The 57,671-nt window shown below is 65.7% G+C and carries 50 protein-coding genes and 1 pseudogene (1 of these 51 running past the window's edge); 25 read left to right on the plus strand and 26 right to left on the minus strand.

All coding sequences use genetic code 11. The features are described 5' to 3' along the window. The 6 genes from M9921_14760 to M9921_14785 all read left to right on the plus strand — a co-directional run. The coding region (locus tag M9921_14760) for a redoxin domain-containing protein (protein MCO5298107.1) at positions 1-2,166 on the plus strand (2,166 nt) is incomplete at its 5' end. 163 nt (positions 2,167-2,329) lie between these two features. After that, positions 2,330-4,447 (plus strand): hypothetical protein, encoded by a 2,118-nt coding sequence (locus M9921_14765; protein ID MCO5298108.1) that lies wholly within the window; start codon positions 2,330-2,332, stop codon positions 4,445-4,447. An 87-nt stretch (positions 4,448-4,534) separates the two neighbouring features. Then, the gene (locus M9921_14770) at positions 4,535-5,902 is read left to right on the plus strand and encodes a hypothetical protein (protein ID MCO5298109.1); all 1,368 of its coding nucleotides are present in this window, start codon (positions 4,535-4,537) and stop codon (positions 5,900-5,902) included. A 126-nt stretch (positions 5,903-6,028) separates the two neighbouring features. Beyond that, positions 6,029-6,559 (plus strand): hypothetical protein, encoded by a 531-nt coding sequence (locus tag M9921_14775; protein ID MCO5298110.1) that lies wholly within the window; start codon positions 6,029-6,031, stop codon positions 6,557-6,559. 4 nt (positions 6,560-6,563) lie between these two features. Further along, on the plus strand, positions 6,564-8,540 hold the full coding sequence (locus M9921_14780; protein MCO5298111.1) for a DUF3160 domain-containing protein: 1,977 nt from the start codon (positions 6,564-6,566) through the stop codon (positions 8,538-8,540). Positions 8,541-8,599: 59 nt separating this feature from the next. Next, the gene (locus tag M9921_14785; protein ID MCO5298112.1) at positions 8,600-9,373 is read left to right on the plus strand and encodes a CapA family protein; all 774 of its coding nucleotides are present in this window, start codon (positions 8,600-8,602) and stop codon (positions 9,371-9,373) included. Here the strand turns inward: M9921_14785 and M9921_14790 are convergent. The 4 genes from M9921_14790 to M9921_14805 form a co-directional block, all read right to left on the minus strand. Beyond that, the gene (locus M9921_14790) at positions 9,297-10,226 is read right to left on the minus strand and encodes a GNAT family N-acetyltransferase (protein ID MCO5298113.1); all 930 of its coding nucleotides are present in this window, start codon (positions 10,224-10,226) and stop codon (positions 9,297-9,299) included. The genes M9921_14785 and M9921_14790 overlap by 77 nt on opposite strands. 58 nt (positions 10,227-10,284) lie before the next feature. Beyond that, positions 10,285-11,397 (minus strand): PEP-CTERM sorting domain-containing protein, encoded by a 1,113-nt coding sequence (locus M9921_14795; protein ID MCO5298114.1) that lies wholly within the window; start codon positions 11,395-11,397, stop codon positions 10,285-10,287. 122 nt (positions 11,398-11,519) lie between these two features. Then, entirely contained in the window at positions 11,520-12,587 is a 1,068-nt protein-coding gene (locus M9921_14800) for an acyl-ACP desaturase (GenBank protein ID MCO5298115.1), read from the minus strand. A 224-nt stretch (positions 12,588-12,811) separates the two neighbouring features. Beyond that, positions 12,812-13,252 (minus strand): hypothetical protein, encoded by a 441-nt coding sequence (locus tag M9921_14805; protein MCO5298116.1) that lies wholly within the window; start codon positions 13,250-13,252, stop codon positions 12,812-12,814. A gap of 173 nt (positions 13,253-13,425) precedes the next feature. On the opposite strand from M9921_14805, the gene acs reads away from it, so the two are divergent. Then, positions 13,426-15,453, plus strand: a complete 2,028-nt coding sequence (gene acs / locus M9921_14810; protein ID MCO5298117.1) for an acetate--CoA ligase — start codon at positions 13,426-13,428, stop codon at positions 15,451-15,453. Further along, positions 15,450-16,319, plus strand: a complete 870-nt coding sequence (locus M9921_14815; GenBank protein MCO5298118.1) for a PIG-L family deacetylase — start codon at positions 15,450-15,452, stop codon at positions 16,317-16,319. Before acs ends, M9921_14815 begins: the two co-directional genes overlap by 4 nt. 1 nt (position 16,320) lies before the next feature. Here the strand turns inward: M9921_14815 and M9921_14820 are convergent, their stop codons facing one another. The 3 genes from M9921_14820 to ileS are packed head-to-tail and all read right to left on the minus strand — an operon-like array spanning position 16,321 to position 20,013. Further along, positions 16,321-16,683, minus strand: coding sequence for a hypothetical protein (locus tag M9921_14820; protein MCO5298119.1), 363 nt, complete (start codon positions 16,681-16,683; stop codon positions 16,321-16,323). Between the two features lie 4 nt (positions 16,684-16,687). Then, on the minus strand, positions 16,688-17,257 hold the full coding sequence (gene lspA / locus M9921_14825; protein ID MCO5298120.1) for a signal peptidase II: 570 nt from the start codon (positions 17,255-17,257) through the stop codon (positions 16,688-16,690). After that, the gene (gene ileS / locus M9921_14830) at positions 17,254-20,013 is read right to left on the minus strand and encodes an isoleucine--tRNA ligase (protein MCO5298121.1); all 2,760 of its coding nucleotides are present in this window, start codon (positions 20,011-20,013) and stop codon (positions 17,254-17,256) included. Before ileS ends, lspA begins: the two co-directional genes overlap by 4 nt. 56 nt (positions 20,014-20,069) lie before the next feature. Here ileS and M9921_14835 point away from each other — a divergent pair, with 56 nt between their 5' ends. Then, the gene (locus M9921_14835; GenBank protein MCO5298122.1) at positions 20,070-21,344 is read left to right on the plus strand and encodes a hypothetical protein; all 1,275 of its coding nucleotides are present in this window, start codon (positions 20,070-20,072) and stop codon (positions 21,342-21,344) included. A 46-nt stretch (positions 21,345-21,390) separates the two neighbouring features. Here the strand turns inward: M9921_14835 and M9921_14840 are convergent, their stop codons facing one another. Beyond that, positions 21,391-21,825: a MarR family transcriptional regulator gene (locus tag M9921_14840; GenBank protein ID MCO5298123.1), complete on the minus strand. Its 435-nt coding sequence runs from the start codon at positions 21,823-21,825 to the stop codon at positions 21,391-21,393. Positions 21,826-21,924: 99 nt separating this feature from the next. On the opposite strand from M9921_14840, the gene M9921_14845 reads away from it, so the two are divergent. After that, on the plus strand, positions 21,925-24,921 hold the full coding sequence (locus M9921_14845; protein MCO5298124.1) for a caspase family protein: 2,997 nt from the start codon (positions 21,925-21,927) through the stop codon (positions 24,919-24,921). On the opposite strand, the gene M9921_14850 is transcribed toward M9921_14845, so the two are convergent. Together M9921_14850 and M9921_14855 are read right to left on the minus strand one after the other, a co-directional pair. Next, on the minus strand, positions 24,888-27,068 hold the full coding sequence (locus tag M9921_14850; GenBank protein ID MCO5298125.1) for a S9 family peptidase: 2,181 nt from the start codon (positions 27,066-27,068) through the stop codon (positions 24,888-24,890). The genes M9921_14845 and M9921_14850 overlap by 34 nt on opposite strands. Positions 27,069-27,098: 30 nt before the next feature. Beyond that, positions 27,099-28,727 carry a mechanosensitive ion channel family protein gene (locus tag M9921_14855; protein ID MCO5298126.1) on the minus strand — a complete coding sequence of 543 codons (1,629 nt, stop codon included), beginning with the start codon at positions 28,725-28,727 and terminating at the stop codon, positions 27,099-27,101. A 192-nt stretch (positions 28,728-28,919) separates the two neighbouring features. Between M9921_14855 and M9921_14860 the strand changes: the two genes are divergently transcribed. After that, positions 28,920-29,507: a PEP-CTERM sorting domain-containing protein gene (locus M9921_14860; GenBank protein MCO5298127.1), complete on the plus strand. Its 588-nt coding sequence runs from the start codon at positions 28,920-28,922 to the stop codon at positions 29,505-29,507. Between the two features lie 68 nt (positions 29,508-29,575). On the opposite strand, the gene M9921_14865 is transcribed toward M9921_14860, so the two are convergent. Beyond that, a complete protein-coding gene (locus M9921_14865) occupies positions 29,576-30,310 on the minus strand; it encodes a DUF554 domain-containing protein (GenBank protein MCO5298128.1) in 735 nt (244 codons plus the stop codon). Positions 30,311-30,314: 4 nt separating this feature from the next. Continuing rightward, complete coding sequence (gene serC / locus M9921_14870) at positions 30,315-31,409, minus strand: 3-phosphoserine/phosphohydroxythreonine transaminase (protein MCO5298129.1); 1,095 nt, start codon at positions 31,407-31,409, stop codon at positions 30,315-30,317. A gap of 62 nt (positions 31,410-31,471) precedes the next feature. Between serC and tgt the strand changes: the two genes are divergently transcribed. Continuing rightward, positions 31,472-32,575, plus strand: a complete 1,104-nt coding sequence (tgt, locus tag M9921_14875) for a tRNA guanosine(34) transglycosylase Tgt (GenBank protein ID MCO5298130.1) — start codon at positions 31,472-31,474, stop codon at positions 32,573-32,575. 73 nt (positions 32,576-32,648) lie between these two features. On the opposite strand, the gene M9921_14880 is transcribed toward tgt, so the two are convergent. The 3 genes and pseudogenes from M9921_14880 to M9921_14890 all read right to left on the minus strand — a co-directional run bounded on the left by M9921_14880 (position 32,649) and on the right by M9921_14890 (position 35,045). Further along, positions 32,649-33,203: a DUF642 domain-containing protein gene (locus tag M9921_14880; protein MCO5298131.1), complete on the minus strand. Its 555-nt coding sequence runs from the start codon at positions 33,201-33,203 to the stop codon at positions 32,649-32,651. A gap of 377 nt (positions 33,204-33,580) precedes the next feature. Beyond that, positions 33,581-34,777: a DUF1343 domain-containing protein gene (locus M9921_14885; protein ID MCO5298132.1), complete on the minus strand. Its 1,197-nt coding sequence runs from the start codon at positions 34,775-34,777 to the stop codon at positions 33,581-33,583. Between the two features lie 160 nt (positions 34,778-34,937). After that, positions 34,938-35,045, minus strand: a pseudogene (locus M9921_14890) (polymer-forming cytoskeletal protein). Between M9921_14890 and M9921_14895 the strand changes: the two are divergent. From M9921_14895 to M9921_14910, 4 genes are all read left to right on the plus strand, one after another. Beyond that, positions 35,027-35,905, plus strand: a complete 879-nt coding sequence (locus M9921_14895) for a DUF3500 domain-containing protein (GenBank protein ID MCO5298133.1) — start codon at positions 35,027-35,029, stop codon at positions 35,903-35,905. The pseudogene M9921_14890 and the gene M9921_14895 overlap by 19 nt on opposite strands. Before the next feature lie 76 nt (positions 35,906-35,981). Continuing rightward, a complete protein-coding gene (locus tag M9921_14900; GenBank protein MCO5298134.1) occupies positions 35,982-37,676 on the plus strand; it encodes a DUF1957 domain-containing protein in 1,695 nt (564 codons plus the stop codon). A 3-nt stretch (positions 37,677-37,679) separates the two neighbouring features. Continuing rightward, positions 37,680-38,576, plus strand: a complete 897-nt coding sequence (locus tag M9921_14905; protein ID MCO5298135.1) for a hypothetical protein — start codon at positions 37,680-37,682, stop codon at positions 38,574-38,576. Positions 38,577-38,596: 20 nt separating this feature from the next. Further along, positions 38,597-39,736 (plus strand): aminotransferase class I/II-fold pyridoxal phosphate-dependent enzyme, encoded by a 1,140-nt coding sequence (locus M9921_14910; protein MCO5298136.1) that lies wholly within the window; start codon positions 38,597-38,599, stop codon positions 39,734-39,736. Positions 39,737-39,951: 215 nt separating this feature from the next. Here M9921_14910 and M9921_14915 read toward each other — a convergent pair whose 3' ends face one another. From M9921_14915 to mtaB, 3 genes are read right to left on the minus strand one after another with little or no spacing between them, the layout of a single operon-like run. Next, on the minus strand, positions 39,952-41,064 hold the full coding sequence (locus tag M9921_14915; GenBank protein MCO5298137.1) for a Gfo/Idh/MocA family oxidoreductase: 1,113 nt from the start codon (positions 41,062-41,064) through the stop codon (positions 39,952-39,954). Positions 41,065-41,067: 3 nt separating this feature from the next. Further along, positions 41,068-41,400 carry an HIT domain-containing protein gene (locus tag M9921_14920; GenBank protein MCO5298138.1) on the minus strand — a complete coding sequence of 111 codons (333 nt, stop codon included), beginning with the start codon at positions 41,398-41,400 and terminating at the stop codon, positions 41,068-41,070. 4 nt (positions 41,401-41,404) lie between these two features. Next, positions 41,405-42,721 carry a tRNA (N(6)-L-threonylcarbamoyladenosine(37)-C(2))-methylthiotransferase MtaB gene (gene mtaB / locus M9921_14925; protein MCO5298139.1) on the minus strand — a complete coding sequence of 439 codons (1,317 nt, stop codon included), beginning with the start codon at positions 42,719-42,721 and terminating at the stop codon, positions 41,405-41,407. Between the two features lie 55 nt (positions 42,722-42,776). Between mtaB and lpxK the strand changes: the two genes are divergently transcribed. The 7 genes from lpxK to ftsY are packed head-to-tail and all read left to right on the plus strand — an operon-like array spanning position 42,777 to position 48,613. Next, a complete protein-coding gene (lpxK, locus tag M9921_14930) occupies positions 42,777-43,766 on the plus strand; it encodes a tetraacyldisaccharide 4'-kinase (protein MCO5298140.1) in 990 nt (329 codons plus the stop codon). Further along, positions 43,735-44,637, plus strand: coding sequence for a lysophospholipid acyltransferase family protein (locus tag M9921_14935; protein ID MCO5298141.1), 903 nt, complete (start codon positions 43,735-43,737; stop codon positions 44,635-44,637). The genes lpxK and M9921_14935 overlap by 32 nt, the downstream gene beginning before the upstream one ends. Further along, a complete protein-coding gene (locus M9921_14940; GenBank protein MCO5298142.1) occupies positions 44,634-45,602 on the plus strand; it encodes a glycosyltransferase family 9 protein in 969 nt (322 codons plus the stop codon). Before M9921_14935 ends, M9921_14940 begins: the two co-directional genes overlap by 4 nt. Then, positions 45,583-46,521 (plus strand): glycosyltransferase family 9 protein, encoded by a 939-nt coding sequence (locus M9921_14945; protein ID MCO5298143.1) that lies wholly within the window; start codon positions 45,583-45,585, stop codon positions 46,519-46,521. The genes M9921_14940 and M9921_14945 overlap by 20 nt, the downstream gene beginning before the upstream one ends. Next, positions 46,518-46,973 (plus strand): D-glycero-beta-D-manno-heptose 1-phosphate adenylyltransferase, encoded by a 456-nt coding sequence (rfaE2, locus tag M9921_14950; protein ID MCO5298144.1) that lies wholly within the window; start codon positions 46,518-46,520, stop codon positions 46,971-46,973. Before M9921_14945 ends, rfaE2 begins: the two co-directional genes overlap by 4 nt. Next, positions 46,970-47,737: a PIG-L family deacetylase gene (locus tag M9921_14955; GenBank protein ID MCO5298145.1), complete on the plus strand. Its 768-nt coding sequence runs from the start codon at positions 46,970-46,972 to the stop codon at positions 47,735-47,737. Before rfaE2 ends, M9921_14955 begins: the two co-directional genes overlap by 4 nt. A gap of 3 nt (positions 47,738-47,740) precedes the next feature. Then, a complete protein-coding gene (gene ftsY, locus M9921_14960) occupies positions 47,741-48,613 on the plus strand; it encodes a signal recognition particle-docking protein FtsY (protein MCO5298146.1) in 873 nt (290 codons plus the stop codon). Here the strand turns inward: ftsY and M9921_14965 are convergent. The 4 genes from M9921_14965 to M9921_14980 form a co-directional block, all read right to left on the minus strand. Further along, a complete protein-coding gene (locus tag M9921_14965) occupies positions 48,610-48,870 on the minus strand; it encodes a YkvA family protein (protein MCO5298147.1) in 261 nt (86 codons plus the stop codon). The two genes, ftsY and M9921_14965, sit on opposite strands and share 4 nt — an antisense overlap. 223 nt (positions 48,871-49,093) lie before the next feature. Next, on the minus strand, positions 49,094-50,305 hold the full coding sequence (gene tyrS, locus M9921_14970) for a tyrosine--tRNA ligase (protein MCO5298148.1): 1,212 nt from the start codon (positions 50,303-50,305) through the stop codon (positions 49,094-49,096). A 25-nt stretch (positions 50,306-50,330) separates the two neighbouring features. Further along, positions 50,331-51,746 (minus strand): DUF1800 domain-containing protein, encoded by a 1,416-nt coding sequence (locus tag M9921_14975; GenBank protein ID MCO5298149.1) that lies wholly within the window; start codon positions 51,744-51,746, stop codon positions 50,331-50,333. Between the two features lie 103 nt (positions 51,747-51,849). Further along, positions 51,850-52,044: a hypothetical protein gene (locus tag M9921_14980; GenBank protein ID MCO5298150.1), complete on the minus strand. Its 195-nt coding sequence runs from the start codon at positions 52,042-52,044 to the stop codon at positions 51,850-51,852. Positions 52,045-52,488: 444 nt separating this feature from the next. On the opposite strand from M9921_14980, the gene M9921_14985 reads away from it, so the two are divergent. Further along, positions 52,489-52,854, plus strand: a complete 366-nt coding sequence (locus M9921_14985) for a transcriptional repressor (protein ID MCO5298151.1) — start codon at positions 52,489-52,491, stop codon at positions 52,852-52,854. A gap of 76 nt (positions 52,855-52,930) precedes the next feature. On the opposite strand, the gene M9921_14990 is transcribed toward M9921_14985, so the two are convergent. Genes M9921_14990 through M9921_15005 form a run of 4 tightly spaced genes read right to left on the minus strand, consistent with a single transcriptional unit; the run spans position 52,931 to position 56,621 of the window. Then, the gene (locus M9921_14990) at positions 52,931-54,508 is read right to left on the minus strand and encodes a trypsin-like peptidase domain-containing protein (GenBank protein ID MCO5298152.1); all 1,578 of its coding nucleotides are present in this window, start codon (positions 54,506-54,508) and stop codon (positions 52,931-52,933) included. 1 nt (position 54,509) lies between these two features. Beyond that, positions 54,510-55,589 (minus strand): hypothetical protein, encoded by a 1,080-nt coding sequence (locus M9921_14995; GenBank protein ID MCO5298153.1) that lies wholly within the window; start codon positions 55,587-55,589, stop codon positions 54,510-54,512. Further along, on the minus strand, positions 55,576-56,034 hold the full coding sequence (locus M9921_15000; GenBank protein MCO5298154.1) for a zf-HC2 domain-containing protein: 459 nt from the start codon (positions 56,032-56,034) through the stop codon (positions 55,576-55,578). The genes M9921_14995 and M9921_15000 overlap by 14 nt, the downstream gene beginning before the upstream one ends. After that, the gene (locus M9921_15005; protein MCO5298155.1) at positions 56,031-56,621 is read right to left on the minus strand and encodes a sigma-70 family RNA polymerase sigma factor; all 591 of its coding nucleotides are present in this window, start codon (positions 56,619-56,621) and stop codon (positions 56,031-56,033) included. The genes M9921_15000 and M9921_15005 overlap by 4 nt, the downstream gene beginning before the upstream one ends. A 111-nt stretch (positions 56,622-56,732) precedes the next feature. Between M9921_15005 and M9921_15010 the strand changes: the two genes are divergently transcribed. Beyond that, a protein-coding gene (locus M9921_15010; protein MCO5298156.1) for a glycine C-acetyltransferase crosses the window boundary here: on the plus strand, positions 56,733-57,671 show its 5' portion. 267 nt of this gene lie beyond the right edge of the window; the window shows 939 of its 1,206 coding nt (coding positions 1-939); the start codon lies at positions 56,733-56,735; the stop codon falls past the right edge of the window.

Raw genomic sequence — 57,671 nt, forward strand, 5'->3', positions numbered from 1 at the left:
CTCGCCGTCTCCACCGCCCTTTGCCAGGACGATCCTGGGTTCGGGCACTCGCATCACGGGTCCGCCTTCGATTCCGGCATGCGGACCAAGCCTTGGAAGATCGAAGGGATCGGCACCGCGCCCTTTCCCATCTCGACCAAGAACGCCGAACTGCAATCCTGGTACGACCAGGGGAACGCCCTCCTCCACTCCTTCTGGTTCGAAGAGGCCGAGCGGTCGTTCCGGTGGTGCCTCAAGATGGAGCCGGAGAACGCGATGGTCTACTTCGGACTCGCGCGGTGCGGCCTCAGTTGGTTCACCATCGGCTCGGGCGACGATCCCAGCCTGACGCGCTTTCGGGACTTCCTCAAGGAGGCCGTCAAGCGCAAGGGCACGGTCACGGAGCGTGAGCGGCTCTACATCGAAGCGTGGGACGCGGCGTGGAGCAAGACCGGCGAAGAGTCCACCAAAGAGATCGTCCAGCGGCTCCAAAAGCTGTGCGTTCTCTATCCGAACGATATCGAGGCGAAGGCCCAACTCGCATTTTTCAACATCGGCCAGGGAAGCCAACTCGCCAACGAGTTCCTGATCCAACAGATCCTCGCGGTCAATCCCATGCACCCCGGCGCCCACCACGCACGCATCCACACGTGGGACGATGTGGACAGCGCCCAGGCCGTCGCCAGCTGCGAGCTGTACGGCAAAGCCGCGCCCGGGATCGGCCACGCGCTCCACATGCCCGGCCACATTTACTCCAAGATCGGCATGTGGCACGAAGCGGCCATCGCGATGGACAGTGCCACCCGCGTCGAGCTGAAATACATGAACGATCGGCTCGCCCTGCCTTTCGAGAACTGGAACTACCCCCACAACCGCGACTACCTTTGCTACATCCAGGAGCAACTGGGCCGGGCCGAGGACAGCATCCGGGGAGCTCGGGACATCATGCGGTCACCCAAGGACCCGGGCAACTTCGTCAGCGGCTACCCGGCGGTCCTTGCCCTCACCCGGGCGCTGCTCAAGTTCGAGCGCTGGGACGAGATCCTCGACGAGAAGACGTTCCCTGCGGCCGAGAACCCCATCGAGGCGCTGACCGTGGGGGCCGCGAAGGTGATTGCGCTGGCCGAACTCGGACGCACGCGTGAGGCGCGCGAGGCGCTGAAGGGTGTCCAAGAGGAGCCCAAGAAGCAGCTCGAAGCGATGATCGCGAAGAACCCCGACAAGGCGGACGAGATTCGCAAGGAGGCCGGAGCGTTCGCCCCACTCCTCCTGAAGACCGCGGAAGCCAAGGTCCTTCTTGCCGAAGGAAAGCGGCTGAACGGCATCCGCCTCCTCCTCGAGCAGGCCGAGAAGGAACGGCTCGACCGGGAAGCGCACAACTACCGGAACGACCCCCCGTTCGACCCATGGCCCATCATGCGCCTCGTCGGAGACGCTTATGCCGCGGGAGGCGACCTCACAAGCGCGATCGAAGCGTATGAGACCGCCCTGGCCCAAGAACCCAACGACGCCTGGTGTCTGGCGGGTCTGGCCAAGTCCTTCGCGGCGCGAGGGGACGCGGCCAGCGCGAAACGCTACGCCGGGCGGTTCCTCGCGGTGTGGAGCGGCGCCGATCGCAACCTTCGCTGGACCAAAGAAGTGCTGGCCCTTGGCTTGAACGCGACGCCGAAGGCGGAGACGATGAAGCCGGAACGGGTCTACGTCCCCGCTGCGCTCGACCCGATCGGGCCCAGCAACTGGCAACCGTTCCCCGCGCCGAGCCTTGACTGCGTGGACATGGAGTTGAATCCCGTCAAGCTCTCGGACTACCGGGGCCAGAACGTGCTGCTCGTTTTCTACCTTTCGGACCAGTGCGTCCACTGCATGGAGCAGTTGGGCAAGATCAACGAACGACTCGGCGAATTCTCCGATGCCAACACGGTCGTTCTCGGAGTCAGTGCGACGTCGCCTCAGGCCAACAAGGACTCGGTGACGCTTGCGCCGTTCAAGGTGAAGCTCCTGTCCGACGTGGACCACTCCAACGCGCGACGCTTCTCCAGCTACGACGACTTCGAGGACCTCGAGCTGCACGCCACGATCCTGATCGACGCCGACGGGAAGGTCCGTTGGAAGCGAACCGGTGGAGATCCGTTCGACGACGTGGACTTCTTGCTCGGCGAGATCAAACGCTGGGGGCTACCAGGCTAGCGCGGCGGTCGCTGCTTGACGATTCGTGTTGGAAGCTGATTGGCTTGGACTCTTCCAGCTCGTGGCATCGCCGCCACGACGGGGCTGACATTGGCGAGCCCAACCTGTGGCGCTGTAGGTGCGCCCCCTCCCATTAGTACCGCGGAAGCGCTATCATACGACCATGGTATGGGTTGCCGCCTTTCTTCCCCTGCTTGGGCACTGCCTCGGCCCCGACGCCGTGGACTTCGATGCGAAGGCCGCGCCCTTAGGCCAGGTGCTCGAGAGGCTCGCGGCGGGCACGGGCTCGAAACTGGCCGCTTCGCCCAAGATCGCGCGCGAGATCGTGTTCGTACACGTCCAGGGCGTCCGGTTGGACGAGCTCAAAGCGAAACTGGCGGAGGCGGTGGTGGGAGAGTGGACCCGCGAGGGCGAGACCGAGGTGCTTGGCCGCGGCCCGGCGCAGGAACGCGCGATCCGGAGCGAGCACCTCGCGTACCGGCGCAAGTTGGTGGACGCGGCGCTCAAGGACGCCCAGGCGGAGCTGGAACATCCGTACAACGCCCGGGCGCTGGCCGCGGGATTCGCCGCTCTCCCTACCGAGGCGTCGGTCCGAAACGATCTGACGGCCGGGCGGGCGCGCTACCTCCGCGAGCGGTCCCTTATCGCACAAGGGCCGCTCTCGAGGCTCCTCAAGCGCCTGGTGCTTGCGTGTGATCCTCGCGACCTTGCGGCGGTCGGACCTTTCTCAAGGGCCCTGTTCACGACGAGCCCAACCCAGATGCAACGCGGCTTCGATCGGAAGAAGTTCGATGCTGCGGTGGCACTGTTTGCCAAGGAGCAGCAGGCCTGGATCGACGAGGCCGCGAAAGTCACCCTCGCGCCGGACCCCGGCGCCACCGTGAGCGATCCCCGCACGCAACTTCGATTCAGTCCGTCCCAGTCCCGGTTCGTCCTCGAAGTGCGGCGGGGCGAGATGACCGCCCTGTTCAACGTCAATCTCCAGATCGGCAAAGCCCCCTGGGGCCAGATTGTCAACCAGGCGAGCTTTGCGGACCCGGCCCGCTCCTTCATGGACGCGCACATGTTGCCGGGACCACCCCTCGCGGACGATAGGGAGGTCGAGCTGTCGCCGGACTCCAGGGAGTTCGAAGACGCGTTTCGGATTGCCGCCGAGGCTGCGACGCCGGCGACCATAACCCCCAAACTGCGGCAGCTCATGCTCGGCGTCGAAACGAACGATCCGCTGAGCTGGGTCGTGAGCGATGCGCTCGCGGCCTACGCCGAAGTCAAAGGCGTCAACCTGGTTGCGGCCGTGCCCGATCGCGCGCTCACTTGGGCGCACTTCATGGCGCGTGGGCAACCCCTTCGGGTCAAGACGTTCATGCAGGCGCTTCTGGGCTCGGAGACCGTGCGGCTCGACGAGACCGAAGGGTGGGCCGTTCTCGTGCCGGCGGACCGCTTCGAGGCCGCGCTCGATTTCACTCCCAGAAGCGCGGTGGCCGCGCTCGTCAAGAGCGTGTTCGAGCACGGCCGCCTCGATATGAAGGAGTACGCGCGATACGCCTTTGCCTCGAAGCGGCTCAATCGGGGCGGAATCGGAGACTGGTTCCTCGCCATGATCGATCGCTCGGTGCTCGGGGCGAGCGATCGCACCGACTGGAATGGCCTGAGGCTCTACGGCTCCCTGAGTGAACTCCAACAGCGGGACCTGGAAGCGGGCGCCCGGCTGCCGTACGCAGGCATGAATCTCGAACAGCGCGCCATCATCGAGCGGATCGTTTTCGGTGGCGAGATTCGGAGCGAGGTGCAGACCGGTAGCGGAATCACCAAACTCTCCGCGACGTCCGTCGAACCGACCGACGCGTTTCCCACGGGAGTGCCGGCGACTTGTGTGGTGACCGGGCGGTCCCTGGTCCACCCCACACTGGTCGCCTACGGCAAGGACGCCGAGGGCACCGTTCGGCCGCTTCGAGGGCTGGACCCCTCCAATTTGGCGGGAATCGAACTCAACGTTCGAGGCGATCCCGAACAGATGGCGATCTACGGCGTGGCCAACCTGGTGGGATACGCACCCGGCGCGGATAAGAAGGTGATGCTGCGCGTCGAAGTGGTGCCCGGCGTTTGGACCGAGAGCGTGATCACGATCGCCGATTACGATCCCAAGGCGAACCCTGTCTCCTGGGAACAGTTGCCTGAGCCCTATCGGGAGCAGATCGCCAAGGCCATCGAGTCGATCAGGGCCCGAAAGGCGAACCCGCCCACGCGAAGCGTTCCGCCGCCCCGCAGGAGATATCCCTAAGCCTCTTGATGAACCCTTGCACTCGCTGGAAGCCTCTTCAAGGGCAGGTCCCCCGCTCAGAATCCGACGGGGACCGGTGCACACACCATGAATCAACGCAACGGATCCTCCCACTTCACAGCGCTCGTCGCCCTCGTCCTTGTCCTCGCGGCGCCGCCGCAGCTCGCCGCTCAGGGAATGGGCCGGGGCAACCAGCAGGACATGGCGACCATCCACGCCCTCCTGGGTAACAACACCAAGATCAAGCGCACGGTCACCAAGCTCAAGAACGGCGTGGAGACCCTCACCGAGTCCAGCGATCCCGCGGTCGTCGCGATGATTCAGGCGCACGCGGCGGCGATGCAGGCGCGCCTGAAACAACGGCGGCCGATCCGCCAGTGGGATCCGCTCTTCGTGGAGCTCTTCGCCAACGCCTCGAAGATCACTTTTGCCATGGAGAAGACCGAGCGCGGGGTACGCGTAGTCGAGACCTCCAAGGACCCCTACGTGGTCACCCTGATCCAGTGGCACGCCGAAGGGGTCAACGGATTCGTCAAGGAGGGGATGGCGGGCATGCACAAGGAGCACCCGGCGCCTCCGAAACCCGGCGGTGGAACGGCCAACGCCTTCGCCGGGATGGGCGATGGGGTGTCGACCTGCCCGGTCACGGGAGAACCGGTCAGCAAGGACGTGTCGGCCGCGATCCAGGGCCGGACGGTCTACTTCTGCTGCGCCGGGTGCGTGGAGAAGGTGCGCGCCGAACCCGCGAAGTACCTGAAATGGGCCCGCGCCGAAGGCACGCCTCCGCTTCAGAGCATGCTCGCGTTCGATGCCGTCTACATCCCGGCCCTCTCGTGGACGAGCCAGGCGCAAACCGACCCGGACGCGGCCGTCAAGGCCGTGGCTTCAACGAAAGCGCTGGCCCAGCGATGGCCGGCCGAGCGGGCGAGCCTCATGGAGGCGTTTCCAAGCGACTCCCGCTGGGCCGCGGAGTTGGATCGCGTGGGCCGGCAGATCGCAAGCGGTGCGAAACAGGCCGAAGCGAAGGAGTTCGCGGGTGCCCACGAGGCGCTCGAAGCGGTCCGCTTGATCCTCATGGAGGGCCGAAAGCGCAACGGTTTGGAGTACTTCGTCGACCGCCTGACGGCGTTCCACGAGCCGATGGAGGCCATCGTCCTAGCCGCCAAGGGCAAGCGCCCTTCCCAACTCGATTCGCGCCTCAGAGCCACCCTTGAGCTCGAGCTTCTGCACGCCGAGACGCTCTGGCTCGCCGTCGACGCCCAGATTCCGGACGCCGAACGCTACGGGCTGACTCCGCAGCAAGAAGCCCGCCTGCGACGGGCGATGACGGACGAGACCACTGCGCTGATGACCCTGCGGTCGGCTCTGGCCACCGGAACCCCCGCGCAGGTGCTGAATGCCGCCGTCTCCCTGAAGCCGCCCTTCGCCAAGCTGTTCACCACCTTCGGCCGCTAAGAGGTGCTGAAAGGTGCCACGCCCAGCCGGGCGTGCAGGCGGGTCGCCGCAGGAGATGCGCAAGAAGTGAGGTGCCACGCCCGCTAGTCGGGCGTGCCTCCCGTCCCTCCTGGCCAAAATGAACCCATGATGATCGCCCTCCTTGCCGCTCAGTCGATCGTACTGGGCGACGCGCTGGTGGAGCTGAGAACGTCCCAAGACCCCAGCGTCCGCGTGTCGATCCGAGGCCGGTCGGTCTGGGAAGGGGTGCCGAAAGCCCACCAGCCGTGGAAGCTTGCCGGCGGGGACATCGACGGCAACGGCCTTCCCGACTTCGCCGTGGGCGTCTTCAAGTCCACGCACATCTACCCCCACGCCCACCGCACGGTGTTCTTCTTCGAGCTTCGCGAAGGCAAGGTCGTGCCGAAGTGGAAGGGCTCGTCCCTCGGGCGTCCCCTGGTGGACTTCGTGTACGCCCAGGTTCAGGGGAAACCCAAGCTGGTGGCCTTGCAGCGCCGGCTCGACGACTCGCTCGGGCTGTTCGTTTGGAGTTGGAACAGGTTTGGTTTCCGCCTCGATCGCGAGATGGGACGCTGGTCGCAGGCGACGCTGGGCGCGACTCGGCCGGATTTCGTCGAAATCCGCGCCGGTACGGGGTCGGAATGGGCGAAACTGTAATCAAATGAGTCTCGTCGCGCTCGTCCTCGCCCTTCAGGCGCCCTTTGCGGCACCGGCGCTCAGCCCGGACCTCCACGAGGTCGCGAACCTCAAGGCCTTCGTCGAGGCCGCCCCGCTTGCGCCGGAGCATCGGCGCAAGCTCGCGCAGGACCTCTTCTTCATCTCGCCTGCGGACATGCCGCTCCCGCACTACGTCTACGGGCAGAACGACTACGAGAACATCCCCTCGCTGGTGACCACGGACTCGGTGCTGCACCTGTTTCACGTCGCGTTCGACTCCACGCTGAGGAACATGGAGCAGGGGCCCCTCTACGACCGGGTCGGGGCGTTGACCAAACACCTGCTCGCCGCGGCGATCCAGGTCCGCGCGCAACGGAAGACCACGGCTGGCCACTCCGCCGCCACCCGCGTCATCGCCTATGTCGGGGTCGCGGACCGGTTGCTGGGGCAGACGTCGCCTTTGCCTGCCGACGTGAAGCCGCTCGTGGGCGACGAACTGGTTGCGATCAAGGACGCGAAGGGATTTGTGCCGAGCAACGTGGTTCCGTCGAAGGTCGATATGAGCCAGTTCCTGGTGCGGGGTCACTACACGCGCTCGCCCAGACTCCAGCGCTACTTCCGCACGATGATGTGGTACGGGCTGGTTCCCCTGCAGCTCAAGACCCAAGCGGGCGCGCTGGACGCCGTGGGAACCCGGATGGCCATTTCCCTGGCGCAAGCGGTCCGCGACGGGCGGCTCGAGGCCGAGTGGCAAGCGGTGTACGAACCCACCACGCTCTATGCGGGGTCGGTGAACTCCCTCACACCCCTCATGGGGATCTCGGTGCTCAAGGAGTTGGGTGGGGATCCCGAAGCCGTCGATCTTCAGCAGTTCGCCGACGCCATGGCCAAGCTGGATCCTGCGATCTACCGGCCGAGCATCAAGCTCCAAAGCGGCATCGCGCAGGGAGTGGTGATGAAGTTCATGGGCCAGCGCGGGCTGTTGGACGGCTGGGTCATCAGCCGCGTCACGGGGCTCGAGCGTCCCCTGCCCACGGGGCTCGACGTGATGGCCGCGCTGGGTTCGAAGGCCGCCACCGACCTCATCGCGAAGTACCCCGACCAGGTGAACCCGCGCGGTTGGAACCTGTACCGGCCAAGGCTGGAAGAGGCGGCCGCGAAGGTCGACGCGTTGCCTGAAACCGAGTGGACGCGCAACCTCTATACGGGCTGGCTCAACGTCCTTCGGGCGAAGATCCAGCCCCCGACCCACGCGGTGCCGGCGTTCATGCGGAAGTCGGCATGGGCGCAAGCGTCGCTCTACGGCGCCTTGGCGAGTTGGGCGGAGTTGCGCCACGACACGCTGCTCTACGGCGAGCAAACGGCCGTGGAGATGGGCGATGGCGACGAAGAGCCGCCGCCCTTGAAGGGCTTTGTCGAACCGAACGTCCCGTTCTTCGACCGGCTCTCCGCCCTGGTGTCGCAAATGACGCGGGGGCTCGTGGCGCGCAAGCTTGTCGACTCAGACGCCCGCGAGAACCTCGGCGAACTTGCCGATCTCGTGGGCTTCCTGGGGAGTTGCGCGCGCAAGGAGGTGGCCGGTACGAGCCTCTCGCGAGAGGAGCACCTTCGCATCCGCCACCTCGAGGGCGAATTCGAAAACATCACGGTCTCGATGCTGATGCGCGGGATGAACTTCAACACGCTGACCGAGGACGATCGCGATATGGCGCTCGTTGCGGACATCCACACGGCGGACCCTCTGGCGTTCACCGTCGCCGTGGGCCACGCCGACGACCTCATCGCGATCGTGCCGATCGATGGGAAGCTCTATCTCGCGCGCGGGCCCGCGTTCAGCTACTACGAATTCACGGTGCCCATGAGCGAGCGGATGAGCGACGAGCAGTGGAAGAGCCGGTTGCGCGAGGGAAAAGCGCCGCCACGGCCGTTCTGGGTCCCCTCGTTCTTCGTCGCCAAGCCCGCAAGGCACGACGACCAGTGACTCCGTGGCTCGCGCTCGCTGCCTTCGCCCCAGTGACGCTGGCCTTTGGCGGTGACGTCATGTTGGCCCGAGGGATCGAGCGCGCGGGGGCTCCTCCCTTCGGGGCGGCGGCACCGGTGCTGCGAGCGGCGGATCTCGCGTTTGTGAACCTCGAGTGCCCCGTCACCGAGCGTCCTTTCGTCCGGCGCAAGGTCGTCAACCTCCGCGCGCGGCCGGAGCGGGTCGGGTGGCTCGTGGAGGCCGGCATCGACGGCGTTTCGGTCGCGAACAACCACACCGCGGACTGTGGCGCCGAGGGATTTCGAGACACGGTCGAGGCTGTCGAGCACCGAGGGCTGTTCGCTGCGGGCGCGGGCGATGGAACGGCGGTGCGCCGCGTTCGCGGGACGTCCGTCGGCTTTCTGGCTCTGAGCGACTTTCGTCTCGATGCCGTCAAGGGGCAGCACGTTCTCGACCCCGAGACGTTTGAGGACGAGGTGCGCACGCTGGCGCGGCGCGCGGACGTCGTGGTCGTGTCCATCCACTGGGGTGTCGAGGGGACCCTCCTGCCCACACCGCGTCAGCGAGAGTTGGCCGCCCGCGCCGTTCGCGGAGGCGCGAGCGTGGTCGTCGGGCACGGGCCGCACACGGTGCAGCCCGTGGAGACCCTCGAAGGTGCGGTCGTCGCCTACTCCTTGGGAGACCTCGTGTTCGACCGGCCCGGCGAGCGCGTGGTGCTCAAGGTGGTGCTCGAGGGCGGGAAAGCCCGCGCCGAGCTCATTCGCCTTGGGGATGCCTCTCCTTGGCGAACAGCACGAGCACGTGGTCGTCCACGAACCCGAGCTGCCTATTGAGCAGGCCCATCGGGTTTGCCTCCTCGGTGTCGGTGAAGATGCGGCGGATGCCCGCAGACGCGGCCCAGCGCATCGCGTGAAGCTTGAGGTCTCGGGCGATTCCCTTTCGGCGGTGGGCACGAAGGACGCCGGTGAGCCCCGTCGTTCCGATCGTGGGGTCGGCGTGGTTGATGTAGAGCTGGGTGAGCCCGATCGGTTCGCCGTCGATCATCGCGAGGAAGTGCGCCTCCAAGTTCACATGGGGACTTTGGAGGCGGGCTTGGAACTGCTCGAACGGTACATCTTGGAACGGCTCGGGCAGCGGGACGTCGTGCATGAGGTCCATCTCGAGGCGCCAAACGTCGCGCTCCCACGTCTCAGGGCGTTGCCGGGCGAACTCGGGCACCGAGACGATGGCGCACAGGCCCGCGGGTTGTGGCACGTCGTCGAGGTCGAGGCGAAGGGCGGGGTTGGACTGGGTGATGCGATACCCGAGCGTCGGAGGCACGTCCACGGTCCACGGGCAGTCGCTCCGGCCGCGCACGGTCCACGTCGCGTCGGCGAAAGACGCCGCCCGCGTTTCGACGGCCTGGAGAAACTCGCTGTAGCGATCGCTATGCCCAGGATCGGGGCAGGCATAGAGGTAGTAGGAGGGCTTGGCGGTCCAGAACGCCTTGACGACGCCTCCCACCGCGACGGGGGTCCCGTCCTCGACCATGAGGAACTGTTCGGAGAAGCCGTGTCGGGCGCGGACCTCGTCGGCCTCGCGCGCCTCGGCAACGGTGAGGGGCTGAGTGGGTTGGTTGGCGTTTCGAAAGGCAACGGCCAGTTCCCAATCCCGGTCGGTTTGCAGGGGCAGTAAATCGAGCGGCATGGGAAGAGAGGATACCGCTGGGGGGCGTGAGGCGTGAGGCGTGAGGCGGGGGGCGTGTTTACCGGCGGCGGCGTAGGAGGGCGACGGCGCCCAATCCGAGCACGGCCATGGTGGCGGGCTCGGGGACCGGCACCATCGCGTAGGCTCGCGTGTTGCCGTTGTGAACGCCGGTGCCGACGATGATTCCGCCGTCGCTGATGCCCATCGCCGAAGAGGAGGTGTTGGTGGAGAGGTCCCATCCTGAACCGGCCGGGAGCAGGTCGCCGAGGGCGTAGGTCTGGCTGCCGTCGTAGAGGAACGGGATGGCGAAGGCGGAGGAAGCCGTTCCGACGGCCCACCCCGACGCGTTCACGGCGCGCGCGCTGCCCTGGCTCGTGCCGGTGGGGAGCGGAATCTCGACCATGCCGCCTGCATCGGTCCAGATGAACGGAAGCCCCGAACCCTGGTTCAGCATGCTCGAACCCACGATGTGGCCTCCGTTGCCCACGCCGAACGCGATGGCGCCGTTGTGCCCATGCGCGGTGAGTGCGCCCACGGAGAACGCCGTGTTCGTTGCGGTGTCCAGCACGTACCCGACGTTGACCGCCGCGTTGTTGGGATCGATGCCGAAGCCGACGATCCGACCCGAGTCGTTGATGCCGAACGCGGTCCGCACGAAACTGCCGTTCGCAGTGGTCTGCGTCAAGATCGCGGCGCTTCCGCCTTGATACAGGACGCCGAACTCCGTGGTTCCGGCTCCGACGGATCCCACGGCGGCGTTGGACGCGTTGACGCCGTAGGCCCGGCCAAAGCTCTCGCCGGCGGGGAGGGGCAGCTGCGTGGCCACGCCCCCTTGCCAGATCACCGGCAACGGGTCCGAACCGAAGAACGTGGTGGACGCCGTCCCGACGACCGCGCCCGAGTTGTTCGCGCCGTTGCCGACCGCGTAGCTCCGCGAGGCCAGGTTGGGAAGCCCCTCCAGCCCGCCACCCTGGGTCCATCGGAACGCCTGCGTGGGCGAACCCAACGACCTCCCCGTCGCAATCCCGTTGGGCGAAATGCCGAAAGCCTGCGACGCGGAGTCGCCCGCCTGAACCAGGCCGAGGTCGATGATCTGGTACTGGGGCACCGCGAAGGCGGAAGAGGCGAGCAAGGCCACGGCGAGGAGGGGGGTTCGGAACGGGCAAGACATGGAGTTAGGATAGACCTTTGCGGCCGAGGCCGCAAGGCGTGAGGCGTGAGGCGTGAGGCGTGAGGCGTGAGGCGTGAAGCGTGAGGCGTAAAGCGACAAACCACAAACCACAAACCACAAACCTAGTAAGCGGGGCGCCAGACGAGGGGGTCTACGGTGTCGAAGCCGATCTCTTTCTCGTACTTCTGCACGCGCCCGAACAAGCGTTTGACGGACTCGCCGATGTGCTCGAAGTTCAAACCTTCGAAAATCGCGGTCTCGCGCAGGTTGCCATTCTCGTCGGGGACCAGGCGCGTTCGGCGCAGTCCGGCTTCGAGGGCTTTTCGCGTCGCGACTCCGAGGTTGTCCAGGGCGGCTTGGATCACGTCTTTCGCGTGCTCGCGCGGGCCGTAGATGGCCGCCTTGTACACGATCTCGCTGAACTCTTCGTAGTTGGGAATGATCTTGCCGGCGGGCATGGCGAAGTACTTGATCACGTCGTGCATCGCCTCGAGCGCCTGCGCGGGGAAGTAGTAGAGGAACAGCCGCGCCCCCTCCAGGAAGAAGTTGTAGTGCGCGGCCTCGTCGACCGCGATGAGCTGCGCCGCTCGCACGAGAACGGGATCGGCCGAGGCCTCGTAGAGGCCGACCTTGCTCTCGCCGCGGGCGATGACGCCCAGGTTCAGATAGTTGATCTGCGTCGCCCGCTCTTGGAAGACCGTGTAGAAGATCATCCGCATGGGATCGTCCTCCCAAGGGAGCGTCCACACGTTCGACCGCAGCTCACCCATGTAGTTGCGGAGCCAGTCTGGCGAGCGATGGCCGGAGAAGAGGCACGCGTTGTACCAGAGGTCGGCGTGTTTGGCCTCCTCGCTTCCCCACCGGATCTGGAAGTGCGACCGGCCGTGGCTCTTGCGGATCAGGTGGACGAGGTTCTCGACGTAGTCGGGCACGTACTGCTCCACCGCGAAGAAACCCTCGAGGATGCGGTTGATCTCGACGTTGTGGTCCTGTCGGAGCGACTTCCAAGGAATGTCGCGATCCGGGCTCCAGTTGCGGGTGGCCTGAGAGCGGTCGACGTACCAGCGGTAGAGTCCGAGGAAACCGCGTTCGAGCAGACGCTCCTTCTCCTCCCTCGACAGCAACCCCACGGGAATTCGCGAACGCTGGTCTTCAAGCTGCCGGGTGAGGGTGGGGTCGTAGGGGATCATGGGAGGGAAGTGACAGGATACCGGATCGCCCCTGGAGAGCAGGAACCTCCTGCTGGACCCCATAGAAATACCAGTTATCCCACGAAAGTCCCTGGTTGGGGAGAACGAAGCCGTTCGCCTGTGTTAGTATGGTCCTATCGTCGGCCCTCGCCGCAGCAAGCGTTAACCACTCACCAAACCTAGTAATGGGGTCCGACCCTTTGGGGTCGGGCCTCTTTTTTGGGTCAATCGTCCTTGGTGGCGAGGAAGTGTTTGACGTCGTATGGGGAAAGCACGACCACATTGGGGTTGGCGGCCCGGACAAAATCCTCGAAGCTCACTTCGGCGACCTCGCCGTTGTCCCTCATCTCGTCGTACATGGCCCGCACCGCCTGGGCGGGGGTGATCGCTTCCCGCGTCGCGTCCATCCAGAGGCCCGGCCGCCCCTCTCCACTCGCGTAGGCGACGCCGACGACGTAGACCCCGCCCGCGTCCTGCTCGGGGTCTCCCGGAGCCACCCACTCCCCTTCGAGGAGTTCCAGCCCCTTGGATGACAGCGCGTCCCGAAGCTGGTCCATGCTCCCGGTCGTGCCGGAGACGATCCGCACGTCCTTGGCGGGGTCCGCCGCGGAGAGGACGATTCCGCGACCTTGGCGCACGGCGAAGACCGGCACCGTGTCCAACATGCGACTGACGGTGGAGGCGAACTGATCGAATGGGACACGCAAAGTCATGGTCGGCGTCGAACGGGCCCGCGAGGGGGCCGATACGCTAAAATCGTAGCACCTTTTACTCCGCGCGAGTCCTCGATCCGGCGATCCTGTCGAAGCGTTGGGACCCGCGCTCCAGGAGGATCAACGTGTCCGATACCATCGAAAGCCTGCTTGCCGAAGACCGCTCGTTCCCGCCGCCGCCCGAGTTCGCCTCCCAGGCCAACGTCTCGGACCCCGGCATTTACGCCGAGGCGGACAAGGACTTCATTTCCTTTTGGGAGGGCTGGGCCCGGCAGTTGCGGTGGATGCAACCGTGGCATACCGCCTTGGAGTGGAACGCACCCTACGCGAAGTGGTTCGTCGGCGGGCGGCTGAACGCCTGCGACAATTGTGTGGACCGGCACGTGGATGCCGGCAAGGGCGAACGGACGGCCATCCTTTGGGAGGGAGAGCCGGGTGACGTGCGCGCGATCAGCTACTCGGAGCTGAAGGACGAGGTGAGCCGACTCGCCAACGCCCTCAAAGCCCTCGGCGTCCAGAAGGGAGACCGCGTGTGCATCTACATGCCGATGGTGCCGGAACTGGCCTTCGCGATGCTCGCGTGCGCGAGGATCGGAGCGGCCCACTCCGTCGTCTTCGGAGGGTTCAGCGCCGAGTCGTTGTTCGACCGCATCAACGATGCGCAGGCATCGGTGGTCATCACGGCGGACGGGGGTTGGCGGCGCGGCTCGGTCGTTCCGCTGAAGAGGGCGATCGACGACGCCATCGCAATGGGCTGCCCGACCGTGCGCAACGTCCTCGTTCTGGACCGGGCTGGGGAGGCGGGCCAAGTGACCGCGGGGGCGACGACCCCGGCGTACGATCGGGGTCAGTGGGTCTCCGGCAGAGATGTGTGGTGGCACGAACTGGTGCCGCACCAGTCCGATGAGTGCCCGTGCGAACCCATGGACTCCGAGGACCTGCTCTATATCCTCTATACGAGCGGGTCGACCGGAAAGCCCAAGGGGATCATCCACACGACCGGCGGCTACTTGACCGGCACCTACGCCTCGTCCAAACTCGTGTTCGACCTCAAGGACGACGACGTGTACTGGTGCACGGCGGACTGCGGCTGGGTGACCGGCCACAGCTACATCGTTTACGGTCCGCTCGCCAACGCCGCACAGGTCGTGATGTACGAGGGGGCGCCCGACGCACCCGACAAGGACCGGTTCTGGAGAATCGTCGAGCGCCACAAGGTGACGATCCTCTACACCGCGCCGACCGCCATCCGGGCGTTCATGAAGTGGGGCTCCGAGTACCCCGATCGGTGCGATCTCTCCTCGTTGCGCCTTCTCGGCAGCGTGGGCGAGCCGATCAACCCCGAGGCGTGGATCTGGTACCACGAGACCATCGGCAAGGGGCGCTGCCCGATCGTGGACACGTGGTGGCAAACGGAGACGGGCCAGATTCTCATCACTCCGCTGCCAGGCATCACGTCGACCAAGCCCGGCTCCGCCGCGCGCCCCTTCCCGGGCATCGAGGCGGGGGTTTTCAGCGAGGATGGACGCGATCTCACCGAGGCCCACATGGAATTGGTCGCCCGGGGAGAAGCCAAACACGCGGTCGGCGGGTTCCTGGTGTTGAAGCGGCCTTGGCCCGCCATGACTCGGGGCATCTGGGGGGACCCGCAGCGGTTCATCGACGTGTACTGGTCGAAGTTCCCGGGCGTGTACTTCGCCGGGGACGGCGCAAAGATCGATACCGAGGGCAACTACTGGCTGCTGGGGCGCGTCGACGACGTGATGTTGATCGCCGGCCACAACATCAGCACGATGGAAGTCGAGTCCGCGCTGGTCGACCATCCCGCGGTGGCCGAGGCGGCGGTCATCGGCAAGAAGCACGAACTCAAGGGTCAGGCCATCGCGGCGTTCGTGATCATCCGGATCGGGTACACGGTCACGGAAGGGCTGATCGACGAGCTGAAAACGCACGTGGCCAAGAAGATCGGCCCCATTGCGAGGCCCGACGACATCATCATCACCGCGGACGTGCCCAAGACGCGTTCGGGAAAGATCATGCGCCGGCTGCTGCGCGACGTGGCCGAGGGACGCGTTCTCGGCGATACGACGACTTTGGCGGATGCCGCCGTGGTGGCTTCGCTCAAGGACAAGTACGAGCACGGCGAAGGTTGAGCACCCCCTCGACGGAGTCGGATAAGGCCGCGCGCAAGCGCCGAAACCGCCGCCGTCGTTTGTGGGTCTACGGATCGCTCCTTGGCGCGTTTTGGGCGTTCTGGGTGTGGCAGCCATGGGAGTTCGACCTCTTCCCACGCGCCGCCCCCTCGCCCAACCCTGCCATCGATCCCGATTTCGCCGCCATGGAGGCGCCCGAGGCGCGGGTGCTCATCGTCACCGCCCATCCCGACGACGAGGAGTTCTACTTGGGCGGACTGCTGGCGCGACTGCACGACGGCGGCGCGGACATCCAGCTCGTGGCGATGACGGATGGCGACAAGGGCTACTACTGGTTCCAAGACGCCTCGGCGAACCGGCGGATTCGCCGTGCCGAGCAGACCGAGGCTTCCGCGCAGACCAGCGTCCACACCCCCGTGTTCTTGGGCTTTCAGGATGGACGGCTGCGTGCCGGCGATCGGGAAGTGGCCGCCCTTCGGGCGCAAATCCGGGCGTATCGCCCTCGGTGGGTCCTCGCCTTCGACTCGCTGTACCCGCCGAGGTTCAGCCACCGCGACCACCGCAGGGCGGGTGCGATCGCAGAAGAGGCGGTTAAGGGGACCGGCACCCAGTGGCTGATGCGATTCTCTACCCGGGCACCCAACTTCGTGGTCGACGTCACCGATCAGTGGGAGGAGCACAAGAGACTGGTCGCGATCCACAAGAGCCAGTTCTATGGCGAGAGGTTGGAACGGGTGACGAACCTCATCGAATCGAACCTCGAAGACGACGGCGCCCGGATCGGAACGCTCCTGGGCGTGGGGTTCCGCTGCTCCAAGTTGGACTCACAGCCCCACGACCAACGACAAACGACAAACGACCCCTAAGCTACTCCGCGGGCTTTGCCCGCGACCTGGGTCGGGGCTTGGCCTTGGCGGCGGTCGTCTTGCGCTGGCGGGGAGCGGCCTTTGATTTGGCTGCCGCGGGTTTGGGCGGTGCCGGTCTCGCCGTAGCTTTCGCAGCGGCAGGCTTGGGAGGCGTCGGCTTTGCTTCGGCTTTGGGGGCCGCAGCCTCGGGCTGCACCTCGGCGGCCGCTTCTTCGGCACCCTCTTGGAGCTTCTCACCCAACTTGACGAGGCCTTGCCCAAACTTCTTCGCCCACGGCTTGGCCTTGCCCAGCACGATGGGTACCATGGCCGCCGCCAGCACCAGCAGGCCGGCCTTTCCGGGGGGTATCACTCCTCGTCTCATCGCATCACGTCTCCCGCCCCGCTTCGCGAGGCTCTACCCTAGGAGACAGCTCCTGCACGCCGGGGGTTGCGATCTCTTGGTCCGCCTGGGTCTCAGGTCCCGGCGCATGGCTGTGCGGCACGGCGTCGATGCCCCACTTGAGAATCAAGATCGTGGCCGCGACGGTGATGCACACGTCGGCGACGTTGAAGACGGGGAAGTTGAACGCCCGGATCTGGAACATGTCCGTCACCCGACCGTGGAAGATCCGGTCGAACAGGTTCCCGAGGGCGCCCGTCGCGAGGAGGGCCATCGCCGCGTGGACCCAGTTCGACTCCTTGGGGTGGCGGGCGCTGTAGAGGGCTGTGAGGATCACGATGCCCACGGCGACCGGTGCCAGAAGCACGCCGTAGCCCTGGAACAGGCCGAACGCGATGCCTTCGTTCACCACATGGGTGATCTCGAACACGCCGGGCCACGGCTTGCCGTCGAACCCGCCATGCTGGGGCAAGGCGCCCCGCACCCAGGACTTCACCAACTGGTCCGCCACGAACCCGCCGGCGACGATCCCCCAGTAGAGGAACCGCTGGTTCATGCGAGGTTCAGCACCTTGCGGTCGCGCGCGCTCAACGGCACGTCGTCCACCAGCTCGACGTCGGGCCGGCGGATCCGGCTGCGCGCGCATTTGAGGTAGGGGCTGGATTCGAACGTGGCACCCGAGGGCCCCTCTTGCAGGGTCACCGCGCTCATCTTGAAGTAGTTCGCCAACTCTCCCACAAACGTCCGCAACCGCTCCAGAGTTTCGCCGCTCTCCGAAACGGTGACCATCACGTCCTGGCTGTCCTTCACGCCCGACTCGGCTTTCCACTGCTCGAACGCCGCGAACACGCCGTTCCGCACTTGCCGGAGCACCGCGAACCGCGTCTCGAACGCGCTCCCCTCGATTTCGGCGAGCCGCTCGGCGCTCGGCAGGTCGAACGTCTCCATGTGGACCGAATCGAGGTGTTCGATGCCAGGGATCCGTCGGTACGTCTCCTCGGCGGTGTGCACGAGGATGGGCGCGACCAGCTTGACCAGACGAACCAGCACGTAGTGGCAGGCCGCCTGTCCGGATCGGCGGGACTCCCAATCCTTGCCGTCGCAGTACATCCGATCCTTGATCGCATCGAGATAGAAGCGCGACAACTCGTTGACGCAGAAGTTGTGGATGGCCTCGAGCGCGTCGCCGAACTCGAACCGGCTGTACTCGTCCGCCACATCCGCGCACAGAAGGTCCACGCGTTCCATCACCCAGCGGTCGAGGTCCAGCAACGCCTGGTTCGCCGAGGGGTCGTAGTCGAAGAGGTTCGAGAGCAGGAACCGCAACGTGTTCCGAACCGAACGGTAGTGCTCGCCCATCTGCCTGAGCAGGGCGTCCGAACAAGGCACGTCGTTGGCGGTGTCCACGCTGGCGACCCAGTAGCGCAGGACGTCTGCCCCGTACTGGTCGGCCGCCTGGACCGGGTCCACGACGTTGCCGAGGCGCTTGGACATCTTAAGGCCCTTCTCGTCCGTGACGAAACCGTGCGTGAGAACGGCTCGGTAGGGAGCGGTGTCCTTCGTGGCGGTGGCGATGACGAGGGAGGAGTTGAACCAGCCCCGATGCTGGTCGCTTCCCTCGAGGTACAGGTCGGCGGGCCAAAGGTTGTCCCAACGGGGTTCGACGTCGCTGTCGAGCACCACCAGGCTCGTACAGCCTGAATCGAACCACACGTCCAGCACGTCGGTCTCCTTCACGAACTCGGTTTCGCCCGTTTCGGGATGGGCGTAGCCTTCGGGGAGGATCTCGGAGGGTTCGCGGACGAACCACGCGTCGGATCCCTCCTGCTCCACGAGGTTCGCGACGCAGCCGATGGCGATCGGGTCGAGGACCGGGGTGCGGCTCTCCTTCCCGTAGAAGATCGGGATGCCGACGCCCCAAGGCCGTTGGCGCGAGATGCACCAGTCGGGCCGGGACGCGATCATCGTTTGGATGCGCGTCTTGCCCGCGGCCGGGTACCAGGCGACCTGCTCGGTCTGCTCGAGCATCCGCGAGCGCAGATCCTCGTGATCGATCTCGACGAACCACTGCTCGGTCGCTCGGAAGATCACCGGCTTCCCGTCCCGCTCGGAGAAGGGGTACGAGTGCTCGTAGTCGGAGGCGGCCAGGAGGTTGCCCAGCTCGCGCAGCCGGTCGACGACGACCGTGTCGCACTCCTTGTAGCTCACACCGGCGAATTCGCCGGCTTCGGCGGTCAGGACCCCGCGCTCGTCCACGGGGCACAGCACGGGAAGGCCGTACGCCTGGCCCGTGTAGAAGTCGTCGCGCCCGTGGCCGGGCGCCGTGTGGACGACGCCGGTGCCGTCCTCGGTCGTGACGTAGTCCGCCATCAGAGCCAGGGAGTCGCGGTCGAAGATCGGGTGCCCGAACACCGCGTGGTCGAAGTTGATGCCCAGGAACTTGGCGACGCGCTCGGGGGCTTCCCATCCAACGGCTTCGGCGACCTTCTCGACGAGGCTGTCGAGCAGCACGTAGTGGTCGCTCCCCACCTTCACCACCGCGTAGTTCAGCTCGGGGTGGAACGCGACGCCGAGGTTGGCCGGGATGGTCCACGGCGTGGTCGTCCAGATCACCGTGTAGAGGTTGGGGAAGCTGCCGAACAGCTCGTTGGGGTCTTTGCGCAGCGGGAACCGCACGTAGATCGCCTTGCTGACGTGGGGGCCGTAGACGATTTCGGTGTCCGCCAGCGCGGTCTGCGAGGTGGGGCTCCAGAGGGTGGGCCGCAGGCCGCGGTAGACGAATCCCCGATCGGCTAGCCGGAGGAAGATCCGGATGATCTCGGCCTCGAACGCGTAGTCCATCGTTCGGTAAGGCCTTTCCCATAGCCCGAACACCCCCAACCGTTTGAACTGGTCGGTCTGGACGTCGATGTATTTGGCCGCGTGCGCGCGGCACGCTCGGCGGATTTCGACGATGTCCGCCTTCACCCCGCGCTCGTGCAGGTCGCGCATGACCGCCTGCTCGATGGGCAGTCCGTGGTTGTCGTAGCCCGGAACATAGGGCGCGCGGAAGCCGGCCATGGTCTTCGACTTCACCACGAAGTCCTTGAGCATCTTGTTAAGGGCCGTGCCGATGTGGATCGGGCTGTTGGTGTAGGGCGGACCGTCGTGCAACACGAAGGTCGGCGCGTCCTTCCGCGCCTCCTGGATCCGGTGGTAGATCGAAGCGGCTTCCCACTCGGCCTGAATCGCCGGCTCGAGTTTGGGCAAGTCCGCCTTCATCGGGATGGTGAAGTCGGCATCCGGCAGGTTCAAGGTCGCGCGAAGGTCCATAGGGGTACGGGATTTTACCTGTGGGACGGGGGGCTGGGGCGTGTAGAATGAGGGTGATGGTAGACGAGAATCTACCGGTTGTGGGCGGGGATGCGCGCCCGTTGCGCTACGTGTTCCTCGATCTCAACTCGTACTTCGCTTCGGTCGAGCAGCAGGTCGACCCCACGTTGCGGGGCAAACCCGTGGCCGTCGGCCCCGTCAGCACGGATTCGGGCACGATCATCGCGGCTTCGTACGAGGCCAAGGCGTACGGCGTGAAGACCGGCACCAAGGTGGGCGATGCGAAGCGGATGTGCCCCGGGCTGGTCTTCGTGGACGCGCGCCACACGCTCTACACGCATTTCCACGACCGCGTGCTCGAGGCGGTCGAGACCGTGTTGCCCGTCGACCGGGTGTGCAGCATCGACGAGATGCAGTTCAAGCTCCTGGGAAGCGAGGCGCCGCGCGAGGTGGCGGTGGAGTTGGCCCGGCGTCTCAAGGCCGCGGTGCGCGAGCACGCGGGTGACTGGCTCTCATGCTCGATCGGGATCGCTCCCAACGCATTCCTCGCCAAGCTCGGAACGGAGCTGGAGAAACCCGACGGCCTACAGGTGCTCGAGGCGAAAGACCTCCCGCAGAAGCTGCACAGCCTGAAGCTGACGGAGTTCACCGGGATCAACAAGCGGATGGCCGCCCGGCTGAACGCGTCCGGGATCTTCTCCGCCGAGCAGCTCTGCGCCGCGGGCCGGCGCGAACTCGCCGAGGCGTTTGGGTCGGTGGTCGGGGAGCGCTGGTGGTATCTGCTGCGCGGCTACGATCTGCCCTCGGAGCAGACGAAGACGAAGAGCCTGAGCCACTCGCACGTGCTGCCCCCGCGCCTGCGCACCGATCAAGGGTGTCGAGAGGTCCTGCTCCGGCTGATCCAAAAGGCCTCGGCCCGCCTTCGCGCCTCGGGGTGGTGCGCGGGCACGATGGACGTGGGGGTCCGGGGGACGCGGAAAAGCTGGAAAGCGCACCGACGGTTTTCGGCCGTCGCGGACACCGTCTTCTTCAACGAGCGTTTTCTCGAGATGTGGGCCGAACGGGAGTTCGAGGGGCCGTTGGCGGCGTGGGTCGTGTTCTCCGAACTCGCGCGACCTGAAGCCGTGACGCCGAGTTTGTTCGACGGCGCCGTGGTGCGGGCGCAGCTCAACACGGCAGTGGACGGCGTCAACCACCGCTTCGGAAAGAACACGGTGTACCTTGCCGGCCTGCACCACGCCAAGGACACCGCGCCCGAACGCATCGCCTTCCACAAGACCGAGCTGTTCCAGGAGGGAGCCGGGGACAACGAGTGGGATCCGGAGGGGTAGTGGCTTGTGGTTTGTGGTTTGTGGTTTGTGGTTGGTGGTTTGTGGTTTAGGGTGTGCTTTTGGCGGCGGCTTGGCAGAGCAGTCTCAGCCCCTGCAGGACCTCGCGCTGTTCGAGGTAGGTGAGGTGCTCGGCGAGGGCGGTCAGGCGCTGGGGATCGATCGGCGAGGTTGCATGGCGTAGGGCTTCTCCCTCGGGGGTGAGACGCACCTCGACCACGCGGGCATCCGATTGCGATCGTTCGCGCACCGCGCAGCCGTCCCGCTCCAACCGGTTGAGCGCGGTGGACATCGTCGCCGCGGTCACGCCCGCCCGCCGCGCCAACTCCCCGACGGATGCGCCCTGTTCGGGATCCAGCAGCTCCAGCAGCGCGCGCCGGGCGGCCGAGACCTGGATCCCGCGCGGAGAGGCACCCAGTCCCGCCGATCGGCACAGCGCGATCGCGTCCGGGAGCAACGCTGCCATCTCTTCGACGAATTCCATTTGATAAGTATACACAAATTAGATGGTTAGTCAATACAAAGAAAAAGATCCATGGAGGAGCGAGACTCCCGGGCGTGATGGCGCGTCAACGGAGATGGGATGGCGCCTCTCCTTCGTTGCCCGATCATCGGACTGCTGATGCTGCTTGCGACCTGCGCGGTTGCGCGACCCGGGCCGGAAGCCCGGCTCGAGACGTTCGTTCCGGCGAAGCGGTGGGCGGTGGTCGTGGGCGCGAACCGTTACACCGAGATGGGTGCCCTGCGCTACGCGGTAAACGATGCGAAGGCGTTCGGAAGGACCCTCGAGGAGACTTTTCGGTTCGACGCGTCCACGATCAAGTACCTCCTTGACGAGGAGGGGGGCACCGCACCGACGGCCGCGAACGTCCTGGGCGCCCTCGACGCCCTGGTATCGGATCCCAGGTTGGATCGTGGAGATCTGTTCGTCTTCTACTTCGCAGGCCACGGTGTCGGCACGCCCGAAGGCGACTTCCTTTTGCCCTCAGACGGCACGCGGGCCAACGCCGCGACAAAAGGCGTCTCCGTCAAGGCGTTGATTGGGCGCATGGTGCAGGCCGGCCTCAAGAACGTCCTGGTGATCGCCGATGCGTGCCGAAACGGGGATAAGAACGGCTTTGGCCGCGAGCTTGCCGAACTGGGGCGCAGGGCCAACATCGCCGTGTTGCTCGGAACGGCGCCTGGCGGGAGGTCCTACGAGATTCCCCAGTTCCAGCACGGAGTCTTCACCCACTTCCTTCTGAAGCGGCTGACCGATCCCGAACTGCGAAGCAAGACGACCGGTGCCCTGTGGAGCTCCGCCGTCGCCGAGCGCACGCGCGATGACGTCGTCGCCTACACCGAACGCGACTTCGGGGACGATGCCCAGCAGCCGACAGTCTTCGCCGAGAGAACGCAAGATGTCCTGCTCGGGGCCTTCGTTGATTCGAGTCTTCCGGTGGCCGGCTTGGCCAAGGCGTTTGCCGCGGAGTCGAAAGGGCTGACCAAAGCGCGGATGGGCGCGAGCCTCACCCAGATGGGGACGGCGCTGTTGCTCGCCCGTCGGTTCGACTTGGCCATCGAGATGTACGTCACCGCCGACCAGCTTGGAGAGGCCACGCCTGCCACCCTGTTCCACGAAGGGGGAGCGATGCTCTCGGCGTCCCGCTGGTCCGAGGCGGAGCGAGTCTTCACGAGACTGCGAGAAAAGGACGGCACCCCCTACTACGCGGCGCTTGCGACTCTGGCCAGTCGGGATCCCAAACTCGCTCCCCAGCAGCGGCTCGATGCAGCCTCCAAGGCCTTCCACTTGGATCGGTCCGAAGAGGTGGCGCTCATGGCCTTTGCGGGCTTGTCGAGTGTGGCGCCCGTACAGAGGCGCGCGTTTGTGGGCGAGTTGCGCAAGGCATTTCCTCCCGCCACGCGGGTAGGCGCGTTCTTTGCAGGCGTCGATGCGCTGGATGCTGGGAAAGACTCGGATGCGGTGGTTGCGTTCGATCGATCCTTGATGGCGCCCGGGAAGCAGCCTTCGGCCAATCAGATCCGGGGCATGAAGCTGGTGGCCTGGCTGGGGACGGCGACCGAAACGCAAATCCGCTTGCTGATCGACGACGCGATCGCCGACGGCGACGACCAGGCGATGTGGTTGCTTCTGCGCGCCGATCGCCATCAGCGTGCGGGCGAGTTTGAAGAGGCGATGGCCGATACCCGCGAGGCCCTGGCCAACGATCCCGATCCTGCGCAAATGCTCGAGGCGGTCCGCCACACCCTCGCCGACTGCGGAAAACTGAACGATCTCTTGGCTCCCTTGGCCGCCGCCCATCCGTATGCCTGGGAAGCTCAACTCGCGGCGGGGCTTAGCGCATGGGCGGCGAGCGATTGGACGGACGCCGGGTCCTACCAGGAGACCGTGGAGAAGTACGCCCCCGATCTTCTCACTGCGAAGCTGGAGCACTATGGCCTGCTCGACGACATCATCCGAGACCGGATGAAGCGCAAGGGGCTCGACGAGATCATCCAGTTTCGTTTGAGGACCCTCTTCGCCATCGACCTGGGCAAACTCGCCTCTCAGTTCGGAAAGAACGAAGACGCGTGGTTCAAGTTCGAGATGTACAGCCTCGACAGCAATCGTGTCCTGCCGCTGGCGGTGACCGTGTACCGCCTGCTCGTCCCCCTCGTTCACCAGGGCGAAGCAAACTCGGGGCTCCGTCGCGTCGCCATGGTCGCGGCGATGACCGGCGGCGACGACGAAGAGGTCGACCGTCTTTGGTCGCCAACGGCGGCCCAGGACGGTGTCGAGCCCGATCTTGGTTGGTACTACGCGACCTACCTCGCGTGCAGGGGGCGATATGCGGAGGCCGACCGGATTCGCGCGGACCTACCGCCACCCCGTCCTGGAACGCTGGCCCAAACGTTCGAATCGGCCTCCCTGCTGATCGACGCGGGACTTGGCAAGACCGGAGATGTGAAGAAGCGAGTTCAGGTCATTGGCGAGAACATTCCCAGTGCCCGCCAGTTGCAGGGAATGGCGTTGCTCCTGGCCGGGGATTGGGAAGGCGCCGAACAGCGGTTGTATCTGGCGGCCAAGGAGATGGGGTGGTCGTTTCGCTGGGTCGCAGACACCGCGATTCTCCGTTTGGCCGCGGCCTATGGGAAGCGCGGCCAAGTCGAGGACCTGAAGTTCTTGAGGGCCGTGGCCACCACCCGAGCCGAAACACGCTTCTTCGAACGCCTCGCGTTTGCGGAGCCTCCGGAGCTCCAAGCGTTCGTCGGCACCTACGAGTTCGAGGTGTCCACCGTCTTCGATGGAGAGCCCATCGAGAAGATCGAAATGACCATTGCGGTGGAGCCCGACGGTAGAGCGCGTCTCTCGCGCAAGGGGGAAGGCTCCGCCGGCTGGCGGGTCGAGGGCCGGGTCAATGCGTATGGCGACCTTCAGGGAACGTTCGACGACGGGAAGCACAAGGCGCGGTTTGGGATGAAGTTGCCTCCGGTCGCGGAGTACAAGACGTACCCGCTCCTTGCCACCACCGGCATCTACCTCAAGATGGTCGATGAGAACGGCCGCTACGGCTTTTGGATCGCCAAGCCGCGCCGGTGAGAGACGCTCTTTCGCCACGCGGCGTGGAGTCTCTCGACATCGTCCCCTGACGTCGACAGGATCAGGTGGTCGACGAAGAACTCCCACATCCGCGTCTGGTTGATTCCCGAATGGCCCATGTCGGGGCCCGCCATCATGTCGAAGGATTTGCCCGCCCGCTGGAGCGCTTGCGCCAGTTGGTAGGTGTTGGCGGGATGGACGTTGTTGTCGGCGGTTCCGTAGAAGAGCATGAGGTGGCCCTTGAGGTCTCTCGCGTACTTCATGGCCGAGCCCTCGTCGTACCCCGCCTTGTTCTCGTCCTCGGAAGGCAATCCCATGTAGCGTTCGGTATAGATCGTGTCGTAGTTCCGCCAATCCGTCACGCTTGAACTTGCGACGGCCGCTTGGAAGACGTCGGGGTGACGCAGGAGGCACATCGTCGACGCGTAACCGCCGTAGGACGTTCCGTATACGCCGACCCGGTTCCCGTCCACGTAGGGACGCTCGCGGAGGGCTTTGACCCCTGCGGCTTGGTCGTCGATCTCGACCACGCCGAGTTTGCCGTAGACCGCGTCCTTGAACGCTTTGCCCCGACCGTTGGTCCCCCTCCCCTCGAACGACGCTACGAGAAAGCCCATCTCGGTGATCGGGTTCGGCGTGGAGAAGCGCGCCAGCGACCCACCCGACTCGGGGCCTGCGTAGAGGCTGACGATCAACGGGTACTTCTTCGACGGATCGAAGTCGGAGGGCTTGTGCAACTGGCCGTAGAGCACCGTCTTTCCATCGGCCGCCAGGTAGGTGAACGACTCGACCTTTTGCAGGCCGAGGGCCTCGAACTGGGCCACATCGCTCTCGGCGAGCACGGCCAGTTCCTTGCCCGCCGCGTCGCAGATGCGGGTCGAAGGCGGCACGTCGTTCGACTCGAAGGTGTCGAGGAAGGTGGATCCATCGGGGGCGAGGTCCACGCTGTGGTTGAACTTGGGGTCGGTCAGCCGCTTGTCGCCCTTTCCGTCCAGACCCACTCGGTGGAGTTGGGCTTTGTAAGGCGTGTCTCCGTCGCGGGCCATGTAGTACACGACCCCGGCCTTCTCGTCGACCCGCTCGATGCCGGCCAGGTCGAATTGGTTCTGGGTCACCGCCTTCAGCGGCGCTCCACCCAGGTCCCCAAGATAGAGGTTGTAATAACCGTTACGGGCCGAAGTCCAAAGGAACCGCCGAGGCTTGCCCGGTTGGGGATCGAGGAAGGTGATGGGCGGCGAGTTGTCGGTCCAGCTTTCAGGAGAGGATTCCCGCACGATCACCCGGCACTTGCCCGTTTTGGGATCCGCGGCGCAGAACTCCATCACGTTCTGTTTGCGGTTGGTCCGGTTGAACAGCAGCTCTTGGCCGTCGGGGGACCACTGCACGCCGTACACGTAGTGGCCGAGGTCGGGCGTTCCCGTGTCGAAGTTCGTGTCGATCGTCACGAGGGACCGGGTGGCGACGTCGGCGACGAGGAGCGCCACCTCGGGATTTTTGGATCCGGCCTTCGGATACGCCTCGACGTCGAGGCGGTCCTGCACCTTCGACACGTCGAGCGTCAGGAAGTAGTCTTGGACGCCGGTCTCGTCGAACCGATAGAACGCCAGCATCGTCGAGTCCGGCGAGAACCACATCGCCTCGCGCACGCGGAGTTCCTCGCCATACACCCAACTGGCTTGGCCGTACTTGATCCGCTTGGAGGGATCGCCTTCGGTGGTGAGCGGATGCTCTCCGTCCGGACCCTTGAGCACGATGTTCCCGTCCCGGTACGTGGCGGTGAACTTTTCGTCGGGGGAAGTCGCGCTTCCAAACTGCCGGCCGCGCGCGGGTGCGCCGCCGCGCTGGCCGCGTCGTCCGGTTGCCGGTCCGGTCGGCCCGGTTTCGGGTTCGGACTCGGCGGTCTTTCCGGTGGCCACCGTGTAGCGCAGGGTCTTTCCGTCCCGGCTGAAGGTGAACGATTGGGAATCCGCGGCCCAGGCGACCCGGAGGTCGCCGCGCTTCACGGAGCCGGCGATCTCCCGGCGCATCTTCTCGTAACGGTCGTATCGCGGCATGTTCTGGAGTCGATCCTGGGCGACGGCGGTCAGCGCCAGAGTGGCGACGAGGCCGATCGTGGTCCAACGGGTCCAAGCAATTGTGGGCGACATGTCCCTAAACTCTACGATGTTTGGGCCGCGCTAGTCACCCGTGGCCGCGCTTGGGGGGGAGGATTGGATGTAGACGCTGCGCGACGGGAAGGCGAACTCGACGCCGATCGTCTCGGCATAGCGCGCGATGTCGAGCAGAAAGGCCCCGCGCAACGCCAACTCCTCGGCGTACAGGTCCGTTTCGAAGAACATGTAGAGAAGCACGTCCAGCGAGCTGGCGTTCATCGCGTTCATTTCGACGTGGTACTTGTCTTTCCGCGTCTTTGGGTGGTTCGCGATCATTTCGCGAATACCCGTGCAGAACTCCTCGATCTTCTCCGGAGGCGTGCTGTAGGTCAGCGCGATCGCCATCTTCAGCCGGCGATACCGCCGCACCCCGAAGTTCTCGACCGAGGCTTTGATCATGTTGCTGTTCGGAACCGTGATCACCGAATCTTCGAACGTTCGGATGCGCGTGCTTCGAAGGTTGATCTCCTCCACCGTGCCGTCGATCTCTCCGATTCGGACCCAATCGCCGATGCCAAACGGCATGTCGAACAGGATGGTGAGCGATCCAAACACGTTCTCCACGCTGTCCTTGGCCGCCAGCGCAAGCACGAGGCCGCCGACGCCGATGCCTGCGACGATGCCCGCCAGGTTGATGCCCATCGACGCCGCGAACAGGATCAATCCGGCGGCGAGGATGACGAACTTGCCGAACTTCGAAGCGATTGGGATAAGGACGGCGTCCGCGCGTTGCATGAACTGCGTGGCACGGTTCGAGAAGGCCTCCATGACGGCGTCCCAGATCGCGAACAGCATCCAGATCGCGGTGGCGAACTGAAGGACCCTGCTGCCGAGAATCAGCGCGGCTCCCAGCAGCTCCGGAAGATTCAGATAAGGCACGCTGAGGAGGAGCATCGACGCCGTCAGAATCCACCCGATCGATCGCCTCAGGCCCCGGCGGACCGAATCCGACAGGCGCGCGCCGACGATGCGATAGCGCACGCGGAGGACGCCGGCCAGCAAGAGGCGCGTCAACAGGTGGAGCGCCACGGAAGCAAGGACCAGGGCCCCGAGCATCATCCACTGCCAGTGTTCAAGCCAAAACGACTTTGCACGCCACGGTTCGGGAACTTGAGAGCGCAGCCACTCGCCGGGGTCGACGGAGCGGGCGTCGATCTCCTTGAGGCCTGCGATCGTGGGGCGGTCTCGGACGGCCTCCCACATGGCGGGAAGCGCCTCGACGGTGGCCCGCGAGAACTTCCACGCACCGCTGTCCAGGCGGGCAAGTTCGATCGCCCCTACGACGCGCCCCGCGGGGTCCTTGGGGCGCACCAGCGTGTAGGCGTCGCCTCCTTGCTTGTCGGGGATGAGCTCGAGATCGACGTAGATCGTCCGGTTGAGCACGTCGAACAGCATTTTTGCGAGGCGCGGACCCTCTGTGTCCCGCAAGACGAGATTGACCGAGCTGAGGTCGAGGGTTTCAGCGGCGTCTTTGGTCCGCGATTCGTTCATGGCCTCGAGGAACGTGCGCACCGTCGCCCGAGGATTCGAGAGCCGCTCGGGCACCTGGTTGGGCGACCCGCCGCCGATCGGCGGCATCGGCAACTGGGCGCGGGCCCCAGCGGCCAACAGGCAAGCGGCGGAGGCCAGGAGAAATCGAAGCGCCGGGCTCATTCCAAGAACCTACCCCCCGCGGGGACGAGCCCGCCAGAAACCCCGGCGAGAGCCACTGCGAACGTTCTGGCCCGGCAAATCGACGAGTTTTGTTTGATTCTCCATGCCGAACGTGTTACGATGTCTGCAAGCCCTTCATGCCTCGCGTAAGCGGCGCGAAGGGCAATTTCAGGTTGGATTGAAGGAGTTATGATGAAAAAGGTACTTGTTTTGGCGCTTTGTGGCGTCGTGGGCAGCGCGTTTGCACAGACGGCGTTTTGGTCTGGAGACACCACGGGTGGCCCGACGATGGCCCGCCCCCTCTCGTACACCGGGACTTCCGGCAGCGGCACGGCGGTTCACTACCAGGTGCAGCCGTTCTGGGTCACCGTTGGCGGGACCTACACGTTCGAGATCAACGGCGTCTCGCACCCGGACACCTATGCGCTCGCGTACAGCAGCTTCAACCCGGCCACGCCGTTGGTCGGCCTGCTGGACGGGGACGACGACTTCAGCGGTTCGTTCACGCTGTTGTCGGGCACGGGGCAAGGATTTGCCTCCTCCCGAATCGGGGTCGGTGAGACGACCAACTTCTCCGGTGGAACGGGCCTCGGGCTCTCCGCGAACACCCAGTACTATGCCGTCGTGGCGGGATTCGGCAACAACGACTTCGGCACGTACGACGCCGCCATCGGTGGCGGCCAGGGTCGCGTCGTGCTCGGCGCGGTGCCTGAGCCTGCGACGATGCTCGCGCTGATCGCCGGCGTAGCCGGCCTCGCCTCGCGCCGCCGACGCAAGTAATCGGCAACGCGTGGTTCGAAGGGGGATCGGGATTCGTCCCGGTCCCCCTTTGCGTTGCATGAGAGACCTCACACGCCGTCGACGGGATCGGCGTGGACGGGGAGCCAACGCCTGGCGACCACGGTTCCCAAAGGGGCGAGAACGAGCGCGGGTAGGTAGTTGGCGACGGGTAGGCGCTTGATCTCGAGCAGCCCCATCCCGATGGCCAACAACATGGCGCCTCCCACGGCGCTCGCCTCGGCCAACAGTTCGGGGTCGCGCGCCAAGGCTCGCAGACGACCCGCGGCCAGGGTGAGCGCGCCCTGGAAGACCAACACGATCGCGGCGGTGACCAGCACGCCGGGACCCAAGGTCGCGGCGAAGAACACCGAACCCACGCCGTCCAGCACGCTTTTGATCGCCAGCAGCTCGATCTTGCCCTCGAGCCCCTCCTGAAGACAGCCGAGCAGCGTCATCGGTCCCACGCAGAACAGGATGCTCGTGGTGACGACAGCTTCGGAGAAGCGTCCGGTTGCGAGCGGCCCGAGAGAGACCCGCGCCCACTCAGCGAACCCCTCCACACCCGCCTGGATCCCCAACGCCCATCCCAGAACCCCGCCGACGGTCAGCGCAAACGCCAGCACCAGGACGTTCTTGGATTCGAGAAACAGCTTGACCCCGATGCCGAGCGTGACCAGTCCGAGCGCCGACAAAGCGATCTCCATCGCCGCGGAGGGAACGCGGGCGCCCAGCGCCCAGCCCAGGAGCGAGCCTACGACGACGGTCGCCGTGTTCAAGAGGGTGCCGCGGATCGGCAGGCCCATGGCGTCAGCCGTTGCTCGCCGCGAACGACTTCATGTAGGCGGCCAGCGTCTCGCACCCCTCGTTGGGGAACGCGTTGTAGATGCTCGCGCGGACGCCGCCCACGGAGCGGTGGCCTTTGAGCCCGTCGAGCTTCTCGGCCTCCGCACCTTGGACGAACGCGTCCGTGAGAGACGCGTCCGCCAGGGTGAAGGTCACGTTCATGATCGACCTGCAGGCCTTGTCCGCGTGGCCCCGATAGAACCCCCCCGACTGGTCGATCGCATCGTAGAGCACCTGGGCCTTCTCCCGGTTCCGAGTCTGCATCGCCTCCAGCCCCCCCTGCCGTTCGACCCATTGGTAGTTCAGGCCGCACATGTAGATGCCCCAGCACGGCGGGGTGTTGTACATCGATCCATTCTCGACCTGCGTGCGGTAGTCGAGCATCGGCGGCAGGCCCTGGTTCATCTCGGGAAGCAGGTCCTCCCGGATCACCACCACGGCCACGCCGGACGGCCCCATGTTCTTCTGGGCTCCGGCATAGATCAAGCCGTACTTCGACACGTCGCACGGACGCGAGAGGATGTTCGAGGACATGTCGCACACCGAGAGGGCGGGCAACGTGGCGTCGCCTTGAAACTCGACGCCCTGGATCGTCTCGTTGCTCGTCCAGTGGATGTAGGAGGGGTTGTCTCCGTAGTCCAGCGACCCGAGATCCGGAACGTTCGAGTAGCCGTGCTCCTTCCCGTCGAACGCGAGGTGGGTTGCCCCTCCGATCTTGGCGTCCTGATACGACTTCTTGCCCCACGTACCGGTGACGACGTAAGCCGCGGTTCGACCCTCGCCGCGCAGGTTCATCGGGATCATCGTGTTTTGAAGGCTCGCTCCGCCCTGGAGGAAGACGACCTTGTAGTTGGAGGGCACGTGGAACACCCGGCGAAAGGCGGCTTCCGTGTCCGCCAGGATGCCCTCGAAGTGGCTGCTGCGGTGGCTGAGCTCCATCACGCTCATGCCGGTCCCGTTCCAGTTCATGAGTCCGTCGCGTGCCACTTTCAACACTTCGACCGGCAGGGTGCACGGTCCGGCGGAGAAGTTGAAGACGCGGTTGTAGGGCTGGCTCATGGAACCCGTTTTACCCTGCGCCCCGTTCGGGTTCACTCCTTGCCTGCACCATAATCACCCCTATGCCAGGCGAGGTGCGGTACGAGCTGCTTTCGGTGTGCCCCCACACCGGCGCGCGCCGAGGCCGCCTCCACACACCTCACGGCATCGTCGAGACCCCCGCCTTCATGCCCGTGGGCACCGCGGGCACGGTGAAGACGGTCTCTTCCGAGGAGTTGGAGGCGTTGGGCTTCCGCTTGATCCTCGCCAACACGTACCACCTCTCCCTGCGGCCGGGCAGCGACCGCATCGAACGCCTCGGCGGCTTGCACAAGTTCATGGGATGGAGGGGCGCGATCCTCACGGATTCGGGCGGTTACCAGGTGATGAGCCTGGGGAAGATGCGAGACATCGACGACCAGCGCGTTCGGTTCCGGTCCCATCTCGACGGTTCGGAAGTATGGCTCAGTCCCGAGCGCGCGCTGCAGATCCAGTGGGAGCTCGGAGTGGACATCGCGATGGTGCTCGACGAGTGTCCGCCTTTCCCCTGCAGCCGGGACGAGGCGGCCGAGGCCATGCGGCGGACCCATCTTTGGGCGGAGCGGTCGATCCGCGCGCGGCGGGCCGGCCAATCTTGCTTCGGCATCGTCCAGGGCGGCGTGCACGACGACCTGCGCGACGAGAGCGCGGCGTTCATCACCTCGCTGCCGTTCGAGGGCTTTGCGATCGGAGGCGTGTGCGTCGGGGAGCCGACGGAGATGCAGTACCCGGTGGTCGCGCGCACGGCCCGCCGGCTCCCCGAAGAGAAGCCGAGGTACCTCATGGGCGTCGGGCACCCTCGAGATATCGTGCACGCCGTCGCAAGCGGGATCGACCTGTTCGACTGCGTGCTGCCCACCCGGATGGCGAGGCATCACTGCCTGTACACGTTGAAGGGGCGCGTGAACATCATGGGCTCCGAGTGGACCGACGTCGACGCGCCCGTGGACGCGCAGTCCGTCTTTCCGCAGACGGAGCGGTACCCCGCGGCCTACCTGCGCCACCTGTTCAAGGCCAACGAGCCGCTGGGTCCAAGGCTGGCCACCCTGCACAACCTCGCGTTCTACGCGCGGCTGATGGAGGAGGTACGGGAAGCGATCGCGGCAGGGACCTGGCCCGCGCTGGCGGAGCGGTACGCGCAGGCGTGAGGGGGTAGGAGTGGCACGCAAAGGGCGCAAAGGCCGCTATGGGGGTTCACGCAGAGGCGCTGAGGCGCGGAATTTATCGCTTTCGGCGGCGGGCGGCAGTTGCCAATCCCGCTGCGGCAAGGACCAGAGTAAAGGGCTCGGGGACCGGCGCCAGGCTCACGTCGTCCAGGAACGCGAAGTGCGTGTTGGCATCCTCGTCGTTGAAGAACGTGATCGTCGTCGGATTGCCGGTACCTGCGAAGTCGAGGCTGAACCCTTGCCAGGCGATCACGGCGTTCGCGTTGTTGAGGTTGAAGCTCTGCGCCGCTCCCCCGTCGATCGAGACTTTTATGACGCCTGTTCCCGTCCGATTCGCATAGTTCGAGGTACCGCCCCAGAAGGAGAGCCTGTACTGTTGCGCAGCCACGGTCGCAACCGTTTGTTCGATCCCGCCACCGGTGAAGGTCGTCGGGGCGAGGTCCACCACCTGGTTGCCATCGTGGGCCGTTCCGATCGAGTAGATAGCCGGATCGAAGTGCTCGACTCCGTTAAGCACCGTCGTCCATCCTGTGATCACGTTCGAACCGCCCGCCACGTAGCCGTAACCCGAGGGCTGATGGGGAACTTCGAAGCTCCCATTGACGATCAAGTTCGCTGACGCTGGCGCCACAACGCAGAACAAGCTTGCTAGGACGATGGTGGTTCGTTTCAAAAGACTTTAGGACCCCGACTGTCTTTCCAGTCTGCAGGAGAACCAGTCCAAATGCAACCAGCAATTTCACTGGGATGCTCAACGAAGGGTCGTTCCAAGGTCGGAAAGTCCAAAGCGGCCCCCCGCCCCCCGCGCCTCTGCGTGAAACCCTTGCGCCCCTTGCGTTCCTTGCGTGAAACTCCCCCCCGCGCCTCAGCGCCTCTGCGTGAAACCCTTGCGCCCCTTGCGTTCCTTGCGTGAAACTCCCCCAGCGTCTCTGCGCCTCCGCGTGAACCCCCATAGCGCCCTTTGCGTTCTTTGCGTGCAATATCCCCCTACCGGTAGAGCAGGTGCGTCTTCCGCACGGCGCGGAACGCCTGCAGCGCCGGCATCCAGTCCCGGCGCGCGGCCGCGTAGCCGCCCTGGAGAAGGGCTTGCGAGGTTTGGGAGTTCTGCAGCAGGTTCACCAGTCGGCTCGAGTCCCACTCGGGGAAGAGGCGGTGCAACTCAAAGACCAGCTCGCAGCCAAAGCGCACCGAGTCGAACGCCGCGCGATCCGTCACCGTGAAACCGACCCCGCCGCACGGCTCGTTCGCGAACTTGCTGGCGTTCGGCGTGAACTCCAGCGGGTACACACGCACGCCCGGAACCGCCTTGGCGTTGAGCGCCGCGGCCAGCTTGCGACCGTCGAGCCAGGGCGCTCCCACGAGCTCGAAGGGCGTGTCGGTGCCTCGGCCGACCGAGAGGTTGGTCGCTTCGACGAGCCCGATGCCCGGATAGAGCAAGGCTTCGGTCGGCGACCGCATGTTGGGGGACGGGTTGACCCAGGTCAGCCCGGTTTCGTCCCACCACATGTCGCGCCGCCAGCCCTCGCACTTCACCACGGAGAGCTTCGCGCCGATCTTGCGCTCGCTGTTGAACAACCGGGCGAGCTCGCCGGCGGTCATGCCGTGGACCAGCGGGATCGTGTGGAAGGCGGTGAGCCCGAGGTGGCGCTCGTCGGCGACCGGGCCGTCGGCGTCGATCGCCGTGATCGGATTCGGGCGATCCAACACGACGACCTCGAGCCCGTCCCTGGCGGCGGCTTCCATCGCGTAGCCGAGCGTGCCGACGTACGTGTAGAAGCGCGTGCCGATGTCCTGGATGTCGAACACGATCGTGTCGACCCCTTGAAGCTGCTCCTTCTTGGGCCGGTAGCGATCGGCCCCTTGGCCGGGGTTGTAGAGCGAGTAGGCGGGAAGGCCGGTCTTCTCGTCGCGTCCGTCCTTCACCGCCTCGTCCACCAGGCCCCGGAGGCCGTGCTCCGGGGCGAACAGGCAGACCAGCGTCATGCCCGGCGCCGCCGCGAGGACGTCCGAGGTGAACCGCCCATCTCGGGTGCGCCCCGTGTGGTTCGTGATGAGCGCGACCTTGCGGCCCTTGAGTTGGGCGAACCCGTCGCGCTCGAGGACATCGATGCCGCAAAGCACGTCGGGAGCGCGGTGGACCATGCCGAGGGCGGCCACGGCGGGGAGGAGCATGGCAAGACTCATGGAGGAGGTTTACCCGGCGGGCGTTGCACGCCCGTGTTGGGTTTTGAGGTCCCCATTGCGTCTTTGCGTTCTTTGCGTGATACCCCCGGGAGGAGGCAGGCGGTGGTGCCGCGAACTCGTGTGCTCATGAAGCTGTTCCTGGGTTTCTTGGTGGCGGGCGCGCTGATCGTCGCGGTTCGGCTGGGGGCGGAGGGGCCTGTGGCGCGGGACACCGGGGTCGTCCAGGCGGCCAAGGCCTTCCTGGACGCGTTGCCGGCGGCGGAGCGGGCCAAGGCCGCGCGGCCCTTCGACTTGGCGCTGCGCAAGGTGTGGCAGTTCACCCCCGGAGACCGTGCCGGGACTCGGCTGCGAGACCTCGGCCCGGAGCAGAGGGCCCTTGCGGAGGCGCTGCTGAAGACCAGTCTCAGCGAGGGAGGCTACTTCAAGACCAAGAACGTGATGCACCTCGAGGACATTCTCGGAGGCAGCTACGCCAGCGACCTCTATTGGATCGAGATCTTCGGAACACCCTCGGCGGACGGCCCCTGGGGGTGGCAGTACGAGGGCCACCACGTGGTGCTCACCTTCACCTACGTCGGCGGAAAGATGTCGATGACCCCCGCGTTCTTCGGAGCCCATCCGGCCCTTGCCAACGATGGCAAGCGTGAACTTCGGGCGCTGGGCGCCGAAGAGGACTTCGCGCTGAAGCTATTCGGCACGCTCGACGCCGAGCAGCAAGCAAGGGCGCGAATCATCGAGGCTGTGCCCGCCGACATCTTCACTGGCCCCGATCGCGACACGATCCTGACCGAACCAAAGGGGCTGCCGTGCTCCGCGCTCAATGCCGACCAGCGCGAAAGGATGATGGCCCTGATCGACGTCTACCTCGACGACGCACCCGCGGAGGAGGCCGCTTTGCGGAAAGCCGCGATCGAACGGTCCCTCGACCAGACCCTGTTCGCATGGATCGGACCAGCCGAGCGCGGAACGCGCTTCTACTACCGGATTCACGGACCTCAAGTGCTCATCGAGTTCGACCACACGTCCGCGAGCCGAAGCGACGACCCGCACATCCACTCCATCTGGCGCACCCCCGGGGACGACTACGGCGAGGACCTTCTGAAGCGGCACTACCTCGAGGATCATTAGCTGGGGGGACGGGAATCGGGGATCGGGAATCGGGAATCGGGAATCGGGGATCGGGATTCCCGTCTACAATATCCTCATGCCCGTCGGACGATTCGTGCTGTGCCTCCACTCGCACATGCCCTACGTGCTCTCCCACGGGAAATCTCCGCACGGAACGGACTGGATCCACGAGTCGGCCGCCGAGTGCTACCTCCCGATCCTCCACGCGCTCGATCGGTTGCACCGCGACGGAATCCGCCCGCGGTGGACCATCAACATGACCCCCATCCTCGCCGAGCAGCTTGAGGACCCCACCTTCCAATCGGGCTTCGCCGATTACTGCCAGGAGAAGATCGACGCCGCGATCGACGACGCGCGGCGGTTTGAAAAAGAGGGCGAGCTGTGGATGCAGGGGCTCGCGGCGATGTGGCAGCGCCACTACACGCAGGCCCTCGTCGAGTTCAAGCACCAGTGGGGGCGCTCGATCATCGAGGGGTTCCGCTACTTCCAGGACGAGGGGTGCATCGAGGTGATCACGTGCGCCGCAACGCACGGCTACCTGCCGCTCCTTGGAACGGAGGAGTCCGTGCGCGCCCAAGTGAAGCTCGGAGTCGAGACGTACAAGAAGCACTTCGGCCGCCAACCGCGCGGCATGTGGCTGCCCGAGTGCGCGTATCGTCCCGCCTACGAATGGAAGCCTCCCGTGGGCGACGGGGCCAGCTTCGAACGGGCGGGCGTGGACGCCATCCTGGCTGAAAACGGGGTCGAGTACTTCTTTGTGGACTCCCACATGATCCGGGGAGGCGAGCCGCTCGGCACCTACGCGGGCAAATTTCCGCAGCTTGCCGAGCTGTTCGCGCGCAGCCAGAAGTTCTTCACCCCTCCCCCCGAGCAGCGCAGCGAGTACGAACCCTACCGGCTGACGTCGGGCGTGGCCGTGTTCGCACGCGATCCTCAGACCACCGTCAAAGTCTGGTCGGGCGAGCACGGCTATCCGGGCGATCCGCACTACCTCGAGTTCCACAAGCAGCTCTATCCGGGCCGCCACAAGTATTGGCGCATCAGCGAGGACAAGCAGGACCTGGGCAAGAAGCAGCCGTACGATCCGTGGGCGGCGTTCGAGCGCCTCTCCGGCCACGCCGCGGATATGGCCAAGACCCTCAAGGAGACGCTCGCCGCGTACCGGGGAGCCAGCGGGCACGACGGCATCGTGACATCGATGTACGACACCGAGCTGTTCGGCCACTGGTGGTTCGAAGGGCCGGAGTTCTTGTGCGAGCTGGGCCGACACGTCGCCGCCGATCCCGATCTCGAGTGCGTTTCCGCCTCGGAAGTGCTGGACTCGGGCGTCGTGCGGGGCACGATCACGCTGCCCGAAGGGTCGTGGGGCGAAGGCGGCTACCACTTCGTTTGGCTCAACGACGGCAACGTGTGGACGTGGGAAAAGCTGCTTCCGGCCGAGCGCAGGATGCGCGAGCTGTCCGAGCGGCTGGCGAACGGACCCGCCCGCGAAATCGTCATTCAAGCGGGAAGGGAACTGCTCCTTGCCGAAGCGTCGGACTGGCAGTTCCTCATCTCGACGTTCTCCGCCCGCGACTATGCCGAAGTCCGCTTCGACGACCATATCGATCGGTTCCACCGTCTGGCCGACCTTGCCGAGTCCGTCCACGCCGGTGGTGAACTCTCTGTCGCCGATCAGACATTCATCGAGGAGTGCCAATCGAAAGACGCTCCCTTTGCCGATCTGGACCCCTCGCTGTGGAGTCCCTCTCGATCTCCCGTTGGGACCTAAACCATGAAACCCTCTCTTGCTTCGTCGATTCTCGCAGCGGCCTCCCTCCTTGCGTTCGCAGGGTGTGGCGGCGGCCAGAAGCCTTCTGCCCAGGCCCAAGCGGGTTCCCAACCACCGGTCGCGGCCCCCAACGCCCCGGCTCCTTCCGTTGCGAAGGCGCTGGAAGACGCGAAGGTGGACGTGCCGCCCATTCCCGCGAAGAACACCAAGGGTTGGGCTGGCGGGAAGCTCGCGGCCACCGACATCGCCGCCAAGATGGACGCCGCCATGAAGAGCCTTCGCAACGTGCGCGTGGTGGCCACCGTGCTGGGGAAGACTCCAAAAGGGCGCATCATGCCCTCCACGTTTCCCGGTGAGATCCAAGACGATCGGACGTTCCGCATCTCCTACATGCTCCTCACCGACGACGTCCCCACGACGGGCATCGCGACCGCCAACGGCACCAAGCTGGTCACCCTCGGCGAGGGCGGGCTCTCCGCTCCGAAGAAGGTGGGTTCGACCCCGCAGCGCGACATGGAGAAACTGGTCGAGGAGTGGCCCAAATCGTTCCCCACCAACGTTTTCGACGGGCTGACCGACGGCGGCGGCTACTGGAGCGCACTCATCGGGGCGTGGCAGCGCGGCGTACAGGGGTTCAAACTCTCGGTGGAGGAGCGCACCATGCCCTTTAAGGATCGGAAGATCAGAAACTACCGAGTCGTCGCAGAGCGGCCGGTGCCCGGCCCCGGCGGGCGCGTCGAGACCGTCGAACTTGTCGTGGACGGACAGATCTTCCTGCCGGTCACCATCCGTTCCCATGGGTGGGACCAGCAGGGTCGGGAGTTCCAGTACCAGTGGTCGGCCGAATGGAAGAACAACCAGAAGCTCGACGCATCGAAATTCAAGATCGGCAACTCCTGACGCGCCGGTAATCTCCGCGCATGCGGTTTTCAACGCGGGCTGTGCACGGGGCGGGGACGTTCGAGGACGGGGTCGGCGCGTCCGTCCGCCCGATCTACCAGAGTTCGACCTTCCGTTGGGAGTCGCTCGAACGCGAGCCACCGTTCATGTATGCCCGCTACGGCAATCCCAACCGCGCGGAGTTGGAGGCGACCCTTGCGGCGCTCGAAGGAGCCGAATACGGCGCGTGCTTCTCGAGCGGAATGGCCGCCCTCGCCGCGGCCATGTCCTTGGCCCAAGCCGGGGACCACGTCGTGCTCGCCGATGCGATCTACGGGGGAACGGCGGCCCTCGCCGCAAAGCTCCTCCCCCGGCATGGAATCGAGGTCTCCTCGTTCGACTCGCTGAAGCCGGAATCGCTTCGCGCCGCCGCACGCCCCAACACGAAGCTCGTGTTCTACGAGTCCCCCACCAATCCCACGGTGGAGGTCGTTGACATCGCCGCCGTGGCGGCCGTGGCAAAACAGTTAGGGATCCTAACGGTTTTTGACAACACGTTCGCCACTCCCTACCTCACGCGTCCCCTTTCCCTGGGTGCGGACGTCGTCGTGCACTCGACGACCAAGTATCTGGGAGGCCACAGCGACGTGACCGGCGGGGCGGCGCTGACGAACGACGCGGCCATTCATGCGCACCTGCTCGAACAACTCAAGCTCGGGGGCGCGGTACCGGAACCGTTCGCGAGTTGGCTGACCCTGCGGGGCGTGAAGACGCTTCCCGCCCGGATGCGCGTGCACTGCGACAACGCGGCCCGGGTCGCCGAACACTTGGCGGCGCACCCCAAAGTGCGGCGCGTCTGTTACCCGGGGTTGGCGGAGCCGGACGTGCGGGCGCTGGCCGCGCGGCAGATGGAGGGCCGGTTCGGAGGCATCGTCGCGTTCGAACTGGAAGGCGGGCGGGACGCGGCCTTCCAGTTCGCCGAGCGGACCCGGGTGTTCCATATCGCCGCGAGCCTCGGCGGCGTCGAATCGCTGCTCTCCTACCCGCCGCTGTTCTCCCACGCGGGGCTCACGGAAGAGGAGCGCCAGGCTCGCGGGATCACGCCGGGCCTGCTGCGCGCGAGCGTGGGGCTGGAGGACATCGACGACCTGGTCGAGGATCTCGACCGGGCCCTCGCCTAACCCGGATCCTCGCGCGAAGGCATGAAAGGCCGGCGTCCGGGCTGTTCTCTGGCCGGGTTTCGGCTCCGCCCAGGGGTGCCACGCCCGCTGGCCGGGCGTGCAGAAGCCACCCGTTCAGGCGTCCGGCCCACGCCCGTCGAGCGGGCGTGGCAGTGCGCAAACGCGCCTGGACGGTTTCTCGACAGTCGCCTCCTCCACGCACGCTCTGAGCCGGGCTAAACGCGCACGGGCTGGCCGGATTCCAGCGACTCCACGATCGCATGCATCGTGCGCACCGTGGCGATGCCCTCGGCGAGGTCCGGGCTGTTGGGTTCGCCTGAGAGCAGCTTCGAGGCGAAGAAGTCGGCGTAGTTGCAGAACTCGCCGTAGTGCATGCCCTTCAGTTCGTGGCGGTAGTGGTAGCCCGCCATCGCGTGGTCGAAGTCCTCCTCGATCTCGATGCCGTCGCCATCGTGCCGGGTGAATCGCAGCTCGGGGTAACGCGCCAAGCTCGTGCCTTTCGAGCCCATGAGGAAGCACTCGATCATCGACCGCGCACGGGGCAACTCGTGGATGCCGTAGTTCCCCAGCACGCGCCCTATCCTTCCGGATTCGGCGACGAGGTTCACACAGATCGCGTCATCGCCCCGCACCCCGTACCGCTCGCCCAGCGCCGTCTTCGTTCCGACGGCGTGGACCGTTCGGATCGGCCCCAGATACCAGCGGACGAGATCCACGGGGTGGCTGAGCCCGAGGTACGCCCAATGCGTGTCGGTGGCCGCCCAGGGGCTTTTCTCGTAGTACCAATCCATACGGTGGTTGTAGTGCGCGTCGACCAGCTCCACGTCGCCCACGTCGCCCGCCTCGTAGAGCTCCCGCTGACGTTGGAACGGCTCGTAGAACCGTGTGGACTGGCCCACCTGGAGCCGGCACCCGTGGACGCGTGCAAGCTCCAGGAGCCGATCGCCTTCGGACGGGTCGTTCAGGAGCGGCTTCGTGCAGATCACGTGCTTTCCGGCCTCGAACGCGGCCGCGATGTGGTCGGCGTGGAGCGAGTCGGGCGTGTAGATCGCCACGATGCGCACGTCCTCGCGGGCAAGCATGGCGCGGTACTCGTCGGTGACCCACAAACCAGGGACCGCCTCTCGCGCCTCGTCGCGCTTCTCGGCCGCGAGATCGCAACCCGCGACCGCCTTGCACAGACCCGATGCGCGCAGGGCCACCAGGAGCGTATGCCCCTCGTGGAGGCCCAACACGCCGATGCCCAACCGCTCCTCGGGCGGCACCTCGCCGTACGAGCGGCGATGGCCTACGGTCGGTTTGCCGGTGGGTTGGATGTCGCGGTGCATGGGCTATCCGGGGGGCCAGGTCAACGCACGGCCCCCGAGCAGGTGGGCGTGCAGGTGGGGCACGGTTTGTCCGGCCGCCTCGCCCTGATTGATCACGACGCGGTACCCCTCGTCCAGCCCGAACTCCTCGGCGATCTTCTTCGCGGCGTTCAGCAGGTACATGTGGTCGCCCTCGTCGGGAAGCGTCGCCAGGCCCGCGATCTCTGCGCGCGGCACGATGAGGATGTGGACGGGCGCCACGGGCTGGATGTCCTTGATGGCCACGACGTGGGCGTCCTGGTAGACGATCTCCCCGGGGATCTCGCCGTTGATGATTTTGGTGAAGAGGGTGGGCACTGGCTCAGTTCCTTACCGAGAGGGCTCGGCGGTCAGGGGACGGAGCCGCGGCCAGTTCGCCGTAGAGCATGCCGTCCCGATGGTCCGAGAGGTGAACGTGGACAAGCGAGCCGACCCACTGCGGCGAGCCCGCAAACCGCACCTCGAGATAGTTGTCCGTCAGTCCGCCGAGGAGTCCGTCCCGGCGCTTGCCCTCCACGAGCACCCGAAGCGTCCGTCCGAGGAACCTCTGCGCATGCCCCTCGCCCGTCCGGCTCGTCACCTGGGAGAGCACCTGGCTTCGCCGCACCTTCTCCTCGGGGGCCACGGGGTCGCCCCACTGATCCGCGGGCGTGCCGTGCCGCGGCGAGAAGCGAAACAGGTGGGCCTTGAGGTACTTCGCCTGTTCGCAGACGGCCACGCTCGACTGGAACCGTTCCTCGGACTCGGTTGGAAACCCGACCATGATGTCGGTCGTGAGCGAAAGGTCGGGAATCTCGGCGTAGAGCGATTCGCAAAGGTCGAGATAGTCGCGCTGCGTGTACGGGCGGTTCATGTCGGCGAGCACACCCGAATCCCCGCTTTGCAGGGGCACGTGGAGGTGGGGCACGACCTTGCCGCCGGCCGCCACCCGTTCGATCAGCCGCGGCGTGACCTGGCGCATCTCGATGCTGCTGATCCGGATGCGTTCGAGCCCGTCCACCGCGCACAGCCTTTCGACAAGATCCTCGAAGTCTGGCCCGCCGCTCCCCGTGTCGGGGCCGTAGGCGCCGATCAGCACGCCTGTGAGAACGACCTCGCGGTAACCCATGGACGCCAGCCGCTCCGCCTCCTCGATCACCTCGCGCCACGGGCGCGACGACATGACGGGCCTCGTGAACGGGATCGAGCAGTAGCTGCAGAACACGCTGCACCCGTCCTGCACCTTCAGGGTCGCGCGCGTGCGTCCCGCAAACGCGGCGGGACGGGCGCGGGGGCCTCCCGGAGGCGGCTCCAAACCCGGAAAGGCATGGAGCAGGTAGCTCAGAGCCTCCAGCTTCTGCGGGTTGGGGACGACGACGTGCGCCCCTTCCATGGGTTCGCGCTTGTTGAGGGCCATCTGCGAAGCGCACCCCGTGACCACGACCTTGGCGTCCGGGTTGGTGCGCGCGGCTTTGCGGATCGTGTACCGGCTCTTGCTCTCCGCGACCGACGTGACGCTGCACGTGTTGATGACGTAGACGTCCGCGGGTTGGTCGAAGGGCACGGCGTCGAACCCCGCTTCCTCGAAGCTCTCGAGGATGCGCTGGGTCTCGTACTGGTTCACCTTGCAGCCCAGGGTCGTGAAGGCAGCCGTCGGCACCCTCCAATTCTACAAGAACCGGGGTTGTTGGCCAGCCCGTGCCACAATCGGCCCGATGGTGCCGACGCAGGTGTGGGAGGGCCGTTCGCTGGGCGCGCGCGCGCTGCGCACGTTGCTGTACCCCCTGTCGCTGCTCTACGCGGCGGGATGGCGGCTTTACCTCTTGGTCTACCGCTGGGGGCTCAAGCGACCTGTGGAAGCGCATCGGCCGGTCGTGTGTGTGGGAAACCTCGCGACCGGAGGAAGCGGCAAGACCCCCTTGACGGTGCACCTCGCCGAACGGATCGCCGCCTCCGGTCGCAAGGTCGTCGTCGGGTGCAGCGGCTATGGCGGGCCCCACGAATCGGGTGCGACCCTCGCCCCGGCGGGGCCGCTCCGGGCGTCGGAGTGGGGGGATGAGCCGGCGCTGTTGCGCGAGCTTCTGCCCGCCGTGCCGCTTGTCGTGGGCCGTGCGCGCGTCGAGGCGGCGAGGCGCGTCGCCGAGGCGCATCCCGACGCTGTGCTCCTGATGGACGACGGGTTTCAACATCTGCCCCTCGTCAAGCACGTCCAGATCGTCCTCCAGTCGAACTCTCCCAACACGATGTGCCTTCCCGCGGGTCCCCTTCGCGAGCCGCCGAACGCCCTGCGTCGGGCCGACTTGGTGCTTCCCGGGACGTTCGGCGTGGTCGCGGATCCGCTCGTGCTGGAGAGTCCCCAGGGAGGAAGGGTCGAAGTCGCCGACTCGGCGTCGGTGTTGTGCGCGATCGGCCGTCCCGACAGCTTCTGCGATGCGCTGAGGGCCATGGGGCTGACGCTCGATCCAATCCTCGTCCTCCCCGATCACGACCCGTTGACGGAAGGTAACCTCCTTGAGCGATTGCCAAGCGACCAACCTGTCGTGGTGACCGCCAAGGATTGGGTGAAGCTGCGGGAGCGGAGCGACGCGGGGGAGCGCAGGTGGTTGGTTGCGCGCCACCGGGTCCGCCTCGAGCCTGCGGACGCCTTTGCGGCATGGCTGGATCGTAAACTCGATGAAGTGGAGTCGCGTTCAAAAGAAGCTTGAGGGCCGCTTGGGTGCGCTCGCGTTTGCCGTGGGTCAGATGTGGTTCGTGCGCAAGTCCCCGGAGGCCGCCGAACGCTCGGGAGAGCGCCTGGGCCGATTCTTCTTTCGCACGTTCGGCAAGTTCCGCGAGCGGGCGCGCTCCAATCTCGCACTCGCCCTGCCGGAGCTGGACGAAGCCGAGCGCGAGCGGATCGCACGCGAGGTGTTCCTCCATTTCGGACGCGTCATCGCTGACTTCCTTCGAACGAAGGGACGATCCCAGCAAGAGGTGATGGACGGCTATGTCGAGATCGTCGGCATGGAACACCTCGACGCGGCAAGTGCCCTGGGGAAGGGTGTGGTCATAATCACCGGCCACTTCGGCAATTGGGAGCGGGCCGCGGCTTATTTCTCCGCGATCGGGACGCCGCTCCACGTGGTGGCGCGCGATGCCGACGACGAGCAATTGAACGCGATGGTGGGCGAGCTGCGCGAGGCGGCCGGGCTCAAGGTCCTTTCCCGGGGCAGCGCCATGCGCGGGATCCTGACCACCCTGAGGCGGAACGGCTATGTGGCGATCTTGCCCGACCAGAACACCGAGGAGTCCTACGTGCCGTTCTTCGGGATGCCGGCCGGGACCGTGCAGGGGCCCGCGGTGATCCACTACCGGACCGGTGCGCCGATCATCCCGATCTACTCCATCTGGTTGGGCCCGAACCGGTACCGACTCGAGGTGCACTCACCCTTGGCAGCCGACGAGGGTTTCGACGAGGTGGAGGGCATGACGCGCGCGGTGAACCGATCGATCGAGGAGGCGATCCGCCGCCACCCCGAACAGTGGCTCTGGCTGCACGACCGTTGGAAATCCGCCCGCCGCAAGGGGTTGCTGTGAGTGGCCCGAAGTTCCTGTTCGTCCGCTTTTCAGCCATCGGCGACTGCGTGATGGCGCTGCCGGCGGTCACCGCCGTCCGCCAGGCCATTCCGGGCGCGTTCATCGCCTGGGCCGTGGACAGCCGCTGTGCGCCGGTGATCGACACGCGGCGGCTCGTCGACCACGTGCAGGAGTTTCCCCGCGATCGCTGGAAGCGCGAAAGCTGGTCGGTCGCAACGTGGCGCGACCAGGTTCGCCACTACCTCCTGCTGCGCCGGTTCCGCTTCGACTTCGGGATCGACCTTCAAGGGCACAGCAAGACCGCCCTTTGCCTGCGCCTTGCGTCGCCCAAGCGCTCGGTGAGCGTGCCTGCGACCGACGTCTTCGCCCGCATCTTGAACCGGCCTTGCCGGACGGAGATCGGGGCCCTGCATACGGTGGAAGCCCATCTCGCGGTGCTCGGAGAGCTTGGCGATTTCCCCGCTCCGTCGGGGCCCATCCTTCCGGACCTGACTCGGGAGCGGGAGGCGGTTCTTCCCCGCCTTCCCCAGGACCCGTTTGCCACCCTCTCGACGGGAGCCGGGGCTCCAAACAAGCTCTATCCGCCGGCGCTTTGGTCCCAAGTCGGCGCGCGGCTCCAGTCCGCGGGGGTCTCGGTCGTCTGGACAGGCGGCCCGGGCGACGCCGTCCCCGAACTGCCGGGGGCGACCAGTTTGGTCGGCGCTTTGACGCTGCGCGAGTCGATGGCGGCGATCGCCGGCAGCGCCGTCCATCTTTCGGGCGATACGGGAAGTGGGCATCTTGCGGCGGCCTACGGGGTGCCCACCGTCACGGTCTTCGGGCCGATGGACCCTGCGCGCTACCGACCCTACACCCACCGCGGCACCGTGTTGCGCGAAGGGGGAGATCCGGCGAACGTCCGCCCCGAGGCGATCGCGGCGGCGGCTCTCGCCTTCCTGGAGGAAGATGGCTCGCTTCCTCGTTAGCCGGCTCTCGTCGTTGGGCGACGTGGTCTGCTCGCTCCCGGCCGCCTCGGCGTTGAAGAGGGGCCACCCTGGTTGCGAAATCGTGTGGGTGGTCGATCCGAGATTCGCCGGGGTGGTCGAGTGTTGCGGCGCCGTCGATCGCGTCGTGCGGGCACGCCCCGGCTTCCGTCCTTCGAGCTGGCCGCGCCACGAGGGCGAATTCGAGGCGGCCCTCGATCTCCAGGGCCTCCTGAAGAGCGCGCTTGCGATCGCGAGGGCGCGCGTGGGCCGCAGGGTGGGTTACCACTGGCAGCGCGAGGGAGCGCAGTTCTTCAGCGACCGGGTGCTTCCCGACCCCTCCTCCCACCACATCGTGGACCAGTACGTGGACGTTGCGCGCGCGGTGGGCGGGGTCGCCGATCGGGCCGAGTTCCGCCTCGAGCCGAATCCCGAGGCGCGCGAGCGCGTCCGGGCGAAGTTGGCGGAACGGGGAGTGGCCGCTCCCTATGTCGTGGTGAACCCCGGGGCGGCGTGGGCGACGAAGCGATGGCCCGCCGGGCATTTCGCCTCGCTGATCGACCGAATCCAGGCGTCGGGCGTTCGCGCTGTGCTCATCGGAGGCAACGCGGAGGCGGACCGCGCTTCGGCGTCCGGCGTCGAAGGCGCCTGCTCCTCCTCTCCGGCGAACGTGGTGGGGGAGACGTCGATCGTGGAGTTGATCGCGCTGGTTGGCGACGCGCTGGGCCACGTAGGAGGCGACACGGGAAGCACCCACCTGGCCGCGGCGATGGACGTTCCCGCGTTCGGCCTCTACTCGATCACGCGTCCGCAGCGCTCGTGCCCCTACGGCCAAATCGAGCGGTGCTTCCACGACCCCGATTCCCTCGCGGGCATCACCCCCGATGCCGTTTGGGATAGGATGCTCTCGGTGATGCCTTGAGTGTCGTCGATCTGAATGAAGCGGTCCGCCTGCGCCAGGGGAAGCGGCTCGTGCTGACCAACGGGGTGTTCGACCTCCTTCACGCCGGTCACGTGCGGTTGCTCGAAGCCGCTCGGGCGCATGGAGACCTCCTGATCGTCGGGATCAACTCGGACGCGTCGGTGCGGCGCCTCGGCAAGGGGCCCCATCGCCCGATCCACCCGCAGGAGGACCGCGCCGAGGTGCTCGCGGCGCTGCGGTGCGTGGATGCGGTCGTGATTTTCGACGAATCGAATCCGATTGCCCTGATCGAGGCCCTCCGGCCGGAGGTGCACGTCAAGGGTGGGGATTATCGGCTCGAGGAGCTTCCGGAGACGCCCGTGGTACAGGGATACGGTGGGGAGGTGGTCCTCCTCCCCTTGCTGGAGGGGCGTTCGACGACGTCGGCGCTGCGCAAGGCGGGCCTGGAATGAAGGTGTTCGACTCGGACCCCCAGTTGCGCTGGCTCTTCTGCCTCACCCACCCCGATGACGAGATCGCCATCTGCGCCTGGATTCGCGTGCTGACCTCCCATGGCGTCGAGGTGTTCTTAAGCTGGACGCACGACACCCCCGTGCGCGAGGCCGAGGCCCGGGCCGCCGCGGATCGCCTTGGAGTCCCGCAGGACCGGCTCTTCTTCCACCACGCCCAAGACGGTTTGGCGTTGGAGGAGCTCGCCCTCCTCAAGGCCAGCTTTCAGACGATGATGAACGCCGTCCAGCCGGATCGCGTCGCCTGCGGCGCGTTCGAGCACGGGCACCTCGACCACGACGCGACCAACTTCTTGGTCAACCACACGTTCGGGGGTGTCGTTCTCGAGTTTCCGCTCTACCATCCGTACCTCACCTGGCTCCAAACGTTGAATCGGTTTTCGGATCCCACGGGCGAAGAGGTGTTGCGGCTCAGTCCCGAGGAGCGGCGTTTCAAGAGCGCGTTCAGCAAGCACTATCCCAGCCAGAACATCCGTCGCGTCCTCGTCTGGTACGAGGTGTACCGCGCGATGACGCTCCGGCCGCTGGACCTGCGGGACACGGAGCGGATGCGCGTCCAAACGCACAAAGACTTCTTGACGCCCAACGCCCCTCCGAAGCTGGCTGCGAGGATCCTCGCGTCGCCCCAATGGAAGCGGTGGTGCGCCGCGGTGGCACCCCATCTCGGCGTCCCCGACCCCGTCGTGGCGCGAACGTCTACACTGTAGCCTGTGTTTCGCAGGTTGATGCAGCAGGTGGACCGGCTTACAGGCCGGGGGGTGATCGACGAGCAGCTCTACGAAGAGCTGGAGGAGCTGCTTCTCCAGGCCGACACCAATGTGCACACGATCGGGGAGATCCTCGAGGAGCTGCGCAAGGAGGTGCGCTCGCAACGCGTGCGGACGCCCGGCGAGATCCGCGAGGCGCTGAAAGCCTCCATCGTGCGTCGGTTCAACCAGCCTTCGGCCGTAGGTCTGGACATGGCGGACGAGGGACCGACCGTGTACCTGTTCGTCGGGGTGAACGGCGCCGGCAAGACCACCACGATCGCCAAGGTCGCGCATCTCCTGAAGAAGCGGGGATTCTCCGTGCTCATGGCCGCGGGGGACACGTTTCGGGCCGCCGCGATCGAGCAGTTGGAGATCTGGGCGCATCGGGTGGGCTGCGACTTCGTTCGGAGCCAGCCCGGGGCGGACGCGGCCTCCGTGCTCTTCGACGCGATCACGGCGGCGAAAGCGCGCGGCACCGACTTCGTGCTGGCCGACACGGCCGGCCGACAACACAGCAAGAGCAACCTGATGGCCGAACTGGCCAAGGTGTCTGGCGTGGCCGAGAAGGCCCTGGGGCGGAAGCCCGACGAGATCTTGCTGGTGATCGACGCGAACACGGGCCAGAACGCGATCCGCCAGGCCGAGGAGTTCATCAAGGCCGCCCGCGTGACGGGGCTGGTCCTGACCAAGCTCGACGGGACCTCGCGAGGAGGGGCGTTGATCGGGGTTTACGACCGGTTCAAAGTTCCAATCAAGTTGGTGGGAGTGGGCGAAAAGGTCGAGGATCTGCTGGATTTCAAGCCGGACCGTTTTGCGGCGAGCCTGTTCGACTAGCGTGTCGTCGACATCTCGCGGCGGCCTTTCCGAAGGGCCTCAGCGTGTCTGAGCACCGCGCCTAAGGTCAGGGCCAGCGTCGTGGCGCCGACACCCAGATCGTCGAGCCAGCCGACGACCGGGAGGATGTCGGGGATGAAGTCGATCGGTGACAGCCCGTAGGCCAGCGCCAGGGCGGGCAGCCAACGCGCCCACTTAGGGAGGTCGGGATCACGGAACGCCCGCCACGCGTCCATCCAGGAGATCCAGCGTCTCACACTCCTGTGACGACTAGTCGTGCCTCCGGGTTGCCGGCGTGGGACCAACGCCCCCAGCCCGCCCGCGCTCCCAGGTCATCCCGCGCTCCCAGGTCATCCCGAGCGCAGTCGAGGGATCTGGCTGTGCAGGACCGTAGAATCGCAGCAACCACCGCGATCACGCTCGGCTCGGACCTCAAGATCCCTCGACTGCGCTCGGGATGACCGCGGGCGCTCGGGAATCCTACGGTACGAGTTTGCGGAACTGGTGCTTTCCGACGCGCAGGACCTTCCCGTAGAGGGCCTCGGGTTGCAGCGCCGCCATGGGCTCGGAGAGCTTCTCTTCGTCCAAGCGAACCGCCCCAGCCTGCATCAGCCGACGCGCCTCGCTGTTGCTCTTGGAGAGCCCGAGGGCCGTGATCAGTGCCGCGATGCCCACCGATCCGTCGGCTGCCAACTCCTTGGGAATGGTCGCCTCCTGGGCTTCGACGGGCTGTTTGCGTTCGCTGAACGTGCGGACGAAGTACGCGTCCGCCTCGTCGGCGGCCAGGGGCGAGTGGTAGAGCGCGACGATCTCGCGCGCCAGCCGGCGCTTGACGTCCCGCGGATTCGCGGAGCCTGCGGCCGCTTGCCCGCACAGGTCCCGCACCTCGTCCATCGGCACGTCGGTGCAAAGCTCGAACCAGTTCTCCATCTGGCCGTCGGGGATGGACATCGTCTTGCCGTACATGTCGTTCGGCTCGTCGATGATCGACACGTAGTTCCCGAGCGATTGCGACATCTTCTCCTTGCCGTCCGTGCCGATGAGGAGCGGACTGAGCATGACGACCTGGGGTTCCATCTCGTACTGGCTCATGAGCGTGCGCCCCATGAGGTTGTTGAACTTCTGGTCGTTGCCGCCCAACTCGATGTCCGAGCGCATGGCGACGGAGTCGTAGGCCTGACAGAGAGGATAGAGAATCTCGTGAAGCGCGATGGGACGCTGTTCCTCGAGTCGGTTGGCAAAGTCGTCCCGTTCGAGAATCCGGGCGACGGTCGTGCGCCCCGCCAACCGGATCACGTCCTCGAAGGTCATGGGGCCCAGCCAATCGCGGTTGAACAAGATCTCGGTTTGGTCGGGGTCGAGGATCTTGTAGATCTGCTTGCTGACGGCCTCCACGTTCGCCTGGACCTGCTCGCGGGTGAGTTGGGGCCGTGTCTTGCTCTTCCCGCTCGGGTCTCCGATTTGCGCCGTGAAATCGCCGATGATCAGGCAGGCGGTGTGGCCAAGGCGCTGGAAGTCGCGCAGCTTCCGCAGGACCACGGCCCAGCCAAGGGTCACATGCCCAACCGTGGGGTCGACGCCAAGCTTGACGCGCAACTGCTTGCCCGACTTCAGCTTGGATGCGAGGTCCTCCTCGCTGATGATCTCCGTGGTCCCACGCCTGAGAATCGCTAGTTGGTCTTCGACCGTCATCGGGGGGACAGGATACCTTTTGGCGCTAGGCGAACTGGAATTCGGGCGCCCCGAAGATCAGGCGGCTGACCGCGCCCCCGGTGGCGTTCGCATTCGCCTGGGTGACGCGTCCGTCGGACGCCATCTCGGCGGCTTTGACCAGTTCGGGCTTCTTGGAGGCGGCCAGGGGGGCGTCGTAGAGGGACAGCAGCGTGTCCACCACCCCGGCGGGCGTCGGGTCCTTGGCGAAGAGTCCGAAGGCGGGGAAGCGAATGGCGAGGCGGCGGGATCCCGGGCTTGGCGTCACGGTCCCGAACAGCGTGTCGGACCATTTGATGCGCTCGACCATCGTCGCGGACGAGATCCAGGCGGCGCCTCCTTCCCATCCCGAAACGTCGGGCGGATACAGCAGACGCATCCCCATCGCGCTCGCGGAGGTCGCCATCGCGGTGGCGGGAAGAAGCCGCCCCCGAAGGTTTTGGCCCTGGCCGCTTCGGGCGGCGTTGGCGGTCGCTTCGCCGATGCCCAGTTGGCGGATGGTGGCGACGGTGAAGTCGATCGGGTTCTTGTAGACCTTCCGCTCGGCCTTGGCAGAGTAGAACTCGGAGGAGCGCATGATGTCGCGGAGGAGGCCCTTGATGTCGAGGCCGGAGTCGCGGAAGCGCGTGGCGAGCCGGTCGACGAGCGCGGGTTCGGGATCGGGGTAGGCGAACCACTCCCAAAGCTTGCCGGTCAGGTACTTGGCGGTTTGGGGTTGGCCGCAAAGGAGCCCGATCACGTCCTCGCCGGAGAAGTTGCCTTTGCTTCCAAGGAACTCCTTGACGCCGGAGTCGTGCAATGCGGGGCGGTACAGAAAGGTCGCTTTCGGTATTCCTTCGGCCTGTCGGTTGAGGCGTCCGATCGACCAGCCGGTGAAGGCGCGGGCAGACTCCTGGATATCCTTCTCGGTGTAGTGGCCGATGCCCAGCGTGAACAGTTCCATGACCTCGCGTGCAAAGTTCTCGTTGGGCTTGCCACGCACGTTGAACTGGTTGTCGAGCCAAAAGAGCATGGCGGGGTCCTGGCTGACCTCGAGCAGCAGCGTTCTGAAGTCGCCGGTCGCATGCTTGCGCAGCACCTCGTTCTGCTGGTACATGAGCGGCGCCTGGTTGACTTTCGCCGCGCTGGTGGCAAAGTGGTCGTGCCAGAACAGCGTCATCTTCTCAAGCAGCGGCCGCCGGGTGGTGATCAGCTTGAAGCCCCACCAGGTGATCAGCCCCGGGACGTTCACCTGGCCGTTGTTGTTGGCCAACTCCGAGGGATCGAGGTCGATGGCCTCCTGGACGGACTCGTAGTCCAGCAGTCGATCGATCGCTCCATCGAATCCGTCCTGCAGGTAGTAGTCCAGCTCGGCTTCGCTGGCTCCGAGGCCGAATCGCCTCAGCAGGTGCGCGCACTTTTCCCGATCGGTTTTCAGGGCCATAGGATAGATGACGTTTCGCCGGTCGGCGGGTTCACCTGTCCCAAAAGTGAAACAGGCCCCGGCCGATTGGCCGAGACCCGTCTTGGAAACCGCGATGCGGGCGCTAGGCGTCCTTCGCGTTCGAGGACTTGTACGTGGCCTCGTTGATGAACTTGAAGAGCTTGCTGCCCTGGTAGTTGGCGGTCAGCGCGTAGCGAACCTGTTCGCCCGATTTGGTCTTGCGGACCATCTTCATCTTCCGCACTTCGGACTCCGGAACCTCTACGTGAGATCGCGTTTTGAGATTGTAAAACTGCATTCTGTCCCTCCTCCGGCGCCCCGCTTCCAAGAACCGACGCTCACCGGTGTTTGTATCAGGATCAATCATAGCATAAACACAGGTTCAAAGGAACCTAGATTTTTCTCTGTTTGCGAATTGGGACCCTGATCGGGGTGGCGCCGAAGGTGTACACCACACGAACTTGGGCCGGCGCCGCAACCGTCCTTCAAGTCGAAGTCCCCCCGTTGCAGACTCGAACTGTGTAGCATTTTTGCTGGACGTCAGTAACGTTGGTCGGGGTGCGAGAGGTATGCTTGATTCGAGCCTGCAATAGGCCCACTCACGCCAATGAAGGAACGAAAAACCAGGGAAGAACAGTCTGCGTGCAATCGCGCTTCCGTTGCCGAAGCCCGCGGATACGAGGAGTTTGCGATTCGCCAACTGCGAGTCGCCGGGTACCGAATCACAATGCCCAGGGTCCAGGTGATCCGGGCACTTGGCCAGAGCAACCGAGCGCTGAGCGCCTACGAAATCCACGAGGCGATCGTAGACGGGGGCGGCAAGATCGACGTGGTGAGCGTCTACCGGATTCTCGCGACGTTGCTCGAAACCGGCCTCATCCACCACATCGGAGTGGTGGACGGATACCTTCCTTGCCGTCTCGAAGACGCGCACACCGACGATCTCGAGCACCTCGTGTGCGAGCGATGCGGTTGCGTGACCGAGTTGTCGCTTCCCCCTTCGGTGATCAAAGCGACGACCGAGCAGGGCGAGCGCTTGGGCTTCGAAGCCAAGGCGATCCGAATCGAAATCGTCGGACTCTGCGAGCATTGTCGGCAGCCGAAGTGACCGCTGCGGCCCCGCATAAACAAGAAAAGCCCTCCCGATTCGTCGGGAGGGCTTTTTGGTTGGGGCAGCGCGCAGGTTACCGGAACGTCACGTCCATCGTCTTGATCATCGTGCTGTTGCCCTGATAGCGACCCACGCGGATCGTTCGACTCTGGCCCCATTCCACGCCGGACATGGCGCTTGCGACATCGGCGGCGGACTTGATGTCCGTGTCTCCCAGCCGTTCGATGACGTCGCCCTCTTCGATCCCCATGCGCTCGGCGACCGAGCCCGGCTCGACTCCGACGACCACGGCGCCGGAGACCTTCGCCGTGATGTCGTACTGCTTGCGCATCTCGTCGCTCAGGTCGCGTACGGTCACGCCGAGCTTGGCCTTGCCCTCGCGGAGCGGCGAGACATCGCCCTCGGGGGGCGCCTGGCCGCGGTTGGGTCGCTCGAAGAACTTCTGGAAGTCCTTGAACTCCGGCGGCAGGTTGGGGAAGGGGTTCCCGCGCGACCCGCGCTGGGGTGCGGGAACGTTCATGGTGGGCGGAGCGGGCGGTTCGCCAAGCTTGACCTGCAAGGTCTTCTCGGTGCCGTCCCGAACGACCTGAACGGGAACCGTCTCGCCGGGGCCGTAGCGCAACATCGCGTTACGGACGTCGCCCTGGTTTGCGATCGGGTACGTCCCGACGCGAACGATGACGTCGTTCTCCTTCATGCCTGCGGCCGAAGCCGGGCCGTCGTTGGGTACCTGGGTGGCAACCGCTCCGGCCTGCACGCCCAGCTCCTTGACTTGGTAACCCTTCAGATCCTCGGGCAACACGCCCAGATAGCCGCGGACGACCTTGCCCTTCTCGATCAGCATGTCGCCGATGAGCTTGGCTTGGTTTGCGGGGATGGCAAATCCGATCCCGACGCTGCCCCCGGTCTCGCTGTAGATGGCCGTGTTGATGCCGACGACGTTGCCGTCGATGTTGACGAGGGGACCACCCGAGTTGCCTTGGTTGATCGCGGCATCGGTCTGGATCAAGTCCCCGTAGTTGCGAATCGCGCCCGTCCGCTCATCGGGGATCAGGCTCTGGCGCGACAAGGCGCTCACGTGGCCGACCGTCATGCTCTTCTCGAGCCCGAACGGCGAGCCGAACGCGATCGCGAACTGGCCGGTCCGCACCGCTCCGCTGTCGGCGAATCGCGCCGCCGGGAGGTCGGTCGCCTCGATCTTGACCATCGCGATATCGCTCTCGGGCGCCCGCACGACCTTTCCCGGAAATTCTCGTCCGTCGTCCAGCACCACGGTGACCTTGTCGAAGCCGCCCGCGACGTGGTCGTTGGTCATGATCCAGCCGTCGGAGCGGTAGACGACGCCGGATCCTTCGCCGCCCATGCGGACGTTCTGGCCGATCGCGTTCTCCGTTTTGCCTTCGGCTCGGATGTTGACCACGGACGGTTCCACGGATTCAGCCAGCGATGCAAACGCGTTGTCCATCGCCCGAAGGGTGGCGAAGGACTCGTCGACGCTCAGGTTCGCCGCGGGTTTCAGATGTGCGACCTGGGCGACTGCTGGAGTGACTCCGTGGCCGGACATCACCGATGCCACTGCAAAGGCGCCCATTGCCACACCGGCGCCCAGGGCCCAGTACACGGGCCGATTCACTCGATTGAAAAAGCTCATTTTAGATTGTCACCTGTCCTTGTTCGATCGGTATCCAAAGCTCGATCGTTCCATTGGGGTTCAACCGAATCCAACCCCCGGAGAGTTCCGACACCGGACTTTGGACCCGTGCGGAGTCTCTGACGAACCGAGAAAGGATCAGCTCCTTGGCGGCGTCCGTCAGGTCTCCAACCAGGCGGAACCGAATCCCATTGGCTTCGACGCCTCGGTCCCGCGATCCGCTACGGTCGCTTCGTTCGCGGCGCCCGTCGAACTGGTAGACCGTGGCGTTGACCAGGCCGTCGGTGATGCGGATCGCGATGAAGCGGCGCGAATCCTCGCCGGTGATTTGGGCCGCGTGCACCACGAAGCCGAGGGGCAGGCTCTGCGGGACGACCGGCTCGAACCCGACGGTCTCCCGCACGTTCGTGCCGGGGCGGATCGTGACGGGAGGTTCCCGTTCGATAATGCGCACATCGGAATTCGAGAAAAGCTCGCACTTGGGAATCCGCTTTGGAAACGAGATGGCCTTCGTGTCGAAGATCACTTCGGATCCGGAGCCGGGCTGTCGCCGTTCGATGCGGAGGAGGAAGGACGTCTCGCTGTCGATATAGAAGCGCCGCTCGACCATCTCCCGATTGCGCGGTTCGGCCGTGACGCACACGGCGCGTCGGCCGGCGATGCTCGTCTCCGAGGCGATCTTCAGGTCGTAGTTCTTGTCCGCCAGACGCACGCGCTCGTCGGCGTCCGCCTGGCTGCGCCGCGGCGACTCCTGGCTGAGCACGCGCCGCTCGTCCGGCCAGTACATCATCCACGTGCGGCCGTCGTCCACGGACGTCACGCCTTGCATGCTCAGGGGTTGCAGAATCGTGTGGCGCTCAAACCCGTCGGAGGATTGCTCGAGCTTGATCTGGACTTTTCCGGCCGAGCCGATCTGCGTGACGATCGCGGAGACGTTGGTGTCGCGTCCCTTCTCCATCGAAAGCAGCAGCAGCTTGCGGGCGCGCCAATCCTCGGCCAGTCCGCGAGGGGCGGCTTGGGCGGCGCCGCACAAGGCGGCCATCGCCGCGGCGGCGATTCCGATCCGGTTAACGGCCGCCATAACTCGTCGGGACGATCGGGGCACTGGTCCTCAACGGGTCCGTCCCCGCATAGAACGCCTGGTCCCGCTGGAGGTCGAGATCGTAGGGAGCCGTGGCTTCCGCCGTCAGCGCGTCGGCGTCGGAGGCGGGGCGCTGAAGCACCCAAGCGATGGCGCCTGCCGCGAGGGCGGTGGCGACAAAGGCGATTGGAACGGCGCGGCGAGCGGAGAAGCGACGGCCATCGCGCTGCGTGAAGACGTGCGCCACGAGGCGGTTCTCGAATTCGGTTCCGGGCGCAGGCTCCGGCGTTCCACCCAGAAGCGCCTTCAACATCCGCAACGACTCGACTTCCGCGGCACAGGCGCTGCAGCGGCCGAGGTGTCGTCGAATGTCCAGCATCTCCGACCCCGGAAGTTCGCCGTCCAGAAAAGCAGAGAGTTGGGACTCGACGCGTTTGCAGTTCATTCGCCTACCTCTCCATACGCTCGGGGGAAGCGCTTCGTGAGATAGCGCCGCAGCTGTTTCCGGCCGCGATGGATGCGGGACCGAACGGTCCCGATCGACGTGTCCATCACGTCGGCGATCTCCTCGTAGGCCATGCCTTCGACATCGGCGAGCAACACGGCCGTTCGAAACTCCGGGGTCATCGTGCCGAGCGCGGCTTGAAGGTGCTCTCCCATCGCGTCCCGAAGCATCGCGCGGTCCGGAGCGGCGTCCGGGTCGGGCACTTCCCACGTCGAGACGCCGCTGCCCGCAGGCTGCTCGAAGCTGGTGGTCTTGAGTCGACCCCGCCGCCGCACCCCGTCGATGTGCGCGTTGGTCATGATGCGGTACAGCCAGCTCGTGAACGGCAGCTTCTCGTCGTAACGGTGGAAGAACCTGTAGGCGCGCAGGAACGTCTCCTGGACCAGATCCTCGGCTTCCGCGCTGTTGCCGGTGAGACGGCAAGCCAAGCTGTAAGCCTGGCGGTACGAGTTGCGCAAGAGCGCCTCGAACAGCGAGTCGCGGTCTTCGCCAGTGATCGTCTTGTCTTTGAGCAGCGTGAACAACATCTCGTTTCAGCTTCGAATTCGATTACGCACCGGATTGCGGGACCAGTTCCTGACGCGCGCATTCATTATAGAGTGAGGCCCGTGGGACCCCCCGTGTAAACTGGTGCCGCCATGAACGCCCGCTTCCAAACCTGGTTGGGTTCCCAGCTCCAAGACCTTCGCGACCACCATCTCTACAAGACGCCGCGGATCCTCGAAACGCCCGCGGGAGGACGCGTTCGCATGGACGGCCGCGAGGTGGTGAACCTCTCGAGCAACAACTATCTCGGGCTCGCCAACCATCCGAAGGTGCGCGCCGCGGCGGTCGAGGCCGTCGAGCGGTGGGGCGTCGGCGCGGGCGCGGTGCGATGGATCGGCGGCACCATGGAGGTGCACGATGAGCTTGAGCGGCGGCTGGCCGCGTTCAAGCACGTCGACGCCGTCCTCGTCTTCACCAGTGGGTTCACCGCCAACAGCGGATGCATCCCCGCGGTCGTCACCAAGCAGGACGTCATCATCAGCGACGAGCTCAACCACGCCTCGATCATCGACGGGGTGCGGCTCTCCTCCGCGTCCTACCGAAAGTCGGACGGTTGGGTCTACGCGCACAAGGACATGGATGGGCTGGAGGATTGCCTCCGGCGCGCGCAAGCGGCGGGCTTCGAGAAGAAGATGATCATCACCGACGGCGTGTTCAGCATGGATGGAGACATCGCCCCCATGCCCGCCATCGTCGATCTCGCGGAGCAGTACGATGCGTTTGTGATGGTGGACGACGCCCACGGGAGCGGGGTGTTGGGGGACAAGGGCGCGGGCACCACGTCGCACTTCGGGCTGTACGGCCGCGTCGATATCCAGCTCGGCACCCTGAGCAAAGCTCTCGGGGTGGTCGGAGGCTACATCGCCGGGTCCGGACCGTTGAAGGAGTGGCTCATCAACCGCGGACGCCCCTACCTGTTCTCCACCGCGCATCCGCCTGCGATCGCCGCGTCGCTGATCGCCGCGCTCGACGTGATGGAGAACGACCCCGAACCCATGCGGAAGCTCTGGGACAACACCCGTTGGTGGAAG

The organism is Fimbriimonadaceae bacterium (genome assembly GCA_023957775.1).
Taxonomy (GTDB): domain Bacteria; phylum Armatimonadota; class Fimbriimonadia; order Fimbriimonadales; family Fimbriimonadaceae; genus JAMLGR01.

Excerpts from the sequence above, each read along its gene's own strand:
- serC (MCO5298129.1), bottom strand. The coding sequence starts at position 31,409 with ATGAGCCAGCCCTACAACCGCGTCTTCAACTTCTCCGCCGGACCGTGC.
- M9921_14900 (MCO5298134.1), top strand. The coding sequence starts at position 35,982 with ATGCCCGTCGGACGATTCGTGCTGTGCCTCCACTCGCACATGCCCTAC.
- M9921_14820 (MCO5298119.1), bottom strand. The coding sequence starts at position 16,683 with ATGAGACGAGGAGTGATACCCCCCGGAAAGGCCGGCCTGCTGGTGCTG.
- tgt (MCO5298130.1), top strand. The coding sequence starts at position 31,472 with ATGCCAGGCGAGGTGCGGTACGAGCTGCTTTCGGTGTGCCCCCACACC.
- M9921_14995 (MCO5298153.1), bottom strand. The coding sequence starts at position 55,589 with ATGGCGGCCGTTAACCGGATCGGAATCGCCGCCGCGGCGATGGCCGCC.
- M9921_14795 (MCO5298114.1), bottom strand. The coding sequence starts at position 11,397 with ATGTCTTGCCCGTTCCGAACCCCCCTCCTCGCCGTGGCCTTGCTCGCC.
- M9921_14975 (MCO5298149.1), bottom strand. The coding sequence starts at position 51,746 with ATGGCCCTGAAAACCGATCGGGAAAAGTGCGCGCACCTGCTGAGGCGA.
- M9921_14980 (MCO5298150.1), bottom strand. The coding sequence starts at position 52,044 with ATGCAGTTTTACAATCTCAAAACGCGATCTCACGTAGAGGTTCCGGAG.
- M9921_14850 (MCO5298125.1), bottom strand. The coding sequence starts at position 27,068 with ATGTCGCCCACAATTGCTTGGACCCGTTGGACCACGATCGGCCTCGTC.
- M9921_14785 (MCO5298112.1), top strand. The coding sequence starts at position 8,600 with ATGTTGGCCCGAGGGATCGAGCGCGCGGGGGCTCCTCCCTTCGGGGCG.
- M9921_14765 (MCO5298108.1), top strand. The coding sequence starts at position 2,330 with ATGGTATGGGTTGCCGCCTTTCTTCCCCTGCTTGGGCACTGCCTCGGC.
- lpxK (MCO5298140.1), top strand. The coding sequence starts at position 42,777 with ATGGTGCCGACGCAGGTGTGGGAGGGCCGTTCGCTGGGCGCGCGCGCG.
- M9921_14800 (MCO5298115.1), bottom strand. The coding sequence starts at position 12,587 with ATGATCCCCTACGACCCCACCCTCACCCGGCAGCTTGAAGACCAGCGT.
- tyrS (MCO5298148.1), bottom strand. The coding sequence starts at position 50,305 with ATGACGGTCGAAGACCAACTAGCGATTCTCAGGCGTGGGACCACGGAG.
- M9921_14955 (MCO5298145.1), top strand. The coding sequence starts at position 46,970 with ATGAAGGTGTTCGACTCGGACCCCCAGTTGCGCTGGCTCTTCTGCCTC.
- M9921_14775 (MCO5298110.1), top strand. The coding sequence starts at position 6,029 with ATGATGATCGCCCTCCTTGCCGCTCAGTCGATCGTACTGGGCGACGCG.
- M9921_15000 (MCO5298154.1), bottom strand. The coding sequence starts at position 56,034 with ATGAACTGCAAACGCGTCGAGTCCCAACTCTCTGCTTTTCTGGACGGC.
- M9921_15005 (MCO5298155.1), bottom strand. The coding sequence starts at position 56,621 with ATGTTGTTCACGCTGCTCAAAGACAAGACGATCACTGGCGAAGACCGC.
- M9921_14860 (MCO5298127.1), top strand. The coding sequence starts at position 28,920 with ATGAAAAAGGTACTTGTTTTGGCGCTTTGTGGCGTCGTGGGCAGCGCG.
- lspA (MCO5298120.1), bottom strand. The coding sequence starts at position 17,257 with ATGAACCAGCGGTTCCTCTACTGGGGGATCGTCGCCGGCGGGTTCGTG.
- M9921_14855 (MCO5298126.1), bottom strand. The coding sequence starts at position 28,727 with ATGAGCCCGGCGCTTCGATTTCTCCTGGCCTCCGCCGCTTGCCTGTTG.
- M9921_14835 (MCO5298122.1), top strand. The coding sequence starts at position 20,070 with ATGGTAGACGAGAATCTACCGGTTGTGGGCGGGGATGCGCGCCCGTTG.
- M9921_14780 (MCO5298111.1), top strand. The coding sequence starts at position 6,564 with ATGAGTCTCGTCGCGCTCGTCCTCGCCCTTCAGGCGCCCTTTGCGGCA.
- M9921_14905 (MCO5298135.1), top strand. The coding sequence starts at position 37,680 with ATGAAACCCTCTCTTGCTTCGTCGATTCTCGCAGCGGCCTCCCTCCTT.
- M9921_14865 (MCO5298128.1), bottom strand. The coding sequence starts at position 30,310 with ATGGGCCTGCCGATCCGCGGCACCCTCTTGAACACGGCGACCGTCGTC.
- M9921_14805 (MCO5298116.1), bottom strand. The coding sequence starts at position 13,252 with ATGTTGGACACGGTGCCGGTCTTCGCCGTGCGCCAAGGTCGCGGAATC.
- M9921_14770 (MCO5298109.1), top strand. The coding sequence starts at position 4,535 with ATGAATCAACGCAACGGATCCTCCCACTTCACAGCGCTCGTCGCCCTC.
- M9921_14840 (MCO5298123.1), bottom strand. The coding sequence starts at position 21,825 with ATGGAATTCGTCGAAGAGATGGCAGCGTTGCTCCCGGACGCGATCGCG.
- M9921_14790 (MCO5298113.1), bottom strand. The coding sequence starts at position 10,226 with ATGCCGCTCGATTTACTGCCCCTGCAAACCGACCGGGATTGGGAACTG.
- ileS (MCO5298121.1), bottom strand. The coding sequence starts at position 20,013 with ATGGACCTTCGCGCGACCTTGAACCTGCCGGATGCCGACTTCACCATC.
- M9921_14945 (MCO5298143.1), top strand. The coding sequence starts at position 45,583 with ATGGCTCGCTTCCTCGTTAGCCGGCTCTCGTCGTTGGGCGACGTGGTC.
- M9921_14915 (MCO5298137.1), bottom strand. The coding sequence starts at position 41,064 with ATGCACCGCGACATCCAACCCACCGGCAAACCGACCGTAGGCCATCGC.
- M9921_14910 (MCO5298136.1), top strand. The coding sequence starts at position 38,597 with ATGCGGTTTTCAACGCGGGCTGTGCACGGGGCGGGGACGTTCGAGGAC.
- M9921_14885 (MCO5298132.1), bottom strand. The coding sequence starts at position 34,777 with ATGAGTCTTGCCATGCTCCTCCCCGCCGTGGCCGCCCTCGGCATGGTC.
- M9921_14990 (MCO5298152.1), bottom strand. The coding sequence starts at position 54,508 with ATGAGCTTTTTCAATCGAGTGAATCGGCCCGTGTACTGGGCCCTGGGC.
- M9921_14845 (MCO5298124.1), top strand. The coding sequence starts at position 21,925 with ATGGCGCCTCTCCTTCGTTGCCCGATCATCGGACTGCTGATGCTGCTT.
- M9921_14935 (MCO5298141.1), top strand. The coding sequence starts at position 43,735 with ATGAAGTGGAGTCGCGTTCAAAAGAAGCTTGAGGGCCGCTTGGGTGCG.